Raw genomic sequence first — 57,671 nt, 5'->3', positions numbered from 1 at the left:
GCATTGCTTGTTCTTCAGGACTAGTCATCCTGCCATTCCCCCCGATTATTCATTAATTTTCGTAAATGCTCCAGCCCCTTGTACTGCCATGTCTTTACTGTTCCCTCCGGCTTGCCGAGGATCGCAGCTATCTCCTTCAGCGTCATGTCATTATAATATTTCAATATAAGCACATGTCGGTACTTGGGCTTCACCTTTTTCAGAACGGGCCACATAGCAAGCCTGTTATGATTGAACCCTCCCAAAGCTGGTTCGACAATCGCTTTTTCCAGCTCATGATCAGGCACTGGGACAGCTCGCTTGCGACGTCTCTGTTCGTCAATACAAACATAGATCAAGATGCGGATGATCCAGGCTTTGAATGCTCTCCCTTCTTTTAACGTTGAACGCTTGACCCATGCTCTACACGTCATCTCCTGCACCGCTTCCAGGGCATCATATCGGTTGCGCAAATAACTGTAAGCAATATGGATCAGTGTGTCCTTGTGTTCCATAATAGCCTGGTAAAAATCGGTTTCTTCTTCCGTTGTTGTCAGTACCACCTTTTTCATCTCTGCTTGGGAGCCCATCATGATCTCCTCTCCTTCTCTCTATATGATGCTCTATGGGTTAAGACGGACGAACTCCCAAAACGGTTTTAATTTATCTCAATCCCATGTGCAATAAACAAAACAAACCGAAGCTCTCCTCAAGAAGAACTCCGGTTTGTTTATAACTGAGTATCATTATGCATGAAATTGTTGCCCGTCTAATACTTCCTTCACGTAACCGGCACGAATAACAAAGTCACCGAAATGCTCGCCTTGCTCGCGTTCTTGTGCAAATTGCTTCATGATGGGACGAAGGGAATCCAAAATTTCGGCCTCACCGATGTTTTCCTTATAAAGCTTGTTCAGTCGGTGTCCGGAGAAACCTCCACCCAGGTACATGTTATATTTTCCAGGCGCCTTTCCGATAAATGCGATTTCGGCCAGCATCGGTCTGGCACATCCATTCGGGCACCCGGTCATTCGAATGACGATATCCTCTTCGCGAAGTCCGTTCTCTTCCAGAATGACATCGATTTTATCCAATAACGTCGGCAAATATCGCTCGGATTCTGCCATCGCCAATCCACATGTCGGTAGGGCTACACATGCCATGGAATTTCTTCTCAGGGCAGAATCATGATGACCGTCCATAAGTCCGTAACGCTTGATGAGTTCTTCAATCTTTTTCTTCTTGTGGCTGCTGATATTGGCAATGATCAGATTCTGATTGGCCGTCAGACGAAAATCTCCATTATGGATTTGAGCGATTTCACGCAGGCCTGTCATCAGCAGGTAATCGGCTTCGTCTTTCACACGCCCGTTTTGGATGAACAGTGTAAAATGCCATTTGCCATTGCTGCCTTTAACCCAGCCGTAGCGATCACCATTATGATCAAAATGAAACGGTTTTGCCTCCTCCAGCTTCCAACCCAGACGGCTGGTGAGCTCGTTGACAAACCAATCGATTCCGCGATCATCAATCGTATATTTGAAACGAGCATGCTTGCGAACCGCACGGTCTCCGTAATCACGTTGGATCATCACCGTCTTCTCGGCCAAGTCAACGATCTGCTCGGGTTTGCAGAAACCAATGACTTTTGCCACTTGAGGATAGGTTAACGGATCACCGTGTGTCATCCCCATGCCACCGCCTACCGAAACGTTAAAGCCTTTCAATTGTCCTTCCTCAATGATTGCAATGAGGCCAAGATCTTGGGAATACACATCAACATCATTGGAAGGCGGCACAGCCATCCCGATCTTGAATTTCCGCGGCAGATACACCGGCCCATAAATCGGCTCCTGCTCCTCCTGGAGGCTGTCTACAATCTTCTCGCCGTCCAGCCAAATCTCATGATACGCACGCGAGCGCGGATCGAGATGACTGCTAAGCATACGTGCCCATTCGTATACCTCCGAATGAATTTCGGATTGATAAGGGTTCGGATTGCACATCACGTTACGGTTGACGTCACCGCAAGCAGCCAATGTACTAAGCATGGCTTCATTCACTTCTTGAATGGTGCTCTTCATATTCCACTTCAGTACGCCATGAAGCTGAAAAGATTGGCGTGTGGTCAAGCGAATCGTTCCGTTGGCATACTTTTGGGCTACACGGTCCATCATCAGCCATTGCTCCGGAGTTACGACACCGCCAGCGGCACGAACACGCAACATGAACTGGTAAGCAGGCTCAAGCTTTTGCTTGTGTCGTTCGTTACGCAAATCCCGGTCATCCTGCATATAACTGCCGTGAAATTTCATCAGCCGGTTATCGTCTTCGGGAATCGATGCCGTAATGCGATCCTCTAATGTCTCTACAAGACTGCCACGCAGATAGTTGCTTCGACGCTTGATGTCCTCAACATCACTATGCGGCGCACTATGGGGTGATACTAGATTATTATCAGACATGTTCCTTTTTCTCCTCTCGAAAACCACGGGGATGATCTCAATACACATCCCGCTGATAACGTTTCTGTTGCTGCATGAGCGTCAGATATTCCGCAGCTTCTTCCGGACTCATGCCGCCTTCTTGTTCGAGAATGGACCCGAGTGCGGAATGCACGTCATGAGCCATCTTCTTCTCATCGCCGCAGACATAGACGCAGGCTCCTTCTTGGAGCCACTGATATAGCTCCTTGCTCTTCTCCAGCATGCGGTGCTGTACGTACACTTTTTGGTCCGTATCCCGAGAGAAAGCAACATCCATACGCGTCAGTACTCCATCCTTCAACCAACGCTGCCATTCAATCTGATAGAGGAAGTCCGTTGAGAAATGCTGATCTCCGTAGAACAACCATGATTTCCCTTCTGCCCCAGTCTCTTCCCGTTCCCCCAAAAAGGCTCTGAAAGGTGCCACGCCTGTACCAGGTCCGATCATAATGATCGGAGTGTCCGGATTCTCAGGCAGCTTAAAGTTCGGGTTATGCTGAATGTATACCGGCAGCGAATCGCCAGCTTCCAGACGCTCTGCCAATTGTACGGAACATACTCCGTAGCGATGGCGGCCATGTGCTTCATAACGGACCGTTCGAACGGTAACATGTACTTCATCGGGAAATGCTTTGGAACTGCTTGCGATAGAGTAAAGGCGGGCCGGAATCTTGCGTAGTATGGATACAAAATCACTCGCCGCCACTTGCTGCAGACCATAATCCTGTACCAGATCGAGTAAATCCCGTTCCTCAATATAGGTGCGCAATTCCTGCTCATGACCTGGCTTTAGCAATGATTGTAGTCCTTCATTCCCTGAAATCTTAACCACTTGCTCGATCAGAGGTTTCGTGAGAACCGTAATTTCATAGTGACGGAGCAAGGCATCTCGAAGCGCTCGCGCTTCACCATGCTTATTAACGACAACCACTTCATCAGCATTCCATCCCATAGCAGCGATGAGATCATCCACCAGCTGCGGGTGATTTTCCGGATAGATTCCCAAGCTGTCGCCCGGCTCATACTGCAAATTCGAACCTTCAAGAGAAATTTCGATATGACGAGTTTCACGGTCAGATCCTCTACCGTTCAAATTCAAATTTTCGAGGATTTCCGCTTGAAATGGATGGCTTCTCGAAAATTCCGATTCCGTACTATCGCTCAGGGCTACCGCACTCCCATTTTCAACAACGGATGATCCCGCTCCAGCCTCGTTCAACGATAGAAGAACCTGATTCATCCATTCTGCAGCCGACTCATCAAAGTCCACATCGCAATCTACTCTTGGCGTCAGCCGCTTGCCGCCCAATTCCTCGAGCCGCTTGTCGAAATCTTTACCCGTTTGGCAGAAAAATTCATACGAGGTATCCCCCAGCGCCAGTACGGAATATTGAAGATGGTCTACCTGAGGTGCTCGCTTGCTACGCAAAAATTCATAGAATGGGATTGCATTATCCGGTGGTTCACCCTCTCCATGCGTACTGACGATAATAAGGAGATTCTGTAACTTCTTCAGATTGTTCGGTTTAAAATCGCTCATAGAAGACATCGTGACCTGCAGGCCAACCTCTTCCAGCTTCTTCGATAACTTTTTCGATAATCCATGACCATTGCCTGTCTGTGATCCGTATAGGACTGTGACTTCTTTAGTAGCTGTTGCCACCGGCGCCGATACAGCGGCTAACGTGTTCGCTTGCGGTGCTGCCACAACTGCTGCGGCTGCCGTTCCCTGTAATGCAGCGATAAATCCGCTGAGCCAGGTCCGCTGGGATTCTGTCAGTGTGGGCAGTAGGCGGTTCAGCAGTTCCACCTGTTCCTGATTAAAAGGACTGTTCATTACTTGAAGTTCCAACAATATCCACCTCTCAAAAGCGCACATTATTAATTCCTACTATTACGATACAATTAATTTTATTTCTCCTTTGAACCTATCACAGCTTACCTGGACCGGTCAATTACAATGTTCTTATAGCATTTATCAGTTTTACTAATAAATCGGATTTTCCGAGTTTAACTATAAGTGAAACTCCACCTGCTTTAGAGAATATCGATATCCCCGAATGGTAATGATACCAATGATAAGGAGGAAGATATCGGATGCAAAATCAGGATTGTAATTTTACGCCGCTGAAAAACAAATTAAAGGAACAGCTCTCGGATATCACCAGACAATTACAGCATATCATCGTCAATTTGGACCAAGATAGTTCATGTCTGCTGGGTGAGTTAGACCTTGTCAGAACTAAATTTTTAGAAGCTGAATCGATTTCATCAACGTATTATCTCAATTGTTTTCTCTTCCCCTTTCACAAGCAAATACCAAGAAATCGCGAAATCCATATATCATCTCAGTCAAAAAAAACGGGGTGCACTCATTGTGATTCAACGGGAAGATGGTCTGGATTCGTTAATGACGCCAGGGATTCCCTTGTCTGCAGAAATCACAAGTCCCTTGCTTGAATCCATATTTGTTCCCGGCAGCCCGCTGCACGATGGGGCTGTGCTCGTACGTAAAGAGATGATTATTTCCGCCGCGAACGTGTTGCCTTTAACAGCCAAAACCTATGGTGATCGTAAGCTTGGAACCCGTCACCGTGCAGCCATTGGCCTGTCTGAAATCAGCGATGCCTTGGTACTCGTTGTATCAGAGGAGACGGGCAAAACCTCCTTCTGTATGAAAGGAACGCTTTACCCCTTATCCATTAGCAGCCCCTAATTAGTCAGCACATGGATCTCGGCGTGGCCGGAATCGCTGCATCTTTCATCGTGCAAGACTTAATCGATTAGTACCGTTTTGATATCCATCGGATTTGTTCTAAGTAGGCGGCACGCCGATTCATTCTCTCCGCAATGCATTAAGACCAAACCATGCAAAAAAAGAGCCGCAGAATTAGAATCTGCGGCTCTTTTTATGGATCCATCCCATGTTGGGGATTTATTCAAATGTATAGGTCCAGAAACGTTCCGTTCCGAAGCGCTGCTCCACTTCCTTGGCCTTCATCTGTTTCTTGCCCAGCAGCTCCGCTGCTTGGAATTGAGAGCGATGGGCTTGAATGGAGTTCAGCTTCTGTACCATAAACATGGATACATCTTGATAAACATCCGGTTTACCCAATTCTTGCTCACAATTGTTGGAGAATGCCAGACATTGAACGACTGGTCGATCCCCGGCAGGCATACTCTGAATCGTGCGGATTACAGCCGCTCCCGTTGCGTCATGGTCAGGGTGAACGCTATATCCAGGGTAGAACGTGAACACCAGCGATGGCTTTATCTCCTGAAGCAGGGAAGCAATCGCGCTATCCAGCTTATTTTGATCCTCGAATTCAATCGTTTTATCATGGAAACCAAGCAATCTCAAATCCTGTATGCCTATCGCTTTGCAGGATTCCTCCAGCTCTGCTTTGCGAATGGTTGGAAGCGTGATACGGTTTGCAAACGGGGGAATGCCCATATTGCGGCCCATCTCCCCAAGTGTTAGGCAAGCATAGGTAACATGAGCGCCTTCCATAATATATTTAGCCAACGTTCCGGATAAACCAAATGCTTCATCATCCGGGTGCGGCAATATGACCAGTATGTTTTGCTCCATCAATCCTCGTCTCCTCTCTCTATTAAAAAGGCTCCCGGCTCAGCTGCAAAGCGACAACCAGTTTGCCCTGACTGTCATGACCTGCCATGATCAGCCGATCGGTATCACTCTGTTCGAAATGGGTGAGTCCTTCCGTATATACCCAGCCTTGACTCATTTTCAATCCAACCCGATAGGGTCCATTGCCGGATATAGAACCGTGGCTGTAACGAATGGTTGCATTCGTAATAAAGTTAGCCGCGGGGTGCTTCGTGCTGTCATAATGGGCAGCATAAGCGCCTGTTGTCATCTCAAGGTGAATATATAAATCCTGGTCCTTCAATTTATCAATCATTTGTTGTACTTCGGTTTGATTTATGAGTTCCATAATTCCCTCCAATATAAAGAATCACAACATGTAAGCAGTCGATATGATAATTCTATCATAATTATAGAGCAGGACGAAAATATATAAACGAAGACGTTTGATTTATCTCCCAATAAAAAGAGAGGCGTATTCCGGCTGTGCTGCATATACGCTAAGGTCGTGCTCTGAAATAACCTTATAACCTTCCCTGCGCAGCAGAGCCGTAGTTACGCCATAACCGGCTATCTTCTCATTGGCAAATTCTCCATTATAAATCATGGCACTGCCGCAGGAAGGACTGCTCTCTTTCAGGACGATCAGCAATGCTCCGAGCTCTTGCGCCACTCGAAGCGCTTGGTAGGCACCATTTATATACATCTCGGTCACGTCTTTCCCGGACAATTCAACCACTCTAGCATTCCCTGCCAGTACGTCATCACCGTTTCCTCCAACGATCTCCGCAGGCTCCCGTGGAGTTGAGAATCCGCCAAGAAGTTCGGGACATACGGTCACAGCTTTCTTCGATTTGACCAGTTGCTGAATGTTCGCATCCAAACTGTCTGTAGCGTTATAACGAACCTGCAAACCGGCTAAACACGAGCTTACAACAATCACAGGTGACACCTCAAATCTCTCGTTCTTACTTACAAATAACAATACTGCCTATGCCATTCGCCCTCATTTAAGTATCAGGAATCAGACCCCAAATGTCAACGAAATGCAATGAAGAGCTGCCATGGTGTGCGGTAGCCTTCAATGCCAAAAAGTGTATCAACATACGAACCGATCCTCTCCAGGGCTCAACGCAGCATGGGAGCAACCCTTTTGAGAAAATGATTCATTAATAATGGCAAAGAAATCAGAATCGGCGGATCATCCAGCCGGGGAACATGCAGAGTTACATGAAGATGCGGGGTCTTGAAGTTAGGGGTAACGATAATGGGTTCCTTCGAACGGGTACGCAGCGTGGTAGACTTAGGAAGCAAGAAATCAACCGCCTGCATGCCCCATGGGACCGAAGTAGCCATCAGATAATACGTTCCGGGTCTGACGTCGCCGAACCGAAACGAGCCGACGGAGGATAACAAAGTTCCGTATAACGGTAAACCTTCGGGAATCGGCTTGGCGAACAGCCCGATCAAGATGACACCCTGAAATGGAGCCGTTGCCTCTACCGTGCCCTCAACTGTCAGATTGGGATTCACAACCGGTATGGAGTCACGCCAGCTGTTCAGTTTCTGCAGGGATAACAGATGCTCGTCCGCCTCTTCCCTCGAGTTTCGAAACTGGGAAGGGCTCACTCCTACTCTTTCCGTAAAGCGTGTCGTAAATGTACCCAGACTCTGCTGACCGATCTCCATGGCGACATCCCGGATACTCAGATGTGTATGTAATAGCAAGTCCTTCGCCTTCTCCAAACGAAGTGAGGACACGTAATATAATGGAGGCAGTCCGATTCGATCCTTAAATATACGCGAAAAATGATATGGGCTGTATCCTATGTAGTCCGCCAGTGTCGATAACGGAAGAGGCTCATAAATATTATTGTGAATATACGCGATTACCTCATCGATTTCAGCATATCGATCAGTCATCAGGTCTGCACCATCCTTCATTCCGGATATTATGTCTGGGTCCAATCCAACTCTCTCGAGGAACAATTGTTCGCATTTATACTATCATATCCATCTAAAAAATGGAAGCTTTTATATGTTAAAAATATCACCCTACAAGTATCATAACGCACAAAAAAAGCCGCGCTGTACGCACGGCTTTCTTACCATCAATCCAAGTCCGGAATATGAATCTCAACCTCTTTTTTGCTTTGGGAAGACCGCAAGATGCCGTCCAGAATCGCTTGATTCCGAAGCACCTGCTCGCCCGGGATCGGTGCCGGCTTGCCTTCGCGCACAGCGCTTACGAAATCCTTGATTTTCTCCTCAAATACGTTAAGCTCATGGTGGACCAGCGGTATTGCGCTTTCGGTATGATGACCTTGGATATCATGGAACAAGGAGATCGATCCTACCTTCCCATCCCACACACCGCTCCAAGGACCTGAACCTGCCGGTGTAATCTTCATGCCCGCATCCGTTCCAAGGAACATGGTCGCCCCCAAGGTATCCATATGCATAGCCCACGAAGTTTTAAAGTTAAGCACAAGGTCTCCTTCGAATCGTATCATCGCTACGCCGAAATCCTCGACGTTAAACGCTCCGGATTCGGAGTGATATTTGGGATTCGTGCCAAAATAATTCGATGTATACGCGGATACCGTCAACGGTTTGGGATATCCAAGTGCGTTCAGGGCCATATCCAAGGAATAACAGCCAATGTCCGCCATGGCACCTGCCCCTGAAATCTCCTGTCGGACAAACGTGCCACCCGGCATTCCACGGCGGCGACCGCCTCCGGTTTCCACATAATAGACTTTTCCAAGCTCACCGTTTTGGATCAGATTCTTAATGATGCCCATGTTCGGATCATAACGCGGCTGGAAGCCTACATTGAGCATATTCCCTGTCTTCTTCGCGATCTGGACCATCTCTATGGCTTCATCCAACGTGACCGACATCGGTTTCTCGAGCATTACGTGTTTGCCCGCTGACAGCGCATCAATCGTGGTACTATAATGAGCGACGTTTGGCGTACAGATGCTTACGCCATCCAGGTCGAGATCCAACAATCTGCGGTGATCATCAAATCCGATCGCCCCCTGAAGTCCCCAGCGCTCAATAAATTGATCGGCTCTGCCGGGTAAAATATCAGCTACGGCAACAATCTGCACATCGTCAATTTGTTTATAATACTTTGCATGCTCCCCCGCAATGCCGCCGCTTCCAATAATTCCTATTCGAATGGTTTTGCTCATGGCTGATACTCCCCCTACAATTTCACATTCATTGCTCGATATGTTGATGGCGTATATCCATATCTCTTTCGAAACACGGTATGCAAATAACTTCCGCTTGAGAAGCCTTCGTGGATGGCGATTTTATCAATCGACCAATTGGTATCGATCAGCTTCCTGCATACGGCTTCAAGGCGGACATGTTCCAGTATTTCGCTGAAGGACTGCCCTTCCGCTTGCTCCTTGAATATTCGCTGCAGCTGCCTTGAGCTGATATGCAGCTTCTCCGCGACGTCATCCAGTACAACCTCTCCCGAAGAGTTTGCATGAATATACTCCAGGGCCAATTGATAGCGGTAAGCCTTCATATCCCGTGAAGGCAGTTCCGCTTCCGATGGCTCGGATTCATACGCGCGTACAGCGCGCAGCAATATCTGAATAATGCACTGCTTAATCGTTGTATACAGACCCGAATACTTCTCCTGAGAAGCCTGATAAGCCTCAAGGAAATAAGGCATCGCGCGATGGATATCCATCGTTGGCTTCAGCGGTAATCCCCTCAGCTTCTCCATACAGTCATCGGCTTCCGCCATTTCCCATGGATCCGAAACAGGCAGCGCCTGGCTCTCATGATCGGATACCTCATCGCGTGGAATAATGTCCACATGCAGACATAATTCGTCCATCGGCTCCGCTGCATCCGCCTCCTGATAATGAAGCACATTCGGACCCGTTAAATAAAACATGCCTTCCCGCAGCGGATAAGGCTCCTCTTCCATAATAACGGTCCCCTTGCCGCGGGGTATGAAATGAAACTCATACTCCGCATGCTTGTGGAAGGAGACAATCTTTCCTGGCGGAAAGGTGGTGAGATGAAACCGAAGAACCCGGATCTCATAACGCCCCCAATAGACTCTCAGATCAAGTCGCTCCAAGGCATCCTGCCGATCTTTCATCAATTCGTATGGAAAATGGTTATTCATCCTGATGCATCATCCCTGTATCTTATGCTTGCAGTTCATCCAAACGAATGGCGCGATGCTCTTTGGCCGAACGGTTGGATGCTTCCATCAGTTTGGTTAGTTCAACCGCAAATGCGATATTTTCCTCTGCAATGGTATCCTCTTGAATATGGGAAATCCATTGTTCAAATGCACTTGCACGATTCGCCGGTACCGGCAGCTCAACCCAAGCATCCTTGTACTCTTCTTTTTTCGTTGAACGAATCAGAAGTTTGCTATCCGGCGTTCCGTACAGGATCGTACCATCCGTACCATGAATTTCAATCGTAAATGGCGAGAAGCTGTTAACAAATCCGGCTTCTACCACACCGACAGCCCCTGTAGCAGTAGAGAGCGTAGCAACGGCGTTGTCTTCCACCTCTTTACCCGTGATGTATCCGAAATTCGCATTGACATCAACCGCTTCTTCACCGAGGAACAAGCGTGTCAAATACATCGGATGACATCCCAGATCGATTAAGGCACCTCCGCGGCACTGCTCCAGGCTGTAAAAATGCTCAGGCAGCCATCCGGCAGTCGCGCCATTATGAGACAAGCGTACACGAACAAGTGTTACGGTGCCAAGCAACTCTTGCTGCAATACCTCGCGGATCGCCAAAGTATAACCGTCATTCAGTCGCGGTAGCGATACCGTTAATTTGACTTGGTTCTCATTCACGGCATTGATGATATCATTGACCTCTTGCAGGGTGGCAGCAATTACTTTTTCCGTGAAAATGTGTTTGCCTGCTGCCGCAGCTTTCAACATCACTTCTCTATGCATGGATGTCGGAGCATCCACGATCACGGCATCGATATCGTCACTTTGCAGCATGTCATCCAAGGATTCATAAAAAGGTACGCCTTGCTTCTCCGCCGCTTCTCTTCCGCGCTCTGGGTTCTCATCCCATACCGCTACGATTTGAGCATCCGGATGCTCCTGCGCTTGTTTCGTATAATCCCACGCGTGCACATGCCAATAACTAATTTTACCGATTCTAATCATTCTCGTCACCTCAGTATCTAATATTAAGACATCATGCCATTAATCTATCACACGAACCGCCCGATTCACAGTGTAAAATTGCGACAATCAAGTTAGATATCACGACACGGTGACACGTAAAAAACTCCGCCAGTTGACGGAGTAGGCTGTGCTGTATCTAAAATTTCAATCGTTCTCTTGCAGATGTGATATGTGCAGTATGGTGCTTTCCATGCCAGGCGTACATGCCCATGGCGTATTCCAGACTGGTTTTTCGCTGGTTCTCTGGGTGATAGAACGTTCTGAGATAGTCTCCGTTATCCATGATGTCTAACAAAGCACCCCATCTGGCATGCATGCCATCAAGCAAAACAAGCGATGCCTCAATGTCCAGTATCAATGAATCTTGAAGGGCTGCCCACTTCTGCTCGTCATAAGGCTTAATTGTTGGGTTGTCTTCCGTTAAAGCAAGTTTAAACCGAATATAGCTGTTCATGTGGCTATCTGCAAGATGGTGAACGACTTGACGGATCGTCCAACCTCCATCTCGATAAGATACATTCAGTTGTTCCTGGCTTAGCCCCTGGACTGCGGCCCTCAGTTTCTCCGGCAGGCTCTTAATCTCTTGAATCCAGGGCTCCCTTTGTTCAGGCGCGGAGTGCCCTTCCCATTCAAATTGCCCTATCGGGTATCTCAAATCCATGTTCCATCACTCCTTGACCATCATTTTTTGTAAAATTCGTATGGTAATGATATTAGCATTTTACAACGAGTCCAGTATTCCTGATCCGATGTCAATCCACCGCAATCCTTTCAAAATTACGCAGCGTCCGAAGTGCATTCCATGTCAGAATGCCCTTCCATTCCTCCTTGGCCAACGGCCATACCTCTTCGTACTGGTACCAGCTCCAATTGGGCTCCCAGGCACCATCTTCCCCTTGATTCTCTATAAGCAAATCCAGTTCCAGCGGCAGAAGCTCTTGGTATTTAGCAAAATAAGGTGAATTCGGAGAATCCATAATGCTGAGAGGCGTTGCTCCGTATCCCTCGCGGCTGCCAGGATCCCTGCTTATGCAATTATCCATGAAGACCTCAAGGGTTTCTTCGATCTCGGAAGCCTGTTCTTTCGGCAATCTTTCGTTCAAGCGCAAATAACAAAACAATTCATGCATTTCATGAAGATCGCTAGATTGTTTCAGGTAGTTCACAGCATAATCAATCCTTGATTCCAAAAACTCTAAAGGGTATAACTCCCGCTCGTCGATAAAATAGGCGGTGATATCCGCATTCGGATTTCCCCAATGATCCTTGAAGGCTCCGTACTGCCACCAGACCGCCCTCGGAGACTGCTCGGCTTCCTTAGGAATAATGTCCCACCCTGACCGCTCTGGCACATAGGAGTGCTCAAGATACTTTAACGCAGATATAACCCGTTCACTGCGCTCCGGATGATCTGGATTTAACCGAAGAATCTCAAGCGCTCTGGTTGTTGCCAGAGCAGATGACTCCTTGCAGCGAAGATCGGGCTCAAGACCATGACCAAATCCACCGTCCTCGTTCTGGTAGCTGGCAAGCTCGGTTAATACGTCCGTAAACGACCCGTCCTCGAATTCGTACCGGAATAGTGCCCGTTCAAGGTCCCTGGCCTGGTGCAGCATATATTGCCTGGCTTGTTCAAATCGCATCCTGTTTAGCTTCTTCACTTGGATTCCAACTCCTCGTAGAAAGTGATTCGGTTGCCGAATGGATCAACGACACATAGTTCTTTGCTGTTCCAAGGTGCAGTCTCGATTCCGGGCCTGGAATACGGATAGTTCTGGCTTAGCAGCTGTTCGTGAAAACCTTCAATCCCTGCCATCTCCACGCGAATGGCTGCTCCTGGGGAACAGTCTCCGTAATGCTCCGTCAAATGAATCGTTAACAAATCCTTTGTTATTTGCATGTAGAGCGGTGCCGAGTCATCAAACCGATGTTCCCAATCCAAGGTAAAACCAAGATATTGGATATAGAATTCCCTTGCCTTTGTTTCATCGAATACCCTGAATAATGGTATGATTTTGCTCATGATCTGCCCCCTACTACATCCTTTATTTTTCAAACTCCTTATGTATGTACTGCTGACTTATTTAGAATATATCATAAATTCTGTAAGGGCTCGTCCCAAAAATAAAAACCCAGCACAGATACATAAAACCACGTTTGCTGGGCCATCTTTGGCAAGTATTCTTTTCATTTATAACTATTCGTTCCTGGTCACTTTGGGCAGCTTCTTGGCTTTCTCGCGTTTAACACGACTCCACACCAGCAGAACGAGAAATGAACTACCCAGGCAGATAAAGATCACTTTCAAATAATGCTCAACCACATTCAGAATGTACTGCCACTGCTCGCCGAATATAAAGCCTATGCTGAAAAAGACCAACACCCATGAGGCTACGCCCGTGTACCCATATAGCCACACCGTTCGATAGGGAACCCGAATCATGCCGATAAAATACCCGATAAATTGCCTGACCCCGGGTATGAAAAAACAAATAATGAGCAGCTTATTTCCATACTTGTTGTAATAGGCCTGCGTTTTCTCTACAAGGGACGGCTTAATAAACAGCCATTTTCCATAGCGCTCTATAAGCGGCATCCCCAGCTTGTATCCCAGGATATAGGTAATGGTTAGCCCCATGGCCGCTCCCATAAAAGCAGATCCAACGGCAGGAACCATATCGATGATACCTTTATAGGTTAGAAACCCGGTATAGGTTAAGGTACTATTTCCAGGAGGAATTGGAAGAGCAATAAAATCAAGGGGAAGCCCAATCAATAACACCAGGTAGCCGTATTGTTCAAACAACTGCTCAACCAATTCAAACAAATTCATGGGGAAAACTCCTTCATCTTACCGATAACTGTCATAGTAGTGTTGTAGAGCATCATTTACATAAACTTCTTTGTTCAGCACCTCGTAGGGCACCGGATTCATATTTTCAGACCATTCATGAGAATGGCGCTGATTCTGTTGAATATCCATCAATCTTGTCAGGACTGATAAAGCTGAATCTTTATGCGTGTTAATGGCCGCTCTTCGCTTCATTTCTTGCAATAAGGGCGGACTTGTAATTAATGTTAGCAATTGGTGCTGCAGTTCACCCGCCATGGCTTGCCGTGCCACGCCTATTCCAACCAGGTAGTCCGCATTATCCTGCTCTTGGCCTGGCAAGGGTTTCACTAACAGCATCGGCCGTTCCATCGTTAATGCCTCGGAAATCGTGAGGCCTCCCGGCTTTGTCACCATCAGGTCCGCTATCGCCATCAATTCATGCATACGATCTACGTAACCCATGACCGTGATTTGCGGATGATCTGAAAACTCCTCCAGCAGTGATTGATATAATTTCATATTGCGGCCGCACACGACCATAAACCGAACACCCTGCGGGTATGCCCTTGATTTCAAGAGTTCGATAATTTCTTTATCGATCATCCCTTCTCCACCGCCCATAATCAGCACGACCTGTTCGGATGGACACAAGCCGTAATAGGCTCGGAGCCGTTCCGGATCGACAGGTTGACTATACAGCGGATTAACGGGTATGCCGGTCACAGAGATCTTTTCGCTTGGCACGCCTTTGCGCTCCAATGCAACCTGTACCACATCGGAACCAACCATGTAATAATCCGTATGAGAGTGTATCCAGTAGCTGTGATCCGTATGGTCCGTCATGACGGTTGCCGTCGGCACATTAGTGAACCCCATCGCTTTCAGCAGAGACATGCCCGCTGCTGCCGGCGGAAAGGTACTGACCACGATAGCCGGATTTTCCGTTTCCAGCATCGTGCTGAGCCTGTGAAGACTGAAGGTACTAAAGCGTTTCAGCATCTGGATGAGGGTGTTTTCCTCGCGCGTTTTCTGGAATAAGTATCCATAAAAGGATGGAAAGTGCTTCATCCATTGCACAAAGAAAAACTGACCCGCCACATGCAGCCGTGGATGGGTTAACTCCATGTAATCAATGACTTTCACGCGCAGATGAGGGTAGTTTCTTTTTGCTGATTCCACAATGGCCTTTGATGCCTGGTTGTGACCCTCTCCCAGACTTCCGGTTAATATGATGATTTTTTGCTCATATATGGATCTCATGAATATTACTCCTTATCTAACGTTATGTGATTCCAATGACATGCATCAGGTAAACGACCAGCCATCCAGAACCGAATCCAATCAGACTGCCTGCCAGGCAATCAGTTGGGTAATGATATCCCCAATATATACGGGATAGACCGACCAGCGCAGCCAGGATAATTAGCAGTATCGTAGGCAGCGGAGATACCAAAAACAACAATGGTGTAATGACGGCAAAGATCGCCGTGGTGTGTCCTGACGGGAAGGAATAGTCCTTCAATGGAAAATTTCCAATCTTCACCTGCTCTAGAACCCTAAACGGACGATCTCTTCTGACGATCTTCTTGATGAGGACAACAATCAGATGGCTAATGGTTAAGGCAATGGCACTCTGATATGCCGTTATGTCCCATGCTTCAAATGCAGCCCAGGCGATGAGCAGTGCGCTCAGAATAGTAAAGGTGGCTCCACCGAGATGGGTAATGCCGCCGAACAACCGATCAAAGGCTCTGTTGCTGATCGTCTGGTTGCACCAGACAAATACCCGGTGATCAAATCTTCGTAATCGCTCGATCATTCATTCTTCACCTGCCGTTACATCAACTGAATCTTTTGAACCCTGCACGACAGGGATTTCCGAACGTTTTTTCCTGCGTTTCTTGATAAAGTGAACCGTCAGCCAAATCCCTCCAATCAGAGCACCTACGGACATCAAAATAATCGTAAGTACGCTGTCCACCATATTCTCTGCAGCACGGCCATATACGTAGAAGAGCACACCTACGGTATAGAACTTCACGGCGCGTCCGATTGCTGCGTAGGTGAGAAGTTTCCATAAGGGATAGCTCATGCAGCCGGATAGAATGGTGAAGATTTTAAAGGGAATCGGTGTAAAAGCACCGACAAGAATTGCGGCTTCGCCATGCTTGGTAAACAAGACGGTGGCGGAATCGTACCATTTTTTCTTCATGACCTTGGTTAAGACCAAATTTCCGGAAGCCTTGCCAATTCCATAACCGATCGGCGTTCCGATCAAGCAGCCGACAAATCCGATCGAGGCGAGCCAGATCGCACGGTCCGGACTCAATGCACTTAAAGACAATTGCGAGAAAAGTGCCGGGATCGGAAAAATAATCGCATCGATCATGGCATGAATAAATAATCCGATATCGCCTAAATTACGTAAAAAATCCATCAGGCCTTGTCTCCTCTGCACACACTGGGCAATCCCTATACTGTGCGATATCGTGGGTCAAATTTATATCCGAAATCATCCGTTCACATTCCTCTCACATATCATGTTAATGTAAGAATATCATGATTGAAGAAAGATGACTTCCGTCTTCAGACGATAATCAACCTAGACTTAGGTCTAGATACTAATAGTAGATATAATATAGTAGATATAGTATAAACGAGTTTTATGATCAATAAGTTGAGATTATAACCATTTGGACCATAAACAAAAAAACAGCTTAGCCGCAATATGCGGCCAAACTGCCAAGCTCTAAGACCATGAACTATTCAAATTGACAAATTTGCGCGACCTCTCGGACCGAGTTCACCACATGATCGGCCTGCGATAAGTCCTGATTCCCCGAGTTCGGGTTCACGAAGCCGATGCAATTCATTCCTGCCGCCTTCGCTGCAGCAACGCCATGCCTTGCATCCTCAAGCACCATGCAATGCTCTGGATTCACTCCTAGCAGTTCAGCCGCCTTAAGATACACATCCGGTGCCGGTTTCCCTTTCTCCACTTCTTCACCGCTTACAACACATTCAAACTGATCCAGGAGATCGAACTTACGCAAGACGGCCGATATAAATACTGGTGGCGATGATGATGCAATAGCTGCCGGTATGTTACGTGCTTTAAGCTCCGCAAGGAGCTCCCGAATGCCATCTATAGGCTCCATTTCCCGTGAGGTGAGTATTTCAATTTTATTGGACAATTGGTATTCAATGATTTCCGAAACGGATTGAGCAAGCTGATGTTCATCTTTAATGGCTGCCCACATCTCCGGATTGGTCATGCCTACATACTTCTCCAGCTGTTCATGGGTTATCGCTGATCCGTAGTCGTTCATCACCTGAATATCGACTTCAAAGTGAAGCGGTTCACTGTCAATAATGACCCCATCCATGTCAAAAATAAATGCCTGTATCATGTTCATGCTCCTTTGTTGATATGTATTTTAGTTAACGCCAGATTATATCGAGTAACGTTCCCAGCACTCCGGTTTTATGGCCTCTGAGCACATCGGGATTGAATACTTCGACGAAGCCGCATCGGGTACAGGATACGAAGAGATAATGATGATAATCGATATCAAAAATGGATCATGTTGTCTTCATTCATACTTCATCCAACGGGTTATAGAGATCACTCAGATGAAATAATATCGTGCAGTTCCATAAGCGAATGAATCTCATACTTAGGTTGAATGGATGTCGGGTTTGCCTTGCGCAGCGGATTATACCAGCAGGTATCAATCCCGTAATGGATGCCTCCTTGTATATCGGAAGATAACGAATCGCCGACGATGAGAACCTCCTTCTTGTCGGGATGATTCAACTTATCGAATGCATAATCGAATATGCCTTCGTGGGGCTTCTGGGACCCAGCATCCTCCGAAACAATGATGCATTCAAAGGAATCGCATAACGCCGACCGGTTAATTCGGTTAAACTGTACTTCCTTGATTCCGTTCGTGATGATAGCCATTCGTTGACCGCTTTCCGCAAGTTGACTGCACAGCTCTTCTGCCCCCTCCATCAGAAAGGAGCCTTGCCCTAGATATTTTATGTAAACATCGCTAAAGGCATTGGCATCCAAGGCGCACTTGATGTCGTGTTCTGCCAACAGCCGGTCAAACCTGGCCGTACGCAAGTCACTTTGTGTAACCTTCCCCTGCTCGAAATCACGCCACAACTGCTGGTTAATGCGTCTGTAGCTGTCTACGATGGCATCCGTGCACTCCTGATCAATCTCGCCAAAAACGCCGGACAACGCAAAAGCCTCCGATTTGGCATAGTCGTATAATGTTTCATCTGCATCAAATAAAATAACGTTGTAACGCACGGCTGCCCTCCTTCTCATGCTGCTTAACTTATGACAATCTGGATTGCTGATTTAATTCCCGAATCTTCTGCCTGTGTTGGTGCTCTAGATAATCCCTGTTACTCTTTACAAGTTCCGTTAGACGAACAAGTATTAACAATAACAATGTAATGATTACCCCTACTGCCAGTATTATCATGATCCATTCGTCTACTCCGAAGAGTATAAATAGAAGCAATTCAGTCAAAATGAAGAATCCTACACCCAAGGCAAGTTGTTTCATCATACCTCCTTAACCCTCTCTGCGGAGTTTATAGAGATGATACCGCTCCTGCTCAAGCTCGATATCCCCCACATACTTAAACCCGCATTTTTGGATCACTTTATTGGAGGCATGATTATGAACGACGGCTAAAGCGCTTAGCTCGCGCTCGCTTGTATTCTGGAACAAGAACTGGATTAATGCCCGTACAGCTTGCGTTGTATATCCCTTATTGTAATACTGATTCGAGATTCCGTACATAATCTCTCGATTGGGCTGAGGCAGCTCTTCCTTAGGACCTGTATTGCACCAGCCGATACATTCGCCTGTTTCTTTTAAGACCATGGCTAGCCGCAGACGCATCTTCCCCACGTCCCCGCCGTCATGAACGGTCTGCAAGAACTGCCGATTCTCCACAATTTCATAGTTGATTAACCATTCGAGCCGCTGTTCCCTGGGTACATCCCAACCGGGCAGGAACTGTCTGATCTCAGGTTCGTGCGTGATCTTAAAGATCGCATCAAGGTCTTCCACCATATATTCCCTGAGCAGGATGTCCTCACATTCAATGGTGAAGGGCATTCCTGGGGAATGGATACTTGTCTTGTTCAATATAGTCCTCCTGCATTCATTCGCTCGCTCATTTTCCCTGGCCCATCACGAGGGCTATTAACTGATCGGGCCGAGTATAAATATCATCAGGTTCAACGCTAAATTCTACGTTCTGTACGGTATCAAACCAATGCGCTCCAATGGTGAGCACCTGGGCTGATTTGCCTGCCGCTATATCGGCATCGCTGTCGCCGACAAAAACCACGTCCGATGTACTCAGACCGAGCAATTGAACGGCTTTGAATATCCCTTCCGAGTCCGGCTTGGAACGTTCAACCTCATCACCCGTGATGGTAGCGGCAAAAAAACCGTCCAGCTCCAGATTTCTAAGACAGATATCCAGGCACCTTCTGCTCTTGCCCGTAATAATGACCATGGGTATATGTAAATCCCACAACTTCGAGATTAGATTCTGGATCGATTCCGACACCTGTACATGCTTCTGAAAATCCTTCTCAAACACTTCGTAATAATATTCTACGGCTTCGACAACATGGGCTGGGTTCGAGAGATATTTAGTTATAATCTCTTCCTCCGTTGGACCAAAGGTCTCCACGATTTCCGCATCCGTCAACGTTTTGCCTTCATATTTCAAGAAAACCGCCCGGAACGCTTTAAACGAAAGCGGCAACGTATCTGCCAATGTACCATCAAAATCAAACAGCACTGCCTGAATGGTGGACATACCTCGCTCCCCTTTCATCCTTTGCTTCAAGAACGACTATACACCATCCCACTCAGACTAAATTCATCCTCATCTGAATGGTAATCATCTTCTGATCATCATCTAACGTCGTAATACGGACATCGAAGGGCTCAAATCCAAGCTTATGATAAAAAACCAGCCCTCTGGAGTTGGTATTATGGCAGCTAAGAGAAAAGGTTGTCATTCCATATTTCTCTTTTGCTATATCCATCATGGTCTGTAACAGCTTCTGTGCGGCTCCCATTCCCCTATGCGACGGAGCAACGATAACATTGCCGAGCAAAAGAGATTGATCAACATCCTCATAAAAATTCGCATAAGCGACAACCTGCCCTGTAGATTCTTCAACAATAACCGTAGGATCATATCGATTTTCTAGCAAACTGAAGATTTGCTCCGGCGTCCAAGGAAACTCTGATCTGGGACTCACGTAAAACAGCTCCTCCGGCGTTTGAGGAAAGCTGCATATCGTTGATAAATCCTCGTCTGCCAGCGGCCTATGGGTGTACATATTACAAGCTCCTCCTTACTTCATATTTCGTGCAATATACATGCCTCTTCCAATCAAGCCTTGCGGATCATGCTCCACGTGAAGGCCCGCTTCCTGGAATGCCTTAATCATCTCATCCACGGTAAAGAGCCCCATACGATGCTCCTCCGTATAATGTTCAATTCCATGCTCGCTTCCAAACAAATACTCGAATTTCATGATCGAAATATTGCCTTCGCGGTCCGAATGGGACATCCTGCTCATATGGATCCCGCGACGCTCAGTCATGATCGCGTCCACTCTTCCGGCGGTCCAGACATCCGGTGTAAACCACGGCTCAACCAGAATGACACCCTCCTCGTTCAGATGCTCCTTAAACTGCGTAAGGGTCTGCACCAATAGATCCAGCGTTTTCACATAACCGATGGAGCTGAACAGACACAGGATCACATCATATTTCCGATCCAAGTGAAAACGGGTCATGTCGGCAACCGAATAATCACCCTCAGGATTTTTTGACTTCGCTATCGAGACGAATTCGGTATTTAGATCAATACCATCGATTGCATAGAACTGCTTTAAGAACAAAGCATGTTCCGCAGTTCCACAGGCAACATCGAGCATGGTCCGGTAATTCTTGCCCTGTCCTTCAATATATTCCCGGACCAGGTGCGCCTCCTGCTTATAATCCTTAAGGCTGTAAATTACATCATAATATTTCGACGATAAATCAAACATGGATTCACCAACTTTCCGCATCGGATAACATCAACTCAAGCCGGGTCATCCGTGCCAGGCATCTTCCATGATTATACAACTGTTCATCAGATTGAGTAACCCCTTGTTCACATAAGCAGCGGCTTCATCAATATCCATGATTTGGGTCGCATGTGCTTACCCTTCGATACGTTTGTGTCTGTACCAATAGGAATAAATCTCTTTGTACTGAAGACGATCATACAATCGGCTTGCAGCAAGATTACTCTGTACCACCTGTAAATAGCTGCTCGTGGCTCCATTCTTCTTGGCCCACTGCAGTATATGTAACAGTAACTGTTTTCCAAACCCGCGATTTCGACATGCCGGAGCTGTAACCAGATCATATATTCCTACAAAGCCCTGCTCCAAAGCTCCGATCCCGCATGCTACAGGTTCAGCTTGATCATATAGGATGAAGAATCCATACGGTATCACGGAATAGTTAAACAGCTTTCTTTTCACAGCCTTGTTTCTCTCGGAAATTCCGGTTATATCCCCGAGCACTTCCAACCATTCATCGGTCAGCTTTTCTTCGATCTTAACTTCCTTATGGGATGGCGACTCAATATCATCCAGGTGATCCAACACTCTAATGCTGGTAGGATCAAGTATGGTATAACCCCTGGATTCCAAAATAGGATCGAGTTCCTGCGGATTGAATGGTGTCATTTTAAATATGACGTCAAGCCCGGCCTTCACGTATAAACGCTCACATTGTTCAATCTGGCCATAAAGGTCTATCGAAGGCTCCGTATAGAGAGCATGAATGGAGTTGGATCTCTTGGTATAACCGTCTGCAAATCGTAACAGCCATCCATGATGTGTCAAGGTTTGGAGCGCTGGCCAAGCGTTTAAGGTAAGCTCTTCGATTCTCTTATGCACGTATACCACTCCTACAATATGATAGGAATAAATATACGATAATACGAATTTTTATTCAATAAATAAAAATATCTGCTTTCAACCAGAACTTCCACCTGGCTTCGACTGTTCGAATAACCGCCTATAATCTGAACAGAACAGGAACAACCGCGAGCCTTCTTTTCCATATCATATGGTCTGCTCCGCTCCCCCAATGGTCCTGAAGGACATAATCGGGTTCACCTAACTTCTTCTTCCAGATCTTCTGTGCTTGGGAGTATCCGCTATCCAAACAAAATTCGGTCATCCCTTTATTGAGAAGGGTAAGATACATGACATTTAACATTAGACTTCCGATCCCTTGCTGTTGGTAATCAGGATCAACAAATACCGTTCCGATTTCAACCACATCACGCCATTCACCATCAGTAGCTTCCCGGATCAATGCATTGGATGGTCCAAACTCGATGCAGCTCACAATGTTGTTGTCTAGTAGTCCGATGAGAAAGTATCTCTGCTCTCCGTGCGTATCAAAATCCGCGTTCAAGTACCTATTTTTGCTGTCGATCTCCTGTTCCATGTCCTCCGATAAATCTGATAAACCTTCTTTGGCAAAAGTATCGGTAATCACGAACCTGAAAAAATCCTCCATGGCATCTATATCACCGCGATTAGGTCGCCTAACTTCTACTTGAAGCATGAAAAGTCCTCCTTGTATCTTCAATTACAATTGACACACAGGTTTTTGGTGTGTTTCATAACATCGCCCGTACTCGTGACTGTGTTGCCCCTCGATTGTCTTCATAGTTGGTAATGGAATTCACTTTTTTATATCCCTAAGCAATTGTATTTTCTTTTCAATTTAACCTTCATGTTCATGAATTCCCGATGGGATGAATAATGTGTTCAACTCGGCAGCCGTGTCCTGTATGAACGTTTCCACTTTATCTAAGGTAAAATAAATCAGCTCAACCTTCGGCTCATTACGTACATCCAATAGCCACTCTAATTTGAGCGTTCGGTACTGCTCCACCTCTGACTTTTCAACAAAAAGAGGTATGGAATATCCTGCCGAATCCTTAAGTTTATTCAAAATGGAGTCTGTCCAATGCTCTGATCGCTTCAATTCGAATTCAAGCTGACTGACCTCTTGGTTATATGTATATCTTATGTTTTCTTCGTCCTCTATGTTTTCTTCCTTAAAATCAGCGTACAACGTCTGAACCCACCGTAAATCCGTGTAGATATGGGCAAAATAACCGTATATATATTCTTTCCATGCCTTCTCCGGCTTCAGATTTAGATAATGCAAATAATTCTCCTTAATGAGATTTGCGTCAGGCGGCCTTCCGTCATGTACCAGATGCGTAATCCCTTTCTGTTCTCTCGTGATCTTGCCTCTAACATGAATGGCATCCGGAGCGATGCTCCCGATCAGCAAATGCGGAGACGGCTCCGGTCCGCCCAACTGCTGGGCAACCGCAAAATGGACCATAGGCCATGGCATAGCGATAACCTCCTGAACTTATCGTAATTGTGAGAAAGACCCAGCGCCCCAAATGCTCCCATCTCAGGTCTGAGTCTTGATGATCGGTTTGTCTTATAAATCATTGAAGTATACACCTATCGTTTCCATGCGTTTACTCCAAGCGTTCATTGCGGATAACCATATGTAGGTGGTCTTCCCAGACGCCGTTAATCTTCAGATATTTAATGGCCAGTCCTTCTTCGTAGAAGCCTAGTCGTCTCACTACATTCAACGAAGCTTTGTTTCTTGGCATGATGTTAGCTTCCAACCGGTGCAGCTCCAACGTATCAAAACAATAGGCGACCACGGCCCCTAGCGCTTCGGTCATATATCCTTTCCCCGTATGAGCCTGTGCCAGCTTGTATCCCACATGTGCCGATTGAAAGACGCCTCGAACGATATTGCTGATCGCAATCGAACCGATGATTTCATCATCTTGATGCAGCCACACTTTAAACAGAGATCCGTCAGCTATGCTTCGACTCTCCGCAGCCAGAATCTCCGCCTGTTTATCGATGGTATAGAACTCAGCTTCTCTAGCGGGCTCCCATACCTTCCAATGGTCATCGTTCTTGACTATAAAATCCACCACATCCGCTGCCCGATCCCGATCCATGCTCTTCAACTGCAGACGCGAAGTTTGTAGTGTAATGGACATGCAAAACTCCCCCTTGAACAGCTTAAACTGAAATCAGATCATACCATATTAGTCCCTTGGGATATAATGCCTTAGCTTTGATTGGGTAATTCCACGGGCTTTCCCCTCAGGCGTCAATCGGTATTCGAACTGCATAATCGTATCATGTGCAAAATAAATATATTCGACATCAGGCTCGTCCTTGAACACCACGACGACATAAAAGGGAGGCAGTTTAACGCCCCAGACGCCTTTTACCGACTGTATCTCATCCTTGCTGTAATGTTCTTCTTCAAGCAGGTAGGTATTCACCTTCTTAGCGTAGATCATTTTATTCGCCTGCACGTACACAAAGGGAGACAGAAGTACAAGAGCTAACAATACCAGTAATGCAATTCTGATTTTCTTCATTTTATTCCCTGCTATTTTCATAGATTAAAATGCCGTTTAACCTCTTCGTTGTTCTCCTGAATGCTTCTGCTTCCGTCCACAATTATAACCTTGAATCCCCGATCCATGGCGTCCTTGGCCACATATGTTGCAAAGCCGATATCTCGTCCCATCCAATTCTGGAACGCGGTATCAGGATCATCGCATTGATTCAGAATATCATGGATCCATTCCCGCTTCGCATAATGCTCCTTCTGGAAATCCGGTACCGGCACGACCCAGTTCGCCTGATGAGGGCTGGATACCAGCTCTGCTACTTTTTCCGGCAAAAGCGCTGCACCCTCCACAATGATGGGGCTCGTATCCGGCATGGCCGATACATCATCCACAATCATCCGGAATTCCTCGCGATAAAACTCCAGTTCTTCATGAACCTGCTGCTCTACAGGTCGCGACCACAACGCATTCCAGGTCATATCCTTCAATCGGAACATGGTGGGAAACTCAGACGGATTGCTTGCGTTCACATGCTTCTCGTTGAACAGATCACATTGATAATAGGTGTAGCCATAATCTTTCGTGATCATTTCAGCAATCGTGGATTTACCTGAACAGGGGGACCCCCCGATCCAATATACGTGGGAGTAGTCTTTTTTCTCGTTCATTATATAATCATGCCCCTCTGTCGCTATCTTGTCTTAACTCGTTTCGAATCTCCAGCAATACGTTCCAGATCGCCCTCAAATATACCACAACGAATAAAAAGCCTACTATCAATATCAATGCGAGCATTTCCATCTTCACCCCACCTTACTGCTTGGACTGGAGACCTGCATTCAACCATATCTCTTCTATATGTAATCCCTCTTGCCTTCAGCGCTTTTTCGTATTCGCAGCGTATCAAACAATCGCCCTTCATCATCGATGGCGCGCACTTCCAAGCGATCCAACGTTACAACGACTTGCAGAAAATGAGGCACCGCCAAAGACTGCGAAGTATGCCATTCCCTCTTGGGCAGCAACCAGCCCGGCATGGCTCCGGCGCCGCCTGCTACGATGTACACGATGCCGTTGTCGTAATCCACGGTTCCTTGCGTCAATGGGTGGCTTCGCTCATATACAATCGTATGCGAGTTGATAACCAGATCCACGCCATACCGTTCAAATACCGGGCAAAGCTGCCGCAAATCCTCGACTTGATAGCCGCCCGAAATATATGGCGGGTAGTGAAAATATACAATTTTCCACCTGCGATTGCTTGTTGAGAGCTCGCGTTCCAAGAAATCATACTGCGCATTTCCCGGACTCATTACGCCGGAGCTGCAAGGATAATCTTCTTTTCTGATCAAATCCGTGCTGTCCAAGCAGATAAAATGAGCGTCTCCGTAATAAAATGCGTAGAAATTCTTCGGTTCGGGAAAAGCAAACAGATCGTAATACCATGACGCGTTGTCCTCATGATTCCCCAGGCAACTGTAGATAGGCGTATCCACAAAATAATCTCGTCCAGGCCCAAAGAAATACTTGTCCCAATCCTCAGCAAGCTTCCCGTCATGGACGACATCTCCTACAAACAAGGCGATATCGGGTCGATACTGCTTCATCCGGTTGAAAATTCTCCGATTTATACGTCCTCCCGACGAATCAAACCCGCTGTAACCCCCGGTTTCACTGGTCACTGTAAAAGAGAATGGCTCACCTTGTCCTGCTGCTGTCTTGAACATATAAAATCCCGAATCAATTTTATAGGATTCATGCTGGGTGTAGATCCTGTAATAATAGGTGGTTCCGGGCTCGAGACCCTCCACCGTTATTTGATGTATCCGTGTTGGAGACTCATTAGCGAAAGTACCGAATAGGTCAACAGGCTGCTTGTAGTTCCCTTGATGACCGCTATGTATTCTCTCAGCAAGCAGAACATCTACCCTGGAAGTTGCAGGGAGAGACGTTTCCCACATCACGGTCATGGTGTGCTCGGTCGGGTTTTGCAGGTACGGCCCTTTCATAATGGAAAGCATGTTCAGCCTCCTTCGTTCCTATTTTTCGGGAAATTGTGGTAGCACAACCTCACTTCCTCTCTAATTATAACTATCCTTTCAGCTAAAAAGTTACGCTAACCTTACATTCATGCCAATGTCCAACATAACGAAAAGAACCGGCAAAAACCCCCGGTTCTTAGTGGAATTTATGATAACCATACCCTCTTGTACCCTGAACTTAGCCTACCACAGCATCCAGTTCCGTCTCACGCTGTTCATGTTCGGGGACTAACACCTCGACCACGACTCTAGTCGGCACGCAGATGATCTGCTGGTAGGGTTCCGAAATAAATCCCATATCCAGTGCAATTCTCCTCGGGGCATCCGAGTATATCATCTGGATCCCGTAGTCATACACTTTCAGCGTGTTGTGTCCAAACTTGGTCTTAATATCAATGATACGTTCGTCCCCGGTCAGCGGGACGGTTTCGTATTCTTTGCCATTCACCGTAATCAAGGCCTGCAGTTGTCCCTGCTGGTAATCCACATGGCTGTGTTTCCACCATTGCAGACCCGTGAAGGAGCCAAGGATCAGGATCAAGGCAAACAGGATCATATCTCCGCGTCTTATTCTGGACAACATGCTCCCTCCTGACATGCACAGTCTTCGAACCCAAGTATGAACGATCTGCGAAACCATCGAAATGAATTTTGTCACATTCGTCAACTACGCCATACGGCTTGTACAAACGAAAAATGAATCCCGTCTCTTCGTTATGGGAATGTCCGGTCTGTCAACAGGTCTATATCACGCGCGTGGATTTCAACCGACGGAGCCTATTCGCAAGGTGCTGAGCGACGGGTTGGGTTATAAGGAAATTTCAACTGAGGAACTGCCCTTCTACGCCGGTGACCGTATCTTTATGCTTATTCCGGGCAATGCCGTATCCAGGCAAACTGCGGAAGTTATGATGCAGTCCTCGCTATGGGGCAACCTGCCTGCTGTCCGGAACGGCCTTGTTCATGTGTTGGAGGCAGAACGCTGGAACTACGGAGATGCCCATACGCTGGTAAAGCTTCTGAACCTGCTGCCTGAACTATTATTGTCTACGTCCACTTCTAAAACCGCCTTATAGTTTCTCAATAAGCAATACATAGAAGAATAGGAACGCCATTCATTCTATCCGTTAATATAATCCGTTCCGCCACAACTTCATCCGCCAGCAGGTAGCGAGTAATCGCGAGTATACTTTAGGCTTATGAATAGCAATGTTCACAACGTAATGTTGCTTCAAATCGGAACGATAGGAGGAAACAATAGAATGGCTAGAATCCGGATCGGCATGTTCTTCAGCGTATTTGTCGCCATGGTCGGATTAATGATCATCGCTCCCGTTATGCCGCCCTTGATCAGGGAATTGGGATTAAGCGAGACGCATTCCGGCTTGATCATATCCCTGGGTTCCATCGCAATGGCCGTCATGGGACCGGTATGGGGAAATTTAAGTGATTCCAAGGGCAGGAAGCCTGTCATTGTATTTGGTTTTATTGGCATGTTCGTCAGTTATATGTTATTCACTGCGGTTATGTACCTGGGTCTTCATGATAGAATCTCCGGTGTGCTGCTTATCCTCCTGCTCATTATTACGCGGGCTATGGTGGGTTTCTTTATTCCTGCTGTTCCCTCTTCGGCTCAGGCGTATATCGCCGATGTGACCGACGAGAAAGGCCGCTCCGCCGGAATGGCACTGCTTGGCGCGGCTAACGGGTTAGGCTTGGTATTGGGTCCTGCTATTGCCGGCGGGTTTGCGCTCATCAGCCTGATCGCCCCGCTGTATGCTGGTGCCCTTCTGCCGGTAATCGCTGTAGTTGCAGTTCTTTACCTTGTCCCTGCCACAAAACCAGTCATTCAGCAGAAGGCCCCCCGTGTGAATCCGTTCCAAAAAAGAGTTCGTCTTTATTTATTTGCGGGCTGGCCACCATGCTGGGCATCATTACGGTACAAGTCATCGGCGGGTTTTATTATCAGGATCAGCTCGGGCTGACGACCCAGGAAACAGCCCATATGATCTCCCTTAGTTTAATGATTAGCGGAGTCGCCATGATTGTCACGCAGGGCCTGCAGATGAAGAAACTCAAATGGTCTCCAAAAGCGATGATTCTGATCGGCGCAGTACTGCTTATGGCCAGTATGCTGCTGCTGCTCATCACCGGAAGCTTGATAAGCTACTTCATCGCATTCTTCTTATTTGGTGTAGGCACCGGACTGATGATGCCTGGATTTATGGCAGGCGCTTCACTTGCGGTTAGTCGCGAGCAGCAAGGCGGCGTAGCCGGTCTGGTGTCTGCCGTTCAGGGCATTGCTGCCATGATCTCCCCGATTCTCAGCACGACCCTCTATCGAGTGGACAAACATATCCCCTTTGCGCTGATCGGGATCATTGTCCTTCTGATGGCATTGGTTGTGCTTGGAACACGGGATCAGCCCTCTGCGAATGATGCTTGATTCGACGATTTAAACAAAATAAGGCGTCCCCAAACGGGGATGCCTTTTATTTCGATCACAAGAAAGTTAAACGATTTCGTGTAAATCTCCGTATCAGTAGTACTTCTTAACTTCAGAAGGACTGACTCCATAAGTTTGGCGAAATGTCTGCGAGAATGCACTCACATTGCGATAACCTACGGTCAAGGCTGCATCGGTCACGTTAGCCTCCCCGTTATGCAATAATTCCATCGCCCGCTCCATCCTGACCTTCCGGATGAACCCAAATACGGTTGTCCCGTAACATTGCTTGAAGCCCAGCTTAAGTTTATAATCATTCAGCCCAATTTCTTTGGCCAGCTCCAGCAACGAAGGCGGTGAAGCATATCTCGACTCCAGAATCCCATGAGCGAGGCTTAGCTTGCGTACATCCGCCGCTGATAGCCCTTCAGGCAAGGATTCATGACCGAACAGCTGCTGGATCATTCGATCCAGCAGCTCATAAGCTGTACCTTCAACAAGCAGCATGGACCGCATGGGCTGACAGACATCATGAATCAATCTCTTGACCAGTTCTTGTTCAGGGGAGCCGAAAGACAAGTGGATTTTTTGAAATTCGGAAACGTCCAGCAGCTTCCTGAAATGATTCTCTTCACGCCCTGCAGCCTGGGCCACCGCAAAATTAAACAGGGAGACAGGAACGCCAAGCGAGAAAGACTGATGCCGCTCTTGGTTCGGCAGCGTAAAGCGAACGTCAATATCCTCCATCAATAGCAGGGCGCTTGTCCCACGGTCCAAGGTGCGATCCTTTCCGCCAATATGGAAATGCCGTTCTCCGCTAAAATTGAACTGAATCTCGACCATGGACTCTTTCGATTGAAACCGGTTCGTAAACCGGCGATGATATTGATAATCCGAATAGCATATCTGTAGGCCGCTAAAGGTCCGCAAACGGTGGAAGCCGCCTTCTCCCGCAGATGGAGCGAGCATATAGGCATTGCTGCCGGACTTTTGAATATTTAAAGTGGTAAAATAAGCATCATAGATCATCTGCAATGATTCCGAGCAGCGTGAAGCTGCCGAAAAATCCGGCTGCATGCCGGGCACCCCCCCACCTTGGATTACAATGTTGATTTCATTATGAACTGCATTAATCACATACCTTTTTCCTCTATCAATACAGCTCCGTTGACCTGCATGCACAGATTACATACCGTCCATAGACTTGGGCTCCCTGATAACACCAATCTCGGCCGATATAAGGGTGCACATATTGCGAGATGCAATCCTGACACTTGGCCCGGCTTCCCACTGGATCGCTCGTATACCACCACCCGGAAGGGTATGGACATAGACCTCGGCAATCGTTAATCACCGTCTTGGGGGTGCAAATGATATAATCGGACGGACAAGAAGCATCTGCGCCGCAGCCCGAGCAATATTGTCCATGCGGAGGCCGGCAGGGCCCCGCAGCAAACGAGATTTTGACGATATCGTCATCATCGGGCCGGACCAATACTTTGGCAAGCGTCTCGGCCGTTTTTTGCGCAAATTTATTCAGCAGCGACTTCCGATTCATCTTCCGGGTAACCCGGCTGATCAACACCTGGGTCTCTTCGTCCTTGTTCTCCGGCTTCCGCCACATAATCTCACCTCATCCTAAGAAGCCCTTGATGCTTTCGCGTACGCTTCAAGTTGTTCCCAGCTGTTCACCAAACCCTTATGCCGGATAACGCCGTTCATATCCACCGCATAGGCATAAGGGGTGACCTGCACATCCAGATGATTCGCAAACTCCGAACTTACGATCAGCACCTCATCGTCATAAGCTATTTTTCGGACATAATCCGATGCTAAATCCACGGACGAGAATAACAAAAGAATGGGTTTTACGTTATTCATCCTGGCGATCCGCCTAAAATCCGGCAAAATATCGGCGCATTCCTTACACGTCGGCGATCCAAACAGCATGATGGAAGGCGTGCCAATCAAATTGCTCGTGGACCACTCGGCTCCTTGCAAGGTCGTCGTTGTGGCTCCAGGTATTTTTTGGCCGACCGGAATGCCGGACCGATTCACACCTCTCGCAGTCCCCATCACCATAATCCCCAACTGGCGGAACAGGACCAGATTCAGAATGACCAACGGTACGACCAGAATCCACAGCATGGTATATGAGATCCAGAAGAACGTGTTCATCGCGGCCTCCTTACAACTTTTTAATTTTGGAAACATAAGGTGCGGCAATCTCGCGGTATATTCGGATTGCATGCAGCGCATCCGGAACCCCTATGATGATAAACAGCGATAACAGCAGCATCATCCCCTCCATAACCAGGCCGGTAACAGCGAAAGAATGACTATGCGCAAACCAGACAGGATGGCTGTAGGCCAATCCCATGAGACCCATCACCAGATTGAATCCAATCAATGGAAAGCCAAGCTTGGAGTTGATCTGAGGTCCGAGGCAGCCGCAGTCCACCCTTCCTTTTTTCCAGATGAAATAAGCGACGCCCAAGCCCTGAACGAAATAGAGTAAAGAGATGCCCAAGAAGCTGAGCCGCGATGGAAAACAATATACCAAGGTCACTGATAGGACTTGCAGCAGGGTGAGCAGAACATGCAGACGGGCACTTCCGGGGAAAAGATCCGGGTCACCGAATACACGGCTCCAGCCAAAGCTCACCACCGACAACAGCATGGGCAGAGTAACGGATATCGCGAGCAAATCGTAATGCATGGACCGGTATGCTCCTTTCTCTTCAGTAGCTGATGATCCAGATGATGGAACCGATGATCAGCAGCTTGGATACCGTTTGCCGCACGGCCGTGAGAAGCGTGAGGTTGCGTACCCTCTTTTCAAGCATACGGTACACGATGGATCGGATCAGCGGGAGGCTGAACACCGTACCACGAACGACTCCAAACGTTGCCCCTGCCAGCAGGCTCAGCCACCATGGAGCGGTGAACAAGGAGACCAGGATATAGGCGTGAAAGAGGACGCCCACCTGCAATGTGATGAAACCCAAGCCCAGAATCTGGCCCCATAATGCCGCGGAGCGGTACCCTGCGTGCTTGATCCATTCGGAGGGAACGATGAAATTGCCGGATGGAAGAATCCCCGTTTTCTGAATGAACTCTAAGCCCAGGAGTATGGCAAACAGCACGACAATAATATAGTTTTGATATAAACCAACAGGGGTTATTTTCAGCAAAAAATTAATGAAACCGATCGCCAGTCCCGTCATAGCGCCGCCCAGGGTACATGACACGATATACACCAGCGCATATTTGGATTTATTGACCTTCGTGCCCTCCAAACTGCCTAACACATTCAGCCCACAGGTGGTGTCCACGCTGGCCACTGCAGCACCGACGGCAAATATAAAGAGCAACATCGACAGCAAGTCATGCCACCTCCCCAACAATCCCTAGAAATGATCCCTTCACTTCTTCATCTTATGAGTGACAGCCTGTCGATTATTTACACAAATATGCGATGGATATGCCCGCTACATGGCTATCTTATTGAGAAAAAAAGAAACCGTCCATGGACAATCTCCATAGACGGTTTAGATTTATACATGCACGCTCCATGATTTCGTTATGCGACCTTATGATAATCCGAGATATCGACCTCAAGCGGCATTTCGGCTGCGCGTGCTTTTTGGGCCGCTTTAAAGAATACAATGACCAATATGACACTGATGACAGCACCCACGATATAAGAAACATTCATGGATTGCCTGAATCCGATCTGGGCATTCAGAATGTACACCGTCGTTGTGTAGAGCATAAACGCACCGGGAATCAGCGCCACCCAGTAATTTTTACGGGCAATGAACAGGTACATCGCACCGACAAACAGAGCAATAACCGCGGTGGCCTGGTTCGCCCAGGAGAAGTATCTCCAGAGAATATTAAAGTCAATCTGCGTTAATGCAATGGAAATGACAAACAAAGGAATGGCAATGATAAGGCGCCGCTTCATGCTGAATTGTGGCAGCTTGATATAATCCGCAATGATCATGCGTGCACTCCGAAATGCGGTATCCCCCGAGGTAATCGGCAGAACGATCACTCCCAGTACAGCCAGCGTGCCTATAACGGCACCTAACGTCACCTTCGCCACCTCGCTTACGACAAGACCCGTTCCGCCGGAGGCAAGAAGCTCGTTCAAGCCATTGGGCCCCTGGAACAAACTCATCGCCGCTGCGGCCCATACCATGGCAATGATTCCCTCTGCAATCATCATTCCATAGAAGATTTTCCGCCCCTGCTTCTCAGTCTGTGTGGTCCGAGAAATAATCGGCGTCTGGGTAGCATGGAATCCGGATAGAGCACCGCACGTAATGGTTAAAAACAAAAGCGGGAAAATCGGCATATGATCCGGATGCAAATTGGCTAAGGTCAATTCCGGTATCGGTACCTGCTGTACAATCAGCATCCCGCCGACACCAAGAGATGCTATGAGTAACAGTGCGCCGAATATCGGATAGAAGCGGCCAATGATTTTATCAATGGGCAGAAGCGTAGCCAGAATGTAGTAGCCGAAAATAAACAGGGTGATGATCCACAAGCTTACCTTGCCGTTCATCAGATTGTGAAGCAGGCTGGCTGGTGAGGTCACAAAGACGGTGCCTACCAAGACCAGCAGCAGAATCGCGAAAGCGTTCACAACATGCTTCATCACTTTACCCAAAAACTTGCCAGCAAGCTCCGGCAGATGCGCACCGCGGTTGCGGATGGAGATCATACCCGTCAGGTAATCATGCACAGCCCCGGCAAAAATACACCCCAGCACAATCCAGATAAAAGCAACTGGTCCATAGAGCGCTCCCATAATGGGTCCGAAAATGGGCCCCACTCCGGCTATATTGAGGAGCTGAATCAGCGAGTTTTTGTTTGTGCTCATGGGCAGATAATCGACGCCGTCCTGATTGACATAAGCAGGTGTGGCACGTTCTTCTTTAACTCCGAACATTTTTTCAATGTATTTTCCATAAGTGAAATATCCAATAACCAGCAGAATGATCGATATGATGAAGGTATACATGCCTTCGCCACCTTTCCTTGTAATCGCTTACATTGATTATAAGAAATTATATAGGTCATAGGGCGATTTTGAACTAACATGTCGTCTAGACGCATTAAGATGTTCAAATTTAAGGTTATTATGCATATATACGGGGTTCTCTCATCAAGCTCTCATTAATCCTTCATCGACACATGAGCATTCCATACATCCTCATCACATCCACGTTACTACTAGAGCTCCAAAGCTTCTCGAAATGCCTTGGCATAATTTCGGCTTACGGCTAGTTTGTCACTGCAGCCCTTCAGCTCAAGCTGGAATGCGCCGTTAAACCAAGGAACCAGGCTTTTTACATAATCAAGATGTACCACATAGCTTTTATGAATCCGGAAGAATGGATACTGCCGAAGCTTCGATTCCAGCTCCTTGAGCGGCGTTTTAACATGATATTGCTTATCGGCTGTGACAATCTTGGAGTATGCATCCTCCCGTGAGATATAAATAATATCATTCGGGTCTATAAACTTGATTTCCCCCTCCACATCCAGCGACAGCTTGCCTGGAGCTTTTGAATACCCAGGTGCTGCAGAGTCTTCCTTCCGTAATGATTGCTCAAGGCGCCTCACCGTCTCCGCCAGCCGATCTTCGTCTATGGGTTTTAACAGATAGTCCAGTGCTTCAAACCGGAAGGCCTCTACACCGAATTGAGCATACGCCGTGGCAAACACGATTCTCGGAGGGAGCTTCAACTCGTTCAAGGCTCTCGCCGTTTCAAGCCCGTTCATTAAGGGCATTTCAATATCCAGAAATACGGCTTCCGGCTTCAACTGCATGGTCTTTAACACCGCCTGTTCCCCGGAATCCGCTTCCCCAACGATCTCGAGTGTAGGATGCTGCTTCAATAAATAGATCAGTTCTTCGCGGCTGTACCGTTCATCATCCACGATGAGTGTTCGAATGCGCTCGATCATGTTTAAGAAATCCCTGCCTTTATGAATGGAGTTTTACGTTATTGGCAGCGGGAATCTGAAATTGGATTTCTGTCCCGACTGTTACATCACTATTGATGTTTAATGATGCATGGGGTCCATACATCAAGGCCAATCTTCTGTTCACATTATACACAGCCAATCCCGTACCCGATGAAGAATCGAGCATTTGGCGACCCAATAACTGAAGCCGTTCCGACGAAATCCCCGTTCCGTTGTCCTTGATCGTAACGAATACACCGTTAGTCGGATCACCCTGAATGCGGATAATGATGACACAATGGTCTGTTTTGTTCCTGAAACCGTGGCGTATGCTGTTCTCTATTAATGGCTGCAAGGTCAGCGGTGGTACAAGCGCCTGCAACGCAGAATCCTCTACCTCAAATTGAATTTGCAGCTTATCCTCGAACCTGGTTTGTTCAATGCTCATATAAGAACGTATATGCTGCAGTTCATCCTGGAGCGTGGCCTTCTCGGCGGTTGCGGCGGTCAAATTCTGGCGAATATAGTCCGATAGACTCCGCAGCAGCTTTCTTGCCTTCTCCGCATCAATCCGTGTTAAGGAGAGGATGGTGTTTAATGCATTAAACAAAAAGTGCGGATGAATTTGTGCTTGAAGCGTCTTGATCTCAGCTTCCCTGGCAAGTTCCTTGGTTTCCTCCAATTGAGCGGCCTCCAGCTGGTAGCTTAACAGCATCGTAAGACCTGACATTAATTCTGTCGTAACGTGGGTAATGTCCTTCGGACTTCGAAAATAGAATTTGAGGGTGCCCACGGTCACTCCTCCCTGTTTCAATGGCCCGATGACAGCCGCTCCCAGCGGACAATCCGGCTTCTGGCACTGAATATGCGCCCGATCCGCGATCAGCTGCTCCCCTTGTTCAATGACCCGACGAGTCACTTCCGTCTGCAGCGGACGGCCCGACGCGTGATGATCATCCCCCGTCCCGACATGGGCTAGAATCATCCGGTCATTCGTAATCGCAATCGCACTGGCGTTGACTTCCTCGTAAAGAATCCGGCATACCGCTTCCGCGGATTGCACATTCATCCCCTGACGCATGTACCCAATGGTTCTGCGGGCAATACGAAGAGAAGTTTGAGCCTGCTGAGCTGCTACCTTCTCCTCTTCATTCAATACGGATCGAATAATGAGAAGAAATAAAGCGCAACCGATCCCGTTAGCTACAATCATCGGAACTCCAATATAGCCGACCAAGGACATCGCCTGTTCGAATGGTCTGGATAAAAGCAGGATAATCAGCATTTGAAGGGACTCTGCCAATGCCCCCATTAGAAGCGCAGCTGAGAAAGAAACCTGCTCATTCTTCTTATGAAACAAGCTGGCTAGAAGACCTGCGAGTATGGTCGCGAGCCCACAGGCCAAGCTCGTAAATCCCCCTAATGTAAAACGGTGAAGCCCTGCAATCAGTCCTGCGCCGAGCCCGATTCTGCAGCCTCCGAATAATCCGGCCATGACCACACCGACAACCCTTGAATTTGCAATCGCTTCGTCTCCGTAAACTTGCATCATCCATTTGTTGACTTCAAGTGATTCGGTGTTCACCGTAATACCGGTATACGTCCCGATAATACCTAAAATCCCGAAGACTAATATGGCTTGTATCTGTTGTACAGACCCCAGCTTGTCCTGGCTTATCATTGTCCGGAAGAACCTCAACCGGGTTACGATAAATGCAATCGTCACAATAATTCCAATCCGCTCGGTCATTGTAATCAGCAGTTCAAACATGGCGTCACCCCGCAATCTGACTTTGAATCGTTACTCGTCACGCATTGATTCCTTATGAAGTTTGCCGTAAACCTGGCAATACATACTAAATTATCATGGCAGAGGCTCAAAAAACAACAAAAAACCTCCTGCTTCAGTCAGTTCTAAAGCGAAGGTTGTTAAACTCGATACCATCCTATTCGTTTGTGCATTCCGTTTATATGAATATCACCTGATAACTGGCTTTCTCCATTCCATATAAATACGGTCACTGAACCCTTTTTCCTCTGTATCATCCTCGGATTTGCGTTCAAATTCCCGGAACCCTAATTTCTGATATAACGATAGCGCGACCTGGTTGCTGTCGGTCACTTCCAGAACATAACGCTTGTACGGCAGCTTCTCCATGACATGCTTCATTAATGCGGTGGAAACGCCTTTGCCGCGTGCTTTCGTGGTAGTTGCCACACATTCGATGTAACCCGTCTCGTCATCATAGGGCAATGCCGGGTTAAATTCGTTTTTCATGACATTATATGCAAGTTCCCCTGTCTTGTCTCCAAAAGCATCCTGAAGCGGAGCTAGTTCGACCGGCATGGCTCGCTGCCCATGATGGGAACAGGCTAAAATCCCGATCATGACTCCCTGGACCTCCGCTACATAAAACACCTCAGGACTGAAGAGACCCCGGAAGGCTTTCTTCAATGTGCTTCGGTCCTGGGTGAAATAGGACAATTCGTTATAATATCCATCAACAAACACTTCCGCCACTTCCTCGCGAACGTCTCGTTCATAATCTGCCATTCTTCTAATCGTAATGGAGCACATGATGTTTACCTCCTGTCAAAAATGTAATCTGCGCTTCATATCCTTTCGAAATCCCTTATCTGCAATCAGGCACATCCCGCTAAACGTTAATAAGGCATATACGGCCGCCGCAACGGCTGTCCATAATACGTGCGACATGCCGATGGCGTACAGTAATAAGGGCACAAACCCAAGCAAGATCAGGGTTAACAAGTAACCTGCGAACTCGCGCCAGCGCATTTTTCTGGTGCAGCATATAACGGTAATCAGCAGGGTTGCCGCCATCATCAGGAACGGAATGACGTAGCCGGTCGACCAGTAATTCGTACCCGCTGCGACGTTGAGCCAAAGCAGCATGCCGGAAAGCCCGAGAAGCTGTACGACGATTTTGCCGCCGAGGTGCGACTTGGACATCAAAGTATGTCTGATGAACAGCCATGCATAGAGCACGCAGGGCATGAGGTACAGACTCCACCATACTTCGTGATTTCCCAGGATATTTATAAGAACGGATAAGCCGATGACGGACACGGCAATGAAGGTAAGCCACTTGGATAAAAGACTGCTCGCACGCTGCTCCTCTACAGCCTCATAGACGGGGTACCAAGAATTGCCTCCCACAGATGGTGCGTTGCCCTTACCCTGTAAATTTCTCCGGCATAAGGGACATGTTGCGTGCGCCGGGTCTACGGATACCTCACAGCTCTCACATCTCATGGACCCATCCCCCAATCGTTGCTGACGATCCTTATATCCAATCCACTTAGGCTGGCAAGCTGACGAAAAAAGTGCCTGATCACATCGCTTTCAACGATATTCCTGGCAAAGGTGATGGTCAACTGGTCATTGATCGAACTGACGGCACAGTTCATGGGACTCTTGGCCGTAGGATACATCGTGGTTTCCATCGACTCGATATGCGCAGCCATACTCGCAGGGATTTCGACTCTGCCCAGATTGGTAAGCGTTAGCGTTTTGGCCTCTTCACCGAAATGGTCGAATCCATAACGAATCGCCATATCCTTCAGTTTCAGCGGCGTGAATCGGGATAACAGGTTCTTCTCGTATTTCATGCTGCCGGCCATCGCTTGGCTTAGATAAGACTTCGTCGTTTTCTCTTTCATCTGTGCATGCACGATACCTTGTACATCATCCAATGTCATGCCTTCCTTCATCTGTACGCCAATGTTGATGACTGCAAAAAAGTTGCGCAGGCTGCTCGAAGGGAAGATTTTTCGCAGGTTCACCGGCATGCTAATCACGATCGGCCGGTTCTCGTTGTTGAAAGGCAACGTGGTCTCATAAACCGCCATGATCAAAATCGCTGTCAGGTAAGCGGTGAGGGTCACTCCCTTCTGCTTGGCCGCCCCATTCAGCCGCGAGGCGTGAATCATGCCGTGGATGACGTTATGTCCATAAGGCGAGAAACGGGTACCGGGAATTTGCAGGGCCTCCGGCATTCTGGAATCGGCCGTGACCGAAGTATAATGAGCTTTAAAGCTGTCCTGTGCTTCGGCATAACGGGCAAATGAAGCGGGCGGCAGAATCAGACCTTCCTTGTCCTCCACGTTCTCACCGAGCAGATATAAATACTGGAACACCAAGGTTTTGAGGAACTCCAGAGCCCCACCGCCGTCTGTTAGCGCATGGAAAATCTCCACGCTGATTTTCTTGCCATGATATAAAACCCTCACCAAGCTTCCGTTCTCAGTCGAGAGGGCTGCAGGAGCACAGGGATAGGTGGATTCCGGTTCCACCATCAAACGTGTCTCCTTCTCCCGCAGAAATTTCCAGAACAGGCCATTTCTAAGCTCGACGTTCAATAGAGGGAATCGCTTTATTACACTATCGAGCGCCTGTTGCAAAACCGATGGTTTCACGTGACTTTTCAGCATCATCGACAATCGGTAGGTTGATGAATTCTCCCTCCCCGCAACCGCGGGAAACAGCTTCCCGGCGTGGTCAAGTTTATACCATTCTTCCATCTGTTGCTCTCCTCATTTCTTGTAGAACTCCCATATAACTGCACACAACAGCCTTACCTTATGTACGTCGCAATGCCTCTTTCACTCAAGCTTCAACTGCAGCCGATACCAAGAGGGGATACCCCTCTTCATGTGAAGGCCGCTTATCCGCCATTGAAAATCGCTTCATCAGCGATGAGCGGGTATGTATTAACATCATCGGAACAAGTAATTCGGTTCTTCGATCAATCCGGTTCTTGCCATCCGGGTGCATCACCGATAACAGCATTCGCAGGTAGGAAGTGGTCAGCTTCTGGAACAAGTCCGGTTTCATCGCTTGATGCTCAAAGCCAAGCCCGTGCGTTAATCCACGGTGCAGCAGTGTAATCCCGACCAATGCCCTGACCTCGCTGAACTCCGATTGGCCTTCATATGCACGGCTAATCTGCAGCATGGACTTTCTTGCAAGTCTTGCTATTTTCAAAGCCGCACGATCTGGCCCTTCAGATCGGATGAGTTTCAGAATCGTTTCATTATCCAAATGAAGCTCGCCTACCAGATCTCCATTCTGAATAACCGTCGAGTCCTCGCAGACGATGCACTCTCCTCGATGCTTCTTAATCATGACCGTGCATATGCCAAAGCGCGAGATATGCGAGCTGCGGAACCTGGAAATGAAGGTGAAGATACGTTCCCACATCATCCAGGAGCTTTGCATGACGGTTTTAAGTAATTTTCGCAGCAGTTGAAACACCTCACTATATATTTGATTGAATATTGATTGAATATTTCATTCCATGATTCTCCAGTAAAATTCCGTTAATCTCATCATAAAGGAGATCTGCACAGGTTCACACCGCCTCTGGTACAGAGTTGCCCTCGGTCTCCAGACGGAGATGCGGATCAAAAAAAGTTGCCAATCCGAACGTTTTCGAGATGAGCACAGCTCTTGTTGAACTACTCAAAGACATTCCCCTATTCAAATTAATAACCTGCCACGTTCCTAACATCAGTTCTAATTGGTTTTTTTCGTAATATTAAAAAGTAAGCGCTTCATATTTATGCAAATGTATGCTCTGGATAAGCAAGCCATTGTAACTGCCGTAGAGTCCATATTAGGTTTACATCAAACTGACAAGGATGTGACTACGATAATGCTTTCACATTTACGTAGGTGCGGGCTTTTGTTTCTGGCGGCAGTGCTCATCTCTACAATCTGGGTTCCACTCCCACATGCCAAGGCAGCAGCGTTAATTACAATCGATTCCCATCAGGATGGGCAAACGCTTCAGCCGGGTGTGTCTGAGTTATTCGGTTCCTACAATGGTGTGTATGAGCTTCAACTCATCGTAAACGGAGAGTTTGTAACGGATGTTCAGATGGATGATCCCAATGGCGATGACAGCGGGACCTGGTCCTACAAGCTCGATACGAGTCAATTGGACGGTTCAGTCGAAATGGTGCTGAAAGCAAATGACGCGGTTACGCGTTATGGCATCTGGTCTCCTTGGATGCACCTGAACATCGATAATCCCGCAGCTCATATTCCAGAAGTGGAGATTACCAGCCCTATTGAGTATACTTTGCAGCGCAACAAAATGGATATTAACATATCCGCAGCAGGTAAAAATCCAATATCACTTGTTGAGCTCCGCATCGATGGTGGAGAATGGCTGCAGGTCTCCCCTGCCAAAAACGGCTATAAATATACATTCGATTCGCGTCAATCCCCGCTACGGGTTCACAGCCTGGAAGCCAGAGCAGCCGATTCTTATGGCAATATAGGCTATAGCCTAACGGTCTATGCAAGAACAGGGGGGCAGCCACCGGTTAACCAAGGTAATCATCCCGCGACAGTTACAGATGCCGTTTATACGGATCTCTTCCACCCAACTCCCATTAACGTAATTGAAGAAGTATACAGTCCCTCCGCGACGAACCCTGAAACGGTAACTAGCAGCACCTATAACTCAGAACCGCTGACAGATCAAGACCGTGCGATCTGGATCTGGGAAAATGCCTCCTACCCTCTCGTTCTGAATTCGAATTCCCGCGTTGTCCTCTCGTCCATGGCAAAGGATACCGCAACCTTTAATCAACGTCCGATTACGACGCTTTATTTGGCTGTAGGTCAATATAACGGAACCAAAATGCTGGAGGATCATCGTAGTAAGGTCCAACAATTCATCGAGTGGGCACACGCCGAGGGTTTTCGGGTTCAAGCGTTGATCGCCGGTGGTACCACCCCGCCTTACTTCGGAGCCTATAATCGATATCTGTCTCATGCCGTAAGGGAATTTGAGCAGATACTGAACTACAATTTGGCCTCCGGCGAGTCTGCTCGTTTTGATGGCGTGAACTTGGATACAGAACCGTATATCCTGCCGGATTTCAAAACAGCAAAGCCTTCCGTCCAGATTCAGTACCTGGATATGCTGCAGCTGCTAATGGAACGTAAGCAGGCATCGGGACTCGCCTTGTCAGTCGGCGCAGCGATTCCTAGATGGTACGACACTTCGGCCGACGCCAGCAATATTACATGGAATGGAAAGACGAAATGGCTGTCTGAGCATATTCAGGACACGGCCGATTATATATCGATTATGAATTATCGCGATCAGGCCGATGGGAGCGCCGGTATTATCGCACAAGCGCTAAACGAGCTGGCCTATGCAAATACGATCGGTAAGCCGAAGTCGGTTGTGATCGGAGTCGAGACGAAAGACATCGCGGATGGCGGGGATCCGGAAACCATCAGCTTCCATGAAGAAGGACGAACTTACATGGAGCAGGAGTTAAACAAGGTGTATGACGCTTTTCTGAACGATTCGGCGTTTGGAGGCATCGCTCTCCATCACTACTCCTCGATCGTTGATTTTCCAAGCGAATGGGGACCTGGCGGCTACGCATGGCAGCCTCCTTCCGACCATGAACCGCCAAGTACGGTTAGCGGGGCAACAGCTGCCACGTTTGATTTTCAACGCATTAATATAACTTACAATATGGCGATGGATAACTCGGCCGTGAATGCATATCGGATCTACCGCGGGACCGAAGCCGACTTTGAGATTGGACCCGCTACTTACGCCGGAACCTCGAAAGGACTTACCTACAAAGATACCGGGCTGCTGCCAAGCACCACCTATTATTATAAAATCACGGCGGTCGACATCAGCGGCAATGAAGGAGCTCCCAGCGCGGCTGCTTCAGCAACAACGGCGCCGTCCGCCATGAAAGCCATGGTCATTGATCAGATGACCATCACCTATTCTAATGGTGCCGCCAGAGTATCCATGCAGATGGTTGATATGGAAACAAGGCAGCCTGTTACGGCCAAGATCAGCGGACGATTCACCCATATGGCAGGCAAATATGTTAATGCCACAACAAATGCGGAAGGCGTGTTCCAATCGCAATCCGAGCTCATCTCCGCATCCCGTGGCGAGATCGGTTTCCTGCCACGGCGCATCATGGCCGACTCCTATTACTGGGCCAGTGCTTATGACCAACTCCCGTACCCAACGGTGATATGGGAGCCTTGAGGCTCAGTTTGATTGTACGTTACAGTCGCATTTAGACAAGAAACGCCCAGGCCTAAGCCTGGGCGTATGTTGCTTCACTATTTTTGAAGGAATCGACATTCTCTCTATTGGATCGTACGGGAAATGATCGCAGCTAGTTAATAGCAATATCCCATCAACAAAATCGTTGAGCCATGTAGGTCTTACCTGTACAGCTATTCCCGCTGATTAATATGATCATGTATGCACCTCCCATAACGGCCATTTCTTATGTTAATGGTTATATAGGCTAATCAAAATACTTCTTATAGTTATCCAATAATTCTATTGGACTTACTTCATCTTCTTCCTTAAAAGACTCCTCGTCCGATTCAACTTGGTATACGAATTTAGAGCCGGTTTAAAAGGAAGCTCGAGAGGGGACAGTCTCGGATATTGAACGAGAAATCGTACATATGGGCGTGCCGTGGGCGGACAGGTTCAGCATTTGTGCGAAATATCGTACAAATGGGCTTGCCGTCAGCAACCAGATTCAATATTTGTACGATATATCGTACAATTGGGCATACCGCGTGCAATCAGATTCAACATTTGTGCGAAATATCGTACAATCGGGCTTGCCGTCAGCAACCAGATTCATATTTTGTTCGAAAAATGATTCAAACGAACGCACCACGAACGTCTAGTTTCGGCAAAGAAAACCAAACAGAAACCTCTCCATGTTTATGATGGTTTTATACCACCACATATCAAAGAGAGGTTTCCTTTTTGTTAACTATAATCTACTTAATGGTCGACAGCCATCCACACAGCTCTCGAACACGCAACGGCGCACAAGGAGCAGTACGCACGTTGTACTGATTGTACAGTATCCTTAAGTTAAGGCAGCGTGTTCAAGAATGGTCTTACCGTTTTGGCAAGCGTGTAATTCGTGGTCGCATCCCAGTTAATGGACCAAGTCATTGCTCCCCGTATATCAGGATATTTCGCAACGGGCTTATAACTTCCACAGCTGTTTCCAGTTGCTAGACAATTCAGGGCATTATTTACGACCGTTGGAGAAACATATCCGCCTCCAGCTGCTGAAGAGGTAGCAGGTACTCCCAATCCCAATTGGGAAGGTGATACCCACTGCAGCGTTAAGTCCGAAAGAGCCGTAAGGAAATCAACAGTGCCTTGGGAATAGCATTTTCCGTCACGACCTAGCATGCATCCGGAATTATAATACTGGACATTAATTACGGTTGTCATATCCTTTAGATTGTTATAGAGCTGCATATAGGAGGTGTTTGGATTCTGCATGTCTATCGTTTGGGGAGCCATCGTCAGAACAAAATCATTTCCTGCTTTTTGCTTCAGTTGGCGGATCGCATTGGTTAAGTTAGGTACATTCATGCCATGCTCCAGATCAATGTCTATCCCATCAAGTCCAAATTGAGTGATGATTCCGTACATGCTATTCACAAAGTTCGCTACATTCGGGGAAGGATTATTCAAATTAATGTTTCCCTTTTCCCCTCCAACGGATATAATGACCTTCTTGCCTTGAGCGCGTTTTGCCTGAATGTCCGCGATCAGTTCAGCATTTGTGTACCCACCGAGAGCAGCGGATAGCGCAGAATCTACATTGAAAGTGACACCACCAGGGTTAGCAGGGTCCATCTCGGCAAACGCTAAAACAATGATGTCGTACTGATCCGGTATATCTCTCACTTTCAATTTGCTGGCACCATTGACGAAGTTCTGCCAGTACCCTGTCAATATATGCTTCGTCGGCTGGGGACCTCCGCCTGGTCCTTCTGAAGTTGTTGCATTCACGGTCGCACTGGCAGGAGAAAGATTCCCGGCAGCATCCTTAGCAATGACCTTAAAAGAATATGTCGTTTTCGGTGAAAGACCCGTTATTGTCGCTGTCGTACCGGTAACAGATATGGCAAGGGCTGTGCCTTGGTATACATCATATCCTGTCACGCCTACGTTGTCCGTAGATGCTTGCCAGGATAAAGTAACACTTGAAGAGGTGACTGCGCTTACAGTTACATTCGTAGGAGTTGTCGGAGCTACAGTATCACCACCTCCACCACCTTGAACAAACTGCCACAATGCAGGAACATTAGGCGGTTCCCACCCGGGTAATGAGGTATGAGATTGAATGGCTTTATACGCTTTCCCATCGTATGTCACGTTGTCGTTTACGGCATAAGACACATTGGGTGCCCAAGCACCTCGTTCTGCTGCAGAAACCTCTAGGGAAAAAAAGTTCATAATCATAGACACGACGACCAATAAAGGCAACATCATCACTCTCGATTTGTTCAGCACTCTGGATAAACCCTTGTTCATCCATTAATCCCTCCTCAATAATTGATAATTAAGCTTTAGCCCTATCTTGCATAAGACGACAAACATCACCTCCTGTATAAAATACAGTCATCCTGTTACATTCTCAAAAACCAAGATGATCCATTTCACTTACTCAATTTTGATTCATTTACATATTTCGCAAGTTGATTTATATGTTAAAAATTTACTTTATATGTTAATTATTATAAATATCTCTGGAGGATCAATTTAGTCTATGTAAGAAGATTTTCAAACAAGATGCGCCCGGGCCTAGGCCTGAGCGTAGGGTTGCTTCCCTATTTTGCAAGATAAAAATAACCGTCCTCCTTGAAGTGTATTCAGGAAAACGGCCGCTGTATGGTTAGTTTAGTTATGGGTTATGTTTCGGGATCTCCGGATAGATTTCGCCACTCTCATGACCGTATGCGATGGTGATAAAAACCCAACTCTTTGTGAAGCAGCACTACGAATGCGGATCATACTTTCGATCCCTGTTACCCCCAGATTTCTTATTGTACTTCTCCAAGGTTGAAATCCGGGGGCAAAGGGGACCGCTCTGCTTCTCCAGCTTGCTTCCCCCTTCTCCGTTGGAGAATCGAAGACCCTAAAATGCGAATTATCGAACATGCTTCAATATAGTAAGTTCGAATCCTTGTAACGATTAAAAACTGGATATACTCAGCGAAATCGTGATAATGTTCAAATTTCAATATCCGCATCAACAAAATATCGGCCCCTTACCCCGCCAATCACTTTGTTAAGCTCACTCAGTACACGCTTCTCTTCGATAGGATTGGTCCACCAATTGTCGCGCCTCCCTTGAGAACGATGGTCTGGGCACCACACATACTCATACCAAGGAGGCATAAAGGTCCTGAGCATCAGCTGGCATCGACGCATATGACCAGGTGCACTGACGAGCAAGAGTCGATGGATTCGTTGTAACCCTAATGCCCGATCAAGCACGGTTAGGGAAGCCATAATGTTTTCCTTCGTATGGTTGGACATCGTTTCAATAAAAATGGATTCTGGCGGAATACCCATTTTTGTCGCTTCATCCCGCATCATGACCGCCTCGGGTTGCTCCCACTCGCCAAATCGGTCTCCACCAGTTAATAATAGATAGGGGGCGCGACCGCTTTTGTATAATTCAACCGCTTTCCATACTCGATCCAGGTTTTTTCCGCCAAACACAAAGATACAATCTCCGGACTGCGTACCATCATCCACTTCCGTTTCCGCCCCGAATACCACCGTTGTGATCTGTTCTCTCGTTAATGTCACCGGATTCATCTGTGAGATCAACAATAAGAACGCCTCCCGTTTATCATGTTCATCAAACCCAAGCAAAGCTTGGTCAACTTCAGTATCGATAAAATTGCAATAGCTTTGCAGCGTCTGGAGCCCTCATTGTCCTATTAACTTGGACTGAACGGCAGCAGCATCCGTTAGGAAACTCTATACTTTAATCTAATCTACAGATTTAACACGCTTTGCCATAATAATATCCGGTTTTCCTATTCCATTCGCATCTGGTATAACGCCGACGATTACAAAACCTAACTTTCTATAAAAGTTCGCTGGGTGATCTAGACTTTCAAAATTGGATAGATGGGCCGGAATATCATCATACAAATTCACGTTTGCTAGACTGGTTTGATTATACTCATCATCCGTACCCAATATGATGGTTATACCTCCGCGTTGGTAGACCTGACGTTCAAAATCGATCACTAATAACTTGCCAAAGCCTCGCATTCTACTATCTTTCCTAATAACTAACGGATGCAGTTCCCACACATTACCGTCATACTGACTTCTCCCGCCAATCCACCCGATAACTTCATCATCCCCATTAACTAATACTCTACTAATTGAATCATCACTAAGAGATTCGAAAACTTCACGTATGGCAGAATCTATTGTGGGCCATGCTTCAAAACTCTCATGCAATAGCCTAGCTGTTTGATTTATCTTTTCTATGTCATTTTCTAACAAATCAATTATGATCATGCATGTACTCCCACCATTCTTTAGGTTCTATAACTTCATCTCATTCCTATAGATTATTCAAAAAAAGACGGATCACACGATCGTCCCATACCTGCGCTTCTATATATCGTTCTGGTCCATGATCTCCATCTTTGTTCCATTCTTGCGGCCAACCATATTCGTCCACCAGCCGGAGGATTTCATTCTTTAAATAGACCTTTCCTCTGTAAGGCTTTCCGTCTTTATAACGCATTGTGGGAAATAAGTCACCATACGTAAAACTAATCGTCTCGGGGTCAACATCATCGAGGGGAATCTTGACTTCCCTCCCGTTCTGATACCACCGCTTAATCCATTCACAAGGGCCAAGTGTCATGTAATGTGGATATTTATTCATCGCCCTGCCACCCTTGGCTATGAATAGCTCTTTTGCATACGACTCTATTCCACGTCGGATTACGATATAATCATCTGCACGTTGACTCGCAAACATATTTTTATTTTGTTGAAGTCTTCTCTGTATTTGCTGCGCTTCTTCAATGGATAGTGCGGATAGATTTCGAAAGGGTCCGGTTGCTGCATCATAATAATGATATAAGAATAATTCCATAACTCCTTCCTTTCCTTGATTACAGCGATATTATTTCGCTCGTAGATTTAAAACCCACTTATGTTTCTCAGAAGTCTCCGAGGCTTCAAATATCAGCCCGTCCATGGTCAGCTTACCCTGATTCCATTGTAATCTGGATACTTGTAGCTTTTGATCAGTTGACTGCACATTCATGGGATGATCAGGAATCTCCATCTCAATCTCATGCTCATTTATGATTCTGACCTTGGATTTATGAGAAGAAATGACTGGAAGTCCACTTCCATATATCATATAGAGACCATACTTTTGATTATTTTCTTCATAAAAATAAACACCCGTCCCTTTTGCATCCCACTCCCGATTTACAATGGTTGTCCATATTTCATATTCATTCTTCATCCATTGATTAACATGGAATAATAAAAACATGGATAGGACCACTGCAAGGACAAGTAATAATCGTTTTTTCATAGGCTACTCCATATTATTAAATAGGGCTCATCCTTTATATTTCACGACTTGTTATTTATCGATTTCCACTTTCGATTTTCTGCTTCTCACCCTCGATGTAGTCATATACTTTTGAAATCTCTTCTTCGTAGTTCTCTTTAATTTCAAAATATGGGACAGCAGTAGCTAAACACTTTTCACGGAAATCATCATGCTCCTGTATATAATCTGTAACCGTTCCCTCTTCAGGATACATACGTGTTTCGATAGCATTTCGATGTTTAATGATGTTGGATTGGAAGTTTTGCTGAATATACGTGGTTGAGAATCCCAAGAATACCGGTATGATGTGCGCTGAGTAGGATGGCTCGATATCCTGAAGATGGTGAGGCAGGATGTAGCAGCCCTCAATGATTAGATTCTGATTATTCTCGATGTTCGTCTTGATGATCCCCTTGAGGATCGGCCATAATTTTTCACCGATAAACTCTGTTGAATCCAAGGGGGTGAAGCCACAGTTCATATCCGCTCTGTATAATCCCATTTTCAAATGGTCGATCGAAAGATATGGAACGTGATACCTCTCCAGCAATTGTTGCGCCATATAGGTCTTCCCCGTGCAGCTATTCCCGCTGATTAGTATGATCATGTTCGTCACAATCCTCCTTTAATGGCATAGGCATCAACTCGTTAGGCAAAAATCAGCCCTTTTTTTATATTTCTCTTTTTTATCCGCTCTATAGAACAAGCTGATATGAGTTGCTTGAAATTCTTGAACTAAGCTAACATACGACTCCAGCTCCTTCTTCATTTCGATGATCGAGTCAGAAACTACAGATTTTCGAGCAACCGTGATATGCGGTTTGTATCGTTCTAACTCAAAACATTTCATGATTTGTTCCTGATTGGGATTAAATATCGTTACGAGTCTCTTATGTAGTTCTACTAACTCATGGGATTTCACTTCTAAATAAAGGACATCCATATTTCCGAAAAATTTTAGGTCTCCCACACGTATTGGAAAATCACCAAATTCCGAAATCACCTTTTGACACGGTGGTAGCCACCCTATATCTTCCGTTAGTCCACACGATGCTTTTACCGTAATGTGGGGTCCGGAACTTTGATGACCGTTATACTTGTCTCTTAATTTCATAATTTTATCGTGAATATCCATGGGTGGGACAATTCCGAAGTAATACTCCAATGCAACTACACCTCGCTTTATAAGCTATTGCAGACCATTAAGATATTACTGCAAACGGTAGTATCCTCTACAAAATATACTATTCTTAGGTTTAATAAGAATTAGAAAAGAATTTATGATATCTGAGGATGATATGGCCATGTTAAACCAACAAATATATAACATGAGTGATTTCATGAATCCGCTCATACCTATTGAAGCAAAAGCTGGAACTATAGACAACATCATAAGCGGAAGACTCATGAATAACCAAAACCTCTTTTTAGAAAGGGGAGTATCTGTATTTAGCCAAAAAAATATGCCGCTAAATGTCAAACTTATATCACCAAGCTTATAGATAACTATAATGTGAAAGAACTCATGTATCACGAATATACAAGCACTAAATAGGATTAATGTTATATAAAACACAACACTACTACTGGTACTGATAAATACTGGATTGGTTTCCGTAATCAATTGTGAGATTAAATCAACGCCAAAAACAAGGCCAGGTGCTAATGCAATACTTATCATTAACAAATATACAAACTTCATATAATGTGTTCGAAACCAAGGCTTTCGAATAAAAGGAAGCCATGAAGAAAAATCAATATCTGTTGCAGGAAGATTTTTAAACCATAAAATCATGTGTTAATTTCGCTCCTTCGGTACCTCTTTGATGCACGACCACTACATAGTTCCCATTAATGATCATCCATCATATGTTCTTGTATCGGGGCTTCTTCCATGATTATACATCTGTCCACAAAAAGGCGACAGCCAGAAATTACAGAAGAGATCAACTTCTCTTCTCAGAAACCATACATTGGGATTTTATTCAAAAAATTAAACCCTTTTTTATCCAAATGTGGTAAAGTGGTAGTCGAAAGTATAAGCGGTTTAACTTTTAGAAAGGAGGGTTTCATTTTTTTGTCAAAGCCTTCCCCTGTTGTCATTCCAAAAATTAAAAAGGAAGTGTCGCGATGATCACACGAAGCAAAATGATGGTCTTAAGTCTCTGCATTTGTATGTTGATCACATTATTTCCTACATCGGGCTTTGCTGAGGCAGAGGTTGAGGAAGAAACGGCAGCTGCTGCTGTGCCGAGTCCGTGGAAGCAACAAAATATCGGTTCACCGTCGGTGAAGGGCAATGCTTCTTATGATCCAACTGCTGATCAATTTTCCGTAAGCGGTGCGGGCAAGGACATCTGGGGCAAATCAGATCAGTTTAACTATGTGTACCAGCCCTGGACGGGAGACGGCGCAATTATCGCCCTTGTCTCTTCTCAAACCAATTCACACGAATTCGCCAAGGCCGGTATCATGATAAGGGAAACGCTGAATGCTGATTCCAAGCATGTCGATTTGCTGGTGACGCCTTCGAACGGGTTCACATTCCAGTACCGGGCAGAAACAGGCGGAACTTCCCAAAGCGAGAAAATTGCATCGACCAGCCCAGCCTGGATAAAGCTAGAACGTAAAGGCAACGTCATCAAAGGATATGTATCCAACAACGGTTTGAACTGGGGGGATTTAGGCAATGTGACTCTAAACATGAATGCCTCGTTGTATGTAGGATTGGCTGTCAGCAGCCATAATGAGACTAAATTAAGCACGGCTATTTTTGACAAGGTGAAGGTAAATGCGTCAGGTGATGTATACCCGCCTACCGAACCGACCCACTTGCAATCAACCAGTGTAACCGATACAACGGCAAGTATATCCTGGACTGCATCATTGGATGATGTTGGCGTGAAGGATTATGACGTGTATAAAGACGATGTGTTGGCGCAAGCGAATGTAACGGATACTTCCTACACCTTTACCGGTTTAACCCCGAATACCACATATAATTTCACGGTCAGGGCAAGAGATACAGCAGGGAATATTTCCAATGCCAGCAGTCCTCTCACCGTGAAAACGACGAACCAAACCGATACTCAGGCACCGACTGCCCCGACAGAACTTGAAAGCTCAAGCAAAACATCTTCATCAGTCCATTTGACCTGGACGGCATCAACAGATGACGTAGGCGTGTACGAGTACGATATTTATAGAAACGGTTCATTAGCAGGCAGCACGTCTGCCACATCCTTCAAGGTAACAGGACTTACGGCAAATACCACATACAGCTTCACCGTTAAAGCCAGGGATTTAGCAGGAAATATATCTGTGGCTAGCCAAGCGTTGTCGGTTAAAACGAACCCTGCCTCTTCCGATCCATATACACCAGAAGTTGTCGCTAACAACTTGGAAACGCCATGGGCTATCGATTTCGCACCGGATGGACGGATCTTCTTCACAGAACGCAACAGCGGCAGAGTTCGTGTCGTTGAGAACGGGAATTTGAAATCAACGCCGGTCATTACGCTCAGTTCTCCTTTTTATTATATGCCTAAGAGTGAAGGCGGCTTATTGGGACTGGCGCTTGATCCTAATTTTGCCACCAATCATTACATGTATATCTATCATTCCTACAAAACATCCGACAACAAAGTAGCCAACAGAGTTGTTCGTCTTAAAGAGAATAACAACAAAGCTACAATTGACAAGGTTCTGATCACTAATCTTCCTGGTGCGGTCTATCACAATGGCGGCCGCTTGAAAATAGGTCCGGACAGCAAACTGTATTTCGGAGACGGTAACTACGGAAATAAAGATGATACACTCTCTTACCTCGGAGGGAAGATATTCCGCCTGAATTTGGACGGTACCATTCCTGCCGACAATCCATTTGGTGCCTCTTCTCCGATCTATAGCCGTGGACACCGGAATCCTCAAGGATTAGCATGGCAGCCTGGAACGAACCGTCTCTTTGAATCGGAGCATGGTGAATCCTCCAAGGACGAAATCAACTTCATAGAGCCCGGTAACAATTACGGCTGGCCTAAATATGAGGGCGGGAATCAGAATCAAACAGGCATTACACCTCCTCTGATTTATGCAAGCGGTACAACCTGGGCTCCCTCCGGCATGACCTTTGTAACTCAAGGGCCATGGGCAGGCAATCTTCTTGTTACCAACCTAAAAGGTAAGCAGATCATCCGCATGGTCATTGGAGAGCAGAACGGAAAGCCGACGATCAACAGTAGTGATCTTAATTATCTGTTTGTGAATAAATACGGCCGCATTCGCGACATTGTCGAATCGCCAGACGGTTCGCTTTATTTCGTTACCAGTAACAATGGCGACAAAAATGGTGACGGCACTCCGGATAAACTTGTTCGATTGGTTCCTAACTTCTAGCGAATTTGAATCATGTTAATAGCTATACAAACCAGCGCGTGCCGATACCACATTGGCACACGCTGGTTTAAATTACGGCAGAAACCACAGATCATATAATTTCATCGACTTGCTGTATCTAAGCAACGAGCTCCTTGTATAGCATCCTTTTGGAGCACCTTGTTCGATAATGTGGTACATTCGCGGAAAGCAAAATGTTTACATCCTAAACATTTGTTATGATCCAATCGGGATAATGCGTAATCAATCGCCTCACCCGTATGCCCAAAGAAGTGAGCCGCCCCAATAAAATCAAACAAACCAGTTCTCTTCAATACTTCCATAGGCTGTGGTTGGACACCTGATATAAGAACCAACCCACCAAACTTCTTGAAGTGTTTAACCAAGCTGGTTAAATTGTGCTCCCCTGTCGTATCCATAAAGGGTACTTTCCCCATGCGTAGAAGTAAGACTTTAGGTCTTTGATGAATCGTATCCATGATCGACTTCTCAAACATGTTCGCGGCACCAAAAAAAAGCGGACCTTCAATTGTGTACATACCGATTTGGGGACAATCATGCCCCTCGGTTACCATGTGTGCCTTTACTTTTTCATGGTTATCAGCTGGATCGGGAAGCACTTTAGTTACTCTCAAAACGTCACTCATTCGTTTCACAAACAGAATGACAGCCAAAATTAATCCCACTTCAACAGCAGTCGTTAAATTCGTAAATACGGTTAGTATAAATGTAATGAGGAGTACAATGGAATCGCTCGTTTTGGTTTTCAAGACGTGAGCAAATTCTCTTCGCTCGCTCATATTCCAAGCAACCAGCATCAGGATGGGAGCCATACTGGCAAGTGGAATCTCAGATGCATAAGGTGCAAACAAAATGAGTACCAAAAAAACAACAATACCATGTATTATTCCGGACATAGGCGAGACAGCACCGTTTTTGATGTTGGTTGCTGTCCGTGCAATGGCACCAGTTGCTGGAATACCTCCAAATAGAGGTGTCACCATATTCGCGATGCCTTGCCCAATCAGTTCACGACTGCTATGATGACGACTGCCGGTCATGCCATCAGCGACAACTGCCGATAACAAAGACTCAATACCACCCAACATCGCGATAATAAAAGCGGGACGAATCAGCATTTCAATACGGTCCCAGGTTATTTGCGGAAAATGGAATTGAGGTAATGTACTAGGAATTGCTCCGAATGATGATCCAATCGTTGCTACATCACCTTTGAAGAACACAGCCGCAACCACACTGGATACGACAAGCCCCACTAAGGAACCCGGAACCTTCGGCATAATTCTTGGTGTAAGGAGAAGGACAACCAAACAAACCCCGGCTGTTATGACGCTGTAGATATTCGTGGTTGTCAGATGCATCACAATTTCCTTCATGTTAGGCAGAAAATTTTCATGTTTCTCGATACCACTTAGACCCAAAAAATTAGCAATTTGTCCGCTGAAGATAATTACTGCGATTCCAGCCGTAAATCCAATGGTTACCGGGCGAGGAATAAACTTAATCAACGCACCAAGTTTACATAATCCCATTAAGACAAGGATGATGCCAGCCATGAATCCGGCAATCAGCAAATTTTCGTATCCATATTGCATGACTATAGCGAAAAGGATGGGGATGAATGCACCGGTCGGCCCCCCAATTTGAAATTTAGAGCCTCCGAGCAAAGAAATTAAAATACCGGCAACGATGGTTGTATAAATGCCATACTCGGGTTTGACACCAGCAGCAATAGCAAACGCCATTCCTAATGGAATGGCGATAATACCAACAATCAGGCCTGAAATAAGATCTTTACGAAATGCGGATGCATGATATCCCTCAAATCTTCCCGTCCATTTCATCTGCTTTACCTTCTCTTCTTCATATATTTGATTATTTGAATATATGTGAGATGTTACTCCTGCCAATGAATAATGTCAATCGCTAAAATTGAACCTATTCCTCTATCCTATAAACAAAAAAAACAAGGTGCTCCTGAATATTGCTCACGGATGCCCTTGTTTTTTTAGTTATGGTTCATTTCGGATGACCTCAAGCAAAGAAATCGCATCAACGAGATGATTATCGAATATTTGCTTTGTAACAGCTAGCAATTCTTTAATCAACGGGTCACGTAAGGAATAAATGACCGATGTTCCGTCTTTTAAGCCAGTAACTACATTTTTATTTCGTAATACTGACAATTGTTGAGAAACGGCTGAACCTTCCGAACCCAAAATACTTTGCAATTCGTTGACGTTTTTATCTCCTTCGCTCAGCACCTCAAGAATTCGAATTCTCATCGGATGAGCCAGCGCTTTAAAAAAATCAGCTTTAAACTGTTGAATATTTTGATTTTGGTTCATGGCTATACTCCCTCAGTGGCTAAACTTTTGAATATATGAATATAATAACACAACCGCATACCAAACATCGCGTAAAAAAGAACCGCATGAGCATCGATTGTTATTTGGTTGCAACTATCGTATAATACCCTTTATATTCAAATTATTGAATATTTGATTTTATGCCATTAATAAATGAGGAGTGGATGCGAATGTCAGGCTTTATGGTTAATGATCCATCTCAACAAGATTCGCCATCCATTTACCCATCGACTTCGTTATTAAAAAAAGTGAGCAAGCAATCTGTCATTACGATTGGTATTCAGGCTCTGCATGAGGTTGGATCCGACCCTATTTGCAAAGTCTGCATTGCCAATGGAGGCTCCTGCTGTAATGGTTGCAGGCATCTTGCGGACGGAATTGGATGCCAGCAACGTAATACAAGTTGTACGGCATGGTTATGTGGGTTTCTTAAATTTTTATTGTATGAAACAGGCCTGTTACGAGAATGGAATGACTATTGGGACCAAGTACCGGGACAAGGTTTTCGTGAGGATTTCACCCCAGAAGTTTTCTTCGTAGAAAAGTCGTTACACCTTCCGGACATTCGAAATCTTAGCGAAGCTTTGGCTACTGATCTTCAGGAGTTAGCCAGAACTCACATTGCGATTGGGTTCATACTCACACTTCGGGAAAAAATAGATAAAAATATTGACCAATTGGAGTATTTTGAACATGATCCAAAAAAGCAAGTCAGCCTAAAAAGAAGCATTAAAATGTTATCAGGTCCTTTTTATCGTTTTCAAAAAGAACTACATGAATATCGTCAAAAGCTTCAAAACACGAAATAACAACAATAATGCCTTGTTTTGTATTTTCGATTAGTCTACAGCTAACAATTTCCCATTGTTCAGTCCAAGGAACGAGGAAGACCTGGCCTTTAGGTAGTCCGAGCATGGGTATCACCCTTTGTTCACTTTAATTATTTTTTTGAATGCAGTAGCTGAATCCCCCCTACAATTTCTTGGCACTATTAAATCTATGTATTCCATATCCCTTAAAATCTGAAGAAATAATTGATTCCCTAAGAGGACATAAATTGGGTGTAAACCTTAATTCAATTCCCTTACTTAAAAGTCTCTCAACCAGTCTATCAACCTTCTCTATACCCATTGGCTTTACGGTTTGATAGGAAATATAATATCCTGCAGTCTTATCAAAAACTTCAAACCCCTCGTCTTCAAATTGGTCATACGATTCGCGGACAATCCCTTGGGAAGTAATAGGAGAATTCATGTTCCTCATCAATTGCCCAAACGACTGCCGAAAAATCTGAACGATTCTGTTTTTCTCTTGGGATGAAGATTTCAATATCAGCCTCTTCGCTAAAATGAAAAAGCATTCATGCACCTCATTTCTTCCATGATAATACATCTATCAACCAAGGGGCGATAGCTATAATGTGTTAATTGATTGTTAGTTGAAGTATACTTCTTCCTGATTATACATTTAAAGATTTCTAATTGTTCTAAGTATTTCTCTTTTCACTTTCTCTACCACGCTATTTTTTTCTTGATTTGCATCAATTATGAGATCTGCCTTTTCCTTTACCCGGATTCCATTGAGTAAATACATCTCCTTGACTCCTCCATATAAATAATCCGATAAAAAATGATCTAGCAAGCTTATTAAAACTTCCGGATCATGCTTTAAGTTCTTAATCAGATCATAGATTCTTCTTCCAAGAGATACCTCGGGACTAACATCCAGGTAAATAACTAAATCTATGAGATCTGCCACTTCATCCCTTTCCTTTCCAAAAGGCTCTTCAAGTAATATGATCTCACCTGGTTTTAATTCTAGTTTTTCTTTTGGTTTCAAATTACCATACTCTTCTGCCCAACCAATTCCCTTATTTAGGATTACGGATTCACCATTTATAAGACAGATTAAATGTTCTCTAAGCAATGGTGTTTTAATTTCATTTGGATCTCCTCCACTGCGAATCCAACTAACAATACTCTCTGGAAAGTCTTTTCTTGATACGTAGTCATCGAAAAACAATGTTACGCAAGACAGTAGCTCTTTAGCTAATTCAATAACCAATGTACTCTTTCCAGACCCGGAATAACCGCTAACTGCAACTACTAAAGGTCTTTGCATCTACATCATCTCCTATAAAAAATCATGACCACCCGTCCAACGGGTGGTTTGCTCTTGGGGTATAACCCCTTGTTGCCAAACTGCGCCTAAAGACGCTAGCCTGACCACAAATCCGTTCAGGCTCAGTGTTTTTGTCACTTTCACTTACCAGTTAAACTGGTTTATTTATTT

General features: G+C 46.1%; 63 protein-coding genes and 2 pseudogenes (1 of these 65 running past the window's edge). 6 read left to right on the top strand and 59 right to left on the bottom strand.

The genetic code is table 11. The features are described 5' to 3' along the window. The 4 genes from AB4124_RS30050 to AB4124_RS30035 all read right to left on the bottom strand — a co-directional run. Nucleotides 1–28: the beginning of a DUF4179 domain-containing protein gene (locus tag AB4124_RS30050; RefSeq protein WP_441975094.1), read on the bottom strand. The gene continues 1,100 nt to the left of window position 1, outside the view; the window shows 28 of its 1,128 coding nt (coding positions 1–28); it begins with the start codon at nucleotides 26–28; its stop codon lies off the left edge, out of view. After that, nucleotides 21–572, bottom strand: a complete 552-nt coding sequence (locus tag AB4124_RS30045) for an RNA polymerase sigma factor (protein WP_379413765.1) — start codon at nucleotides 570–572, stop codon at nucleotides 21–23. Before AB4124_RS30045 ends, AB4124_RS30050 begins: the two co-directional genes overlap by 8 nt. Nucleotides 573–725: 153 nt before the next feature. Then, nucleotides 726–2,444, bottom strand: coding sequence for an assimilatory sulfite reductase (NADPH) hemoprotein subunit (cysI, locus tag AB4124_RS30040; RefSeq protein WP_430104615.1), 1,719 nt, complete (start codon nucleotides 2,442–2,444; stop codon nucleotides 726–728). Nucleotides 2,445–2,481: 37 nt separating this feature from the next. After that, a complete protein-coding gene (locus AB4124_RS30035; RefSeq protein WP_441975093.1) occupies nucleotides 2,482–4,317 on the bottom strand; it encodes an assimilatory sulfite reductase (NADPH) flavoprotein subunit in 1,836 nt (611 codons plus the stop codon). A gap of 245 nt (nucleotides 4,318–4,562) precedes the next feature. Here AB4124_RS30035 and cdaS point away from each other — a divergent pair. Continuing rightward, a pseudogene (gene cdaS, locus AB4124_RS30030) lies at nucleotides 4,563–5,181 on the top strand (sporulation-specific diadenylate cyclase CdaS). A 219-nt stretch (nucleotides 5,182–5,400) separates the two neighbouring features. Here cdaS and bshB2 read toward each other — a convergent pair. The 30 genes from bshB2 to AB4124_RS29880 all read right to left on the bottom strand — a co-directional run bounded on the left by bshB2 (nucleotide 5,401) and on the right by AB4124_RS29880 (nucleotide 27,285). Further along, nucleotides 5,401–6,057 carry a bacillithiol biosynthesis deacetylase BshB2 gene (gene bshB2 / locus AB4124_RS30025; RefSeq protein WP_430104619.1) on the bottom strand — a complete coding sequence of 219 codons (657 nt, stop codon included), beginning with the start codon at nucleotides 6,055–6,057 and terminating at the stop codon, nucleotides 5,401–5,403. A 22-nt stretch (nucleotides 6,058–6,079) separates the two neighbouring features. Next, nucleotides 6,080–6,424 (bottom strand): YojF family protein, encoded by a 345-nt coding sequence (locus AB4124_RS30020; RefSeq protein WP_076321818.1) that lies wholly within the window; start codon nucleotides 6,422–6,424, stop codon nucleotides 6,080–6,082. Nucleotides 6,425–6,526: 102 nt separating this feature from the next. After that, the gene (locus AB4124_RS30015; protein WP_076321819.1) at nucleotides 6,527–7,018 is read right to left on the bottom strand and encodes a DUF523 domain-containing protein; all 492 of its coding nucleotides are present in this window, start codon (nucleotides 7,016–7,018) and stop codon (nucleotides 6,527–6,529) included. A 185-nt stretch (nucleotides 7,019–7,203) separates the two neighbouring features. Continuing rightward, nucleotides 7,204–7,998, bottom strand: a complete 795-nt coding sequence (locus AB4124_RS30010; protein WP_441975092.1) for a helix-turn-helix transcriptional regulator — start codon at nucleotides 7,996–7,998, stop codon at nucleotides 7,204–7,206. Nucleotides 7,999–8,186: 188 nt separating this feature from the next. After that, nucleotides 8,187–9,275 (bottom strand): Gfo/Idh/MocA family protein, encoded by a 1,089-nt coding sequence (locus AB4124_RS30005; RefSeq protein WP_076321821.1) that lies wholly within the window; start codon nucleotides 9,273–9,275, stop codon nucleotides 8,187–8,189. A gap of 14 nt (nucleotides 9,276–9,289) precedes the next feature. Next, complete coding sequence (locus AB4124_RS30000; RefSeq protein ID WP_076321822.1) at nucleotides 9,290–10,237, bottom strand: AraC family transcriptional regulator; 948 nt, start codon at nucleotides 10,235–10,237, stop codon at nucleotides 9,290–9,292. A 22-nt stretch (nucleotides 10,238–10,259) separates the two neighbouring features. Beyond that, nucleotides 10,260–11,261: a Gfo/Idh/MocA family protein gene (locus AB4124_RS29995; RefSeq protein WP_441975091.1), complete on the bottom strand. Its 1,002-nt coding sequence runs from the start codon at nucleotides 11,259–11,261 to the stop codon at nucleotides 10,260–10,262. A 157-nt stretch (nucleotides 11,262–11,418) separates the two neighbouring features. After that, complete coding sequence (locus AB4124_RS29990) at nucleotides 11,419–11,943, bottom strand: YfiT family bacillithiol transferase (RefSeq protein ID WP_441975090.1); 525 nt, start codon at nucleotides 11,941–11,943, stop codon at nucleotides 11,419–11,421. Nucleotides 11,944–12,034: 91 nt separating this feature from the next. Further along, nucleotides 12,035–12,943, bottom strand: coding sequence for a hypothetical protein (locus tag AB4124_RS29985; RefSeq protein ID WP_441975089.1), 909 nt, complete (start codon nucleotides 12,941–12,943; stop codon nucleotides 12,035–12,037). Continuing rightward, nucleotides 12,940–13,305 (bottom strand): glyoxalase superfamily protein, encoded by a 366-nt coding sequence (locus tag AB4124_RS29980; protein ID WP_076321826.1) that lies wholly within the window; start codon nucleotides 13,303–13,305, stop codon nucleotides 12,940–12,942. Before AB4124_RS29980 ends, AB4124_RS29985 begins: the two co-directional genes overlap by 4 nt. A 174-nt stretch (nucleotides 13,306–13,479) precedes the next feature. After that, on the bottom strand, nucleotides 13,480–14,115 hold the full coding sequence (locus AB4124_RS29975; protein ID WP_076321827.1) for a DedA family protein: 636 nt from the start codon (nucleotides 14,113–14,115) through the stop codon (nucleotides 13,480–13,482). 18 nt (nucleotides 14,116–14,133) lie between these two features. Further along, entirely contained in the window at nucleotides 14,134–15,375 is a 1,242-nt protein-coding gene (locus AB4124_RS29970) for an MGDG synthase family glycosyltransferase (RefSeq protein WP_441975088.1), read from the bottom strand. Between the two features lie 22 nt (nucleotides 15,376–15,397). Next, nucleotides 15,398–15,934 (bottom strand): phosphatase PAP2 family protein, encoded by a 537-nt coding sequence (locus tag AB4124_RS29965; RefSeq protein ID WP_076321829.1) that lies wholly within the window; start codon nucleotides 15,932–15,934, stop codon nucleotides 15,398–15,400. Further along, nucleotides 15,935–16,552: a YqaA family protein gene (locus tag AB4124_RS29960; RefSeq protein ID WP_441975087.1), complete on the bottom strand. Its 618-nt coding sequence runs from the start codon at nucleotides 16,550–16,552 to the stop codon at nucleotides 15,935–15,937. 325 nt (nucleotides 16,553–16,877) lie between these two features. Then, nucleotides 16,878–17,525 carry an HAD family hydrolase gene (locus AB4124_RS29955; RefSeq protein WP_076321831.1) on the bottom strand — a complete coding sequence of 216 codons (648 nt, stop codon included), beginning with the start codon at nucleotides 17,523–17,525 and terminating at the stop codon, nucleotides 16,878–16,880. Between the two features lie 31 nt (nucleotides 17,526–17,556). Then, nucleotides 17,557–17,685, bottom strand: a complete 129-nt coding sequence (locus AB4124_RS29950) for a zinc ribbon domain-containing protein (RefSeq protein ID WP_441975122.1) — start codon at nucleotides 17,683–17,685, stop codon at nucleotides 17,557–17,559. Between the two features lie 55 nt (nucleotides 17,686–17,740). Further along, a complete protein-coding gene (locus AB4124_RS29945) occupies nucleotides 17,741–18,439 on the bottom strand; it encodes a YjjG family noncanonical pyrimidine nucleotidase (protein WP_441975086.1) in 699 nt (232 codons plus the stop codon). Between the two features lie 271 nt (nucleotides 18,440–18,710). Continuing rightward, entirely contained in the window at nucleotides 18,711–19,292 is a 582-nt protein-coding gene (locus tag AB4124_RS29940) for a GNAT family N-acetyltransferase (RefSeq protein ID WP_441975085.1), read from the bottom strand. Nucleotides 19,293–19,320: 28 nt separating this feature from the next. Further along, entirely contained in the window at nucleotides 19,321–19,977 is a 657-nt protein-coding gene (locus AB4124_RS29935) for an HAD family hydrolase (protein WP_441975084.1), read from the bottom strand. A 52-nt stretch (nucleotides 19,978–20,029) separates the two neighbouring features. Continuing rightward, on the bottom strand, nucleotides 20,030–20,509 hold the full coding sequence (locus AB4124_RS29930) for a GNAT family N-acetyltransferase (protein ID WP_430104641.1): 480 nt from the start codon (nucleotides 20,507–20,509) through the stop codon (nucleotides 20,030–20,032). Nucleotides 20,510–20,524: 15 nt separating this feature from the next. Continuing rightward, complete coding sequence (locus AB4124_RS29925; RefSeq protein WP_441975083.1) at nucleotides 20,525–21,247, bottom strand: class I SAM-dependent DNA methyltransferase; 723 nt, start codon at nucleotides 21,245–21,247, stop codon at nucleotides 20,525–20,527. Between the two features lie 135 nt (nucleotides 21,248–21,382). After that, nucleotides 21,383–22,129, bottom strand: coding sequence for a GNAT family N-acetyltransferase (locus AB4124_RS29920; protein WP_441975082.1), 747 nt, complete (start codon nucleotides 22,127–22,129; stop codon nucleotides 21,383–21,385). A 121-nt stretch (nucleotides 22,130–22,250) separates the two neighbouring features. Beyond that, a complete protein-coding gene (locus tag AB4124_RS29915) occupies nucleotides 22,251–22,808 on the bottom strand; it encodes a GNAT family N-acetyltransferase (protein WP_441975081.1) in 558 nt (185 codons plus the stop codon). Nucleotides 22,809–22,970: 162 nt separating this feature from the next. Next, nucleotides 22,971–23,615 (bottom strand): hypothetical protein, encoded by a 645-nt coding sequence (locus tag AB4124_RS29910; protein WP_441975080.1) that lies wholly within the window; start codon nucleotides 23,613–23,615, stop codon nucleotides 22,971–22,973. 133 nt (nucleotides 23,616–23,748) lie between these two features. Continuing rightward, nucleotides 23,749–24,294 (bottom strand): GNAT family N-acetyltransferase, encoded by a 546-nt coding sequence (locus AB4124_RS29905; protein WP_441975079.1) that lies wholly within the window; start codon nucleotides 24,292–24,294, stop codon nucleotides 23,749–23,751. Nucleotides 24,295–24,342: 48 nt separating this feature from the next. Further along, a complete protein-coding gene (locus AB4124_RS29900; RefSeq protein ID WP_441975078.1) occupies nucleotides 24,343–24,684 on the bottom strand; it encodes a DUF3139 domain-containing protein in 342 nt (113 codons plus the stop codon). A 17-nt stretch (nucleotides 24,685–24,701) separates the two neighbouring features. Further along, nucleotides 24,702–25,328 (bottom strand): hypothetical protein, encoded by a 627-nt coding sequence (locus AB4124_RS29895; RefSeq protein ID WP_441975077.1) that lies wholly within the window; start codon nucleotides 25,326–25,328, stop codon nucleotides 24,702–24,704. A 7-nt stretch (nucleotides 25,329–25,335) separates the two neighbouring features. After that, nucleotides 25,336–25,461 carry a hypothetical protein gene (locus AB4124_RS29890; RefSeq protein WP_379413700.1) on the bottom strand — a complete coding sequence of 42 codons (126 nt, stop codon included), beginning with the start codon at nucleotides 25,459–25,461 and terminating at the stop codon, nucleotides 25,336–25,338. 53 nt (nucleotides 25,462–25,514) lie between these two features. Then, the gene (locus tag AB4124_RS29885; RefSeq protein ID WP_441975076.1) at nucleotides 25,515–26,681 is read right to left on the bottom strand and encodes a metallophosphoesterase; all 1,167 of its coding nucleotides are present in this window, start codon (nucleotides 26,679–26,681) and stop codon (nucleotides 25,515–25,517) included. A gap of 199 nt (nucleotides 26,682–26,880) precedes the next feature. After that, on the bottom strand, nucleotides 26,881–27,285 hold the full coding sequence (locus AB4124_RS29880) for a NusG domain II-containing protein (protein ID WP_441975075.1): 405 nt from the start codon (nucleotides 27,283–27,285) through the stop codon (nucleotides 26,881–26,883). A gap of 61 nt (nucleotides 27,286–27,346) precedes the next feature. On the opposite strand from AB4124_RS29880, the gene AB4124_RS29875 reads away from it, so the two are divergent. Continuing rightward, nucleotides 27,347–27,778: a hypothetical protein gene (locus tag AB4124_RS29875; RefSeq protein WP_441975074.1), complete on the top strand. Its 432-nt coding sequence runs from the start codon at nucleotides 27,347–27,349 to the stop codon at nucleotides 27,776–27,778. A 186-nt stretch (nucleotides 27,779–27,964) separates the two neighbouring features. Continuing rightward, nucleotides 27,965–29,148, top strand: a pseudogene (locus tag AB4124_RS29870) (MFS transporter). A gap of 93 nt (nucleotides 29,149–29,241) precedes the next feature. On the opposite strand, the gene AB4124_RS29865 reads toward AB4124_RS29870, so the two are convergent. From AB4124_RS29865 to AB4124_RS29810, 12 genes are all read right to left on the bottom strand, one after another. Next, nucleotides 29,242–30,225 carry a helix-turn-helix transcriptional regulator gene (locus tag AB4124_RS29865; RefSeq protein WP_441975073.1) on the bottom strand — a complete coding sequence of 328 codons (984 nt, stop codon included), beginning with the start codon at nucleotides 30,223–30,225 and terminating at the stop codon, nucleotides 29,242–29,244. Between the two features lie 76 nt (nucleotides 30,226–30,301). After that, nucleotides 30,302–30,772: a hypothetical protein gene (locus tag AB4124_RS29860; protein WP_430104659.1), complete on the bottom strand. Its 471-nt coding sequence runs from the start codon at nucleotides 30,770–30,772 to the stop codon at nucleotides 30,302–30,304. 14 nt (nucleotides 30,773–30,786) lie between these two features. Beyond that, nucleotides 30,787–31,326, bottom strand: a complete 540-nt coding sequence (locus AB4124_RS29855; protein ID WP_441975072.1) for a methylamine dehydrogenase — start codon at nucleotides 31,324–31,326, stop codon at nucleotides 30,787–30,789. Nucleotides 31,327–31,336: 10 nt separating this feature from the next. Then, nucleotides 31,337–31,867: a MauE/DoxX family redox-associated membrane protein gene (locus AB4124_RS29850; RefSeq protein ID WP_441975071.1), complete on the bottom strand. Its 531-nt coding sequence runs from the start codon at nucleotides 31,865–31,867 to the stop codon at nucleotides 31,337–31,339. A gap of 22 nt (nucleotides 31,868–31,889) precedes the next feature. Continuing rightward, nucleotides 31,890–32,525 (bottom strand): hypothetical protein, encoded by a 636-nt coding sequence (locus tag AB4124_RS29845; RefSeq protein ID WP_430106683.1) that lies wholly within the window; start codon nucleotides 32,523–32,525, stop codon nucleotides 31,890–31,892. Between the two features lie 206 nt (nucleotides 32,526–32,731). Then, the gene (locus tag AB4124_RS29840) at nucleotides 32,732–34,183 is read right to left on the bottom strand and encodes a carbon starvation CstA family protein (protein ID WP_441975070.1); all 1,452 of its coding nucleotides are present in this window, start codon (nucleotides 34,181–34,183) and stop codon (nucleotides 32,732–32,734) included. Nucleotides 34,184–34,395: 212 nt separating this feature from the next. Then, complete coding sequence (locus tag AB4124_RS29835; RefSeq protein WP_441975069.1) at nucleotides 34,396–35,133, bottom strand: LytR/AlgR family response regulator transcription factor; 738 nt, start codon at nucleotides 35,131–35,133, stop codon at nucleotides 34,396–34,398. 19 nt (nucleotides 35,134–35,152) lie between these two features. Further along, nucleotides 35,153–36,904 carry a LytS/YhcK type 5TM receptor domain-containing protein gene (locus AB4124_RS29830; RefSeq protein ID WP_441975068.1) on the bottom strand — a complete coding sequence of 584 codons (1,752 nt, stop codon included), beginning with the start codon at nucleotides 36,902–36,904 and terminating at the stop codon, nucleotides 35,153–35,155. A 207-nt stretch (nucleotides 36,905–37,111) separates the two neighbouring features. After that, nucleotides 37,112–37,711 (bottom strand): GNAT family N-acetyltransferase, encoded by a 600-nt coding sequence (locus AB4124_RS29825; RefSeq protein ID WP_441975067.1) that lies wholly within the window; start codon nucleotides 37,709–37,711, stop codon nucleotides 37,112–37,114. Between the two features lie 15 nt (nucleotides 37,712–37,726). Beyond that, entirely contained in the window at nucleotides 37,727–38,407 is a 681-nt protein-coding gene (locus AB4124_RS29820; protein WP_441975066.1) for a DUF6320 domain-containing protein, read from the bottom strand. Next, nucleotides 38,404–39,675, bottom strand: coding sequence for an alcohol acetyltransferase (locus tag AB4124_RS29815; RefSeq protein ID WP_441975065.1), 1,272 nt, complete (start codon nucleotides 39,673–39,675; stop codon nucleotides 38,404–38,406). Before AB4124_RS29815 ends, AB4124_RS29820 begins: the two co-directional genes overlap by 4 nt. Before the next feature lie 85 nt (nucleotides 39,676–39,760). Next, nucleotides 39,761–40,372, bottom strand: coding sequence for a YkoP family protein (locus AB4124_RS29810; RefSeq protein WP_441975121.1), 612 nt, complete (start codon nucleotides 40,370–40,372; stop codon nucleotides 39,761–39,763). A 436-nt stretch (nucleotides 40,373–40,808) separates the two neighbouring features. Between AB4124_RS29810 and AB4124_RS29805 the strand changes: the two genes are divergently transcribed. Then, entirely contained in the window at nucleotides 40,809–43,196 is a 2,388-nt protein-coding gene (locus AB4124_RS29805; RefSeq protein WP_441975064.1) for a fibronectin type III domain-containing protein, read from the top strand. 858 nt (nucleotides 43,197–44,054) lie between these two features. Here the strand turns inward: AB4124_RS29805 and AB4124_RS29800 are convergent. The 8 genes from AB4124_RS29800 to AB4124_RS29765 form a co-directional block, all read right to left on the bottom strand. Continuing rightward, nucleotides 44,055–45,518 (bottom strand): chitinase, encoded by a 1,464-nt coding sequence (locus AB4124_RS29800; RefSeq protein WP_441975063.1) that lies wholly within the window; start codon nucleotides 45,516–45,518, stop codon nucleotides 44,055–44,057. Between the two features lie 699 nt (nucleotides 45,519–46,217). Further along, nucleotides 46,218–46,826 (bottom strand): YdcF family protein, encoded by a 609-nt coding sequence (locus AB4124_RS29795; RefSeq protein ID WP_441975062.1) that lies wholly within the window; start codon nucleotides 46,824–46,826, stop codon nucleotides 46,218–46,220. Between the two features lie 162 nt (nucleotides 46,827–46,988). Beyond that, a complete protein-coding gene (locus AB4124_RS29790) occupies nucleotides 46,989–47,531 on the bottom strand; it encodes a GNAT family N-acetyltransferase (RefSeq protein WP_076321860.1) in 543 nt (180 codons plus the stop codon). A gap of 46 nt (nucleotides 47,532–47,577) precedes the next feature. After that, nucleotides 47,578–48,120 carry a hypothetical protein gene (locus AB4124_RS29785; protein WP_441975061.1) on the bottom strand — a complete coding sequence of 181 codons (543 nt, stop codon included), beginning with the start codon at nucleotides 48,118–48,120 and terminating at the stop codon, nucleotides 47,578–47,580. A 30-nt stretch (nucleotides 48,121–48,150) separates the two neighbouring features. Continuing rightward, complete coding sequence (locus AB4124_RS29780; RefSeq protein WP_441975060.1) at nucleotides 48,151–48,573, bottom strand: hypothetical protein; 423 nt, start codon at nucleotides 48,571–48,573, stop codon at nucleotides 48,151–48,153. A 55-nt stretch (nucleotides 48,574–48,628) separates the two neighbouring features. Next, on the bottom strand, nucleotides 48,629–49,201 hold the full coding sequence (locus AB4124_RS29775) for an AAA family ATPase (protein WP_441975059.1): 573 nt from the start codon (nucleotides 49,199–49,201) through the stop codon (nucleotides 48,629–48,631). Between the two features lie 33 nt (nucleotides 49,202–49,234). Then, nucleotides 49,235–49,729 carry a 2'-5' RNA ligase family protein gene (locus AB4124_RS29770; protein ID WP_441975058.1) on the bottom strand — a complete coding sequence of 165 codons (495 nt, stop codon included), beginning with the start codon at nucleotides 49,727–49,729 and terminating at the stop codon, nucleotides 49,235–49,237. A gap of 75 nt (nucleotides 49,730–49,804) precedes the next feature. Next, on the bottom strand, nucleotides 49,805–50,389 hold the full coding sequence (locus AB4124_RS29765) for a DUF3267 domain-containing protein (RefSeq protein WP_441975057.1): 585 nt from the start codon (nucleotides 50,387–50,389) through the stop codon (nucleotides 49,805–49,807). A gap of 335 nt (nucleotides 50,390–50,724) precedes the next feature. Here AB4124_RS29765 and AB4124_RS29760 point away from each other — a divergent pair, with 335 nt between their 5' ends. After that, complete coding sequence (locus AB4124_RS29760) at nucleotides 50,725–52,989, top strand: PQQ-dependent sugar dehydrogenase (protein ID WP_441975056.1); 2,265 nt, start codon at nucleotides 50,725–50,727, stop codon at nucleotides 52,987–52,989. A gap of 101 nt (nucleotides 52,990–53,090) precedes the next feature. Here AB4124_RS29760 and AB4124_RS29755 read toward each other — a convergent pair whose 3' ends face one another. Then, a complete protein-coding gene (locus AB4124_RS29755; RefSeq protein WP_441975055.1) occupies nucleotides 53,091–54,854 on the bottom strand; it encodes a SulP family inorganic anion transporter in 1,764 nt (587 codons plus the stop codon). A gap of 168 nt (nucleotides 54,855–55,022) precedes the next feature. Beyond that, on the bottom strand, nucleotides 55,023–55,358 hold the full coding sequence (locus tag AB4124_RS29750) for an ArsR/SmtB family transcription factor (RefSeq protein WP_076321867.1): 336 nt from the start codon (nucleotides 55,356–55,358) through the stop codon (nucleotides 55,023–55,025). Between the two features lie 191 nt (nucleotides 55,359–55,549). Here AB4124_RS29750 and AB4124_RS29745 point away from each other — a divergent pair, with 191 nt between their 5' ends. Beyond that, the gene (locus AB4124_RS29745; protein WP_441975054.1) at nucleotides 55,550–56,188 is read left to right on the top strand and encodes a hypothetical protein; all 639 of its coding nucleotides are present in this window, start codon (nucleotides 55,550–55,552) and stop codon (nucleotides 56,186–56,188) included. A 163-nt stretch (nucleotides 56,189–56,351) separates the two neighbouring features. On the opposite strand, the gene AB4124_RS29740 is transcribed toward AB4124_RS29745, so the two are convergent. The 3 genes from AB4124_RS29740 to AB4124_RS29730 all read right to left on the bottom strand — a co-directional run bounded on the left by AB4124_RS29740 (nucleotide 56,352) and on the right by AB4124_RS29730 (nucleotide 57,500). Continuing rightward, nucleotides 56,352–56,633, bottom strand: a complete 282-nt coding sequence (locus AB4124_RS29740; RefSeq protein WP_441975053.1) for a DUF6886 family protein — start codon at nucleotides 56,631–56,633, stop codon at nucleotides 56,352–56,354. After that, entirely contained in the window at nucleotides 56,587–56,739 is a 153-nt protein-coding gene (locus AB4124_RS29735; RefSeq protein WP_441975052.1) for a DUF6886 family protein, read from the bottom strand. The genes AB4124_RS29740 and AB4124_RS29735 overlap by 47 nt, the downstream gene beginning before the upstream one ends. Nucleotides 56,740–56,846: 107 nt before the next feature. Then, nucleotides 56,847–57,500 (bottom strand): uridine kinase family protein, encoded by a 654-nt coding sequence (locus AB4124_RS29730; protein ID WP_430202816.1) that lies wholly within the window; start codon nucleotides 57,498–57,500, stop codon nucleotides 56,847–56,849. Nucleotides 57,501–57,671: the final 171 nt, after the last annotated feature.

Origin of the sequence: Paenibacillus sp. 2KB_20 (assembly GCF_052115765.1) — a bacterium.
GTDB lineage: Bacteria > Bacillota > Bacilli > Paenibacillales > Paenibacillaceae > Paenibacillus_AQ.
Note: the sequence above shows the minus strand (reverse complement) of the source record. Positions and strands in the feature narration are given on the sequence as shown.

Coding starts and splice junctions, on each gene's coding strand:
- AB4124_RS30045 (WP_379413765.1), bottom strand. CDS start 572: ATGATGGGCTCCCAAGCAGAGATGAAAAAGGTGGTACTGACAACAACG.
- cysI (WP_430104615.1), bottom strand. CDS start 2,444: ATGTCTGATAATAATCTAGTATCACCCCATAGTGCGCCGCATAGTGAT.
- bshB2 (WP_430104619.1), bottom strand. CDS start 6,057: ATGGAGCAAAACATACTGGTCATATTGCCGCACCCGGATGATGAAGCA.
- AB4124_RS30020 (WP_076321818.1), bottom strand. CDS start 6,424: ATGGAACTCATAAATCAAACCGAAGTACAACAAATGATTGATAAATTG.
- AB4124_RS30010 (WP_441975092.1), bottom strand. CDS start 7,998: ATGACTGATCGATATGCTGAAATCGATGAGGTAATCGCGTATATTCAC.
- AB4124_RS30005 (WP_076321821.1), bottom strand. CDS start 9,275: ATGAGCAAAACCATTCGAATAGGAATTATTGGAAGCGGCGGCATTGCG.
- AB4124_RS30000 (WP_076321822.1), bottom strand. CDS start 10,237: ATGAATAACCATTTTCCATACGAATTGATGAAAGATCGGCAGGATGCC.
- AB4124_RS29995 (WP_441975091.1), bottom strand. CDS start 11,261: ATGATTAGAATCGGTAAAATTAGTTATTGGCATGTGCACGCGTGGGAT.
- AB4124_RS29990 (WP_441975090.1), bottom strand. CDS start 11,943: ATGGATTTGAGATACCCGATAGGGCAATTTGAATGGGAAGGGCACTCC.
- AB4124_RS29980 (WP_076321826.1), bottom strand. CDS start 13,305: ATGAGCAAAATCATACCATTATTCAGGGTATTCGATGAAACAAAGGCA.
- AB4124_RS29975 (WP_076321827.1), bottom strand. CDS start 14,115: ATGAATTTGTTTGAATTGGTTGAGCAGTTGTTTGAACAATACGGCTAC.
- AB4124_RS29970 (WP_441975088.1), bottom strand. CDS start 15,375: ATGAGATCCATATATGAGCAAAAAATCATCATATTAACCGGAAGTCTG.
- AB4124_RS29965 (WP_076321829.1), bottom strand. CDS start 15,934: ATGATCGAGCGATTACGAAGATTTGATCACCGGGTATTTGTCTGGTGC.
- AB4124_RS29960 (WP_441975087.1), bottom strand. CDS start 16,552: ATGGATTTTTTACGTAATTTAGGCGATATCGGATTATTTATTCATGCC.
- AB4124_RS29955 (WP_076321831.1), bottom strand. CDS start 17,525: ATGATACAGGCATTTATTTTTGACATGGATGGGGTCATTATTGACAGT.
- AB4124_RS29935 (WP_441975084.1), bottom strand. CDS start 19,977: ATGTCCACCATTCAGGCAGTGCTGTTTGATTTTGATGGTACATTGGCA.
- AB4124_RS29930 (WP_430104641.1), bottom strand. CDS start 20,509: ATGTACACCCATAGGCCGCTGGCAGACGAGGATTTATCAACGATATGC.
- AB4124_RS29925 (WP_441975083.1), bottom strand. CDS start 21,247: ATGCGGAAAGTTGGTGAATCCATGTTTGATTTATCGTCGAAATATTAT.
- AB4124_RS29915 (WP_441975081.1), bottom strand. CDS start 22,808: ATGCTTCAAGTAGAAGTTAGGCGACCTAATCGCGGTGATATAGATGCC.
- AB4124_RS29910 (WP_441975080.1), bottom strand. CDS start 23,615: ATGCCATGGCCTATGGTCCATTTTGCGGTTGCCCAGCAGTTGGGCGGA.
- AB4124_RS29905 (WP_441975079.1), bottom strand. CDS start 24,294: ATGTCCATTACACTACAAACTTCGCGTCTGCAGTTGAAGAGCATGGAT.
- AB4124_RS29900 (WP_441975078.1), bottom strand. CDS start 24,684: ATGAAGAAAATCAGAATTGCATTACTGGTATTGTTAGCTCTTGTACTT.
- AB4124_RS29895 (WP_441975077.1), bottom strand. CDS start 25,328: ATGAACGAGAAAAAAGACTACTCCCACGTATATTGGATCGGGGGGTCC.
- AB4124_RS29890 (WP_379413700.1), bottom strand. CDS start 25,461: ATGGAAATGCTCGCATTGATATTGATAGTAGGCTTTTTATTCGTTGTG.
- AB4124_RS29885 (WP_441975076.1), bottom strand. CDS start 26,681: ATGCTTTCCATTATGAAAGGGCCGTACCTGCAAAACCCGACCGAGCAC.
- AB4124_RS29880 (WP_441975075.1), bottom strand. CDS start 27,285: ATGTTGTCCAGAATAAGACGCGGAGATATGATCCTGTTTGCCTTGATC.
- AB4124_RS29875 (WP_441975074.1), top strand. CDS start 27,347: ATGAATTTTGTCACATTCGTCAACTACGCCATACGGCTTGTACAAACG.
- AB4124_RS29865 (WP_441975073.1), bottom strand. CDS start 30,225: ATGCAGCCGGATTTTTCGGCAGCTTCACGCTGCTCGGAATCATTGCAG.
- AB4124_RS29860 (WP_430104659.1), bottom strand. CDS start 30,772: ATGTGGCGGAAGCCGGAGAACAAGGACGAAGAGACCCAGGTGTTGATC.
- AB4124_RS29855 (WP_441975072.1), bottom strand. CDS start 31,326: ATGAACACGTTCTTCTGGATCTCATATACCATGCTGTGGATTCTGGTC.
- AB4124_RS29850 (WP_441975071.1), bottom strand. CDS start 31,867: ATGCATTACGATTTGCTCGCGATATCCGTTACTCTGCCCATGCTGTTG.
- AB4124_RS29845 (WP_430106683.1), bottom strand. CDS start 32,525: ATGTTGCTCTTTATATTTGCCGTCGGTGCTGCAGTGGCCAGCGTGGAC.
- AB4124_RS29840 (WP_441975070.1), bottom strand. CDS start 34,183: ATGTATACCTTCATCATATCGATCATTCTGCTGGTTATTGGATATTTC.
- AB4124_RS29835 (WP_441975069.1), bottom strand. CDS start 35,133: ATGATCGAGCGCATTCGAACACTCATCGTGGATGATGAACGGTACAGC.
- AB4124_RS29830 (WP_441975068.1), bottom strand. CDS start 36,904: ATGTTTGAACTGCTGATTACAATGACCGAGCGGATTGGAATTATTGTG.
- AB4124_RS29825 (WP_441975067.1), bottom strand. CDS start 37,711: ATGTGCTCCATTACGATTAGAAGAATGGCAGATTATGAACGAGACGTT.
- AB4124_RS29820 (WP_441975066.1), bottom strand. CDS start 38,407: ATGAGATGTGAGAGCTGTGAGGTATCCGTAGACCCGGCGCACGCAACA.
- AB4124_RS29815 (WP_441975065.1), bottom strand. CDS start 39,675: ATGGAAGAATGGTATAAACTTGACCACGCCGGGAAGCTGTTTCCCGCG.
- AB4124_RS29810 (WP_441975121.1), bottom strand. CDS start 40,372: ATGCAAAGCTCCTGGATGATGTGGGAACGTATCTTCACCTTCATTTCC.
- AB4124_RS29805 (WP_441975064.1), top strand. CDS start 40,809: ATGCTTTCACATTTACGTAGGTGCGGGCTTTTGTTTCTGGCGGCAGTG.
- AB4124_RS29800 (WP_441975063.1), bottom strand. CDS start 45,518: ATGAACAAGGGTTTATCCAGAGTGCTGAACAAATCGAGAGTGATGATG.
- AB4124_RS29790 (WP_076321860.1), bottom strand. CDS start 47,531: ATGATCATAATTGATTTGTTAGAAAATGACATAGAAAAGATAAATCAA.
- AB4124_RS29785 (WP_441975061.1), bottom strand. CDS start 48,120: ATGGAATTATTCTTATATCATTATTATGATGCAGCAACCGGACCCTTT.
- AB4124_RS29780 (WP_441975060.1), bottom strand. CDS start 48,573: ATGAAAAAACGATTATTACTTGTCCTTGCAGTGGTCCTATCCATGTTT.
- AB4124_RS29775 (WP_441975059.1), bottom strand. CDS start 49,201: ATGATCATACTAATCAGCGGGAATAGCTGCACGGGGAAGACCTATATG.
- AB4124_RS29770 (WP_441975058.1), bottom strand. CDS start 49,729: ATGGATATTCACGATAAAATTATGAAATTAAGAGACAAGTATAACGGT.
- AB4124_RS29765 (WP_441975057.1), bottom strand. CDS start 50,389: ATGATTTTATGGTTTAAAAATCTTCCTGCAACAGATATTGATTTTTCT.
- AB4124_RS29760 (WP_441975056.1), top strand. CDS start 50,725: ATGATCACACGAAGCAAAATGATGGTCTTAAGTCTCTGCATTTGTATG.
- AB4124_RS29755 (WP_441975055.1), bottom strand. CDS start 54,854: ATGAAATGGACGGGAAGATTTGAGGGATATCATGCATCCGCATTTCGT.
- AB4124_RS29750 (WP_076321867.1), bottom strand. CDS start 55,358: ATGAACCAAAATCAAAATATTCAACAGTTTAAAGCTGATTTTTTTAAA.
- AB4124_RS29745 (WP_441975054.1), top strand. CDS start 55,550: ATGTCAGGCTTTATGGTTAATGATCCATCTCAACAAGATTCGCCATCC.
- AB4124_RS29740 (WP_441975053.1), bottom strand. CDS start 56,633: ATGAATTCTCCTATTACTTCCCAAGGGATTGTCCGCGAATCGTATGAC.
- AB4124_RS29735 (WP_441975052.1), bottom strand. CDS start 56,739: ATGCTTTTTCATTTTAGCGAAGAGGCTGATATTGAAATCTTCATCCCA.
- AB4124_RS29730 (WP_430202816.1), bottom strand. CDS start 57,500: ATGCAAAGACCTTTAGTAGTTGCAGTTAGCGGTTATTCCGGGTCTGGA.